Source organism: Pseudomonas sp. ATCC PTA-122608 (assembly GCF_001952855.1).
Lineage (GTDB): Bacteria > Pseudomonadota > Gammaproteobacteria > Pseudomonadales > Pseudomonadaceae > Aquipseudomonas.
In genome coordinates this window covers 57,026-111,985 of sequence record NZ_LPNO01000019.1, presented here as the reverse complement: position 1 = coordinate 111,985, position 54,960 = coordinate 57,026, and the positions used below count along the sequence as shown (strand labels likewise).

Below are 54,960 nucleotides of genomic sequence, written 5' to 3'. Positions count from 1 at the left end.
ATTTCGCGGGTGATCAGCAATTCAAGTTTTTCAGGATTCATTGGGGCTTCAGGTATTTGAGTCGATGCCTTGGAAAATACAGGCATTCTGCATGGAGGCCAAATGACAGATCATGCAAATAAAGCGGATACAGATTTTTGGTTAATATTTAAGTTATTGAAAAATAACAATTAATTTGTTTTTCAAAAGCTGGCACGGGCGCTGCAATTACTAATGCACGTTTCTTAACCCGCGAAGGAATTGAAAAATGACTGATATCAATAAAGAATCGATCTCCGTACTCAACGACCTGATCGAGACCAGCAAAGACGGCCAGGAAGGCTTCAAGACCTGCGCAGAAGACATCAAGCACCCAGAGCTCAAAGCCCTGTTTGCCAAACGTTCCGTTGATTGCGCCACCGCCGCTGCCGAACTGCAGACGGCTGTCAAAGCCTTGGGCGGCGATCCGGAAAAATCCGGCAGTGTTGCCGGTGCCTTGCACCGTGGCTGGGTCGACGTGAAGTCGATGGTTACCGGTAAAGATGAAGAAGCAGTGCTGAACGAAGCCGAGCGCGGTGAAGACCACGCACTGAAGGCTTATAAAGAAGCGATCGAGAAGATCAACAAGCACAACCTGCTGGGCATTCGTGACCTGGTGGAGCGTCAGTTCCACGGCGCACAACGCAACCACGACCAGGTGAAAGCCCTGCGTAACCAGGCGCGCGCTCAGTCTTGAGCCCCACCTGAATAAAAAAATCCCCGCAGATGCGGGGATTTTTTATGGACGATGGTTCAGCCGATGCTGATGGCCGGCAGTTCGGTCAAGGTCACGGTCTGCTGCTTGCGCGGCGCGAGGATCTCGGCTTCACCGTCCACCACCAGCTCGTCGCGCTGGTTGAACACGCGAGTGGCGATGCGCACACGAAACTTCGGCAGCTTCTCCAGGATTTCCAGACGCACGGTCAGGGTGTCGCCGATTTTGACCGGCTTCTGGAAGGTCATTTGCTGGCCGATGTAGATCGTGCCGGGCCCAGGCAGTTCACACGCCACCGCCGCGCTGATCAGGGCGCCGCTGAACATGCCGTGGGCAATGCGCTCCTTGAACATGGTCGCCTTGGCGAATTCGGCGTCCAGGTGCACCGGGTTGTGGTCGCCGGACATCGCCGCGAACAGCTGGATATCGCGCTCCTCGACGGTCTTGCTGTAGCTGGCGGTCTGGCCGACTTCGAGGGCTTCGTAAGGCGTGTTGGTAACCTGGGTCATCAGATGGTGCATCCTGTGGCTAATCGATAATCTTAATGTATTGATTTTAAACGAAAAATCATTCGCAGCGAGTAGGGCGGCGCAGTACTGCAGCCTGGGCCAGCCACGTCAGCACATCGGCTGTGACCGCATCACGGTTGGTTTCGTTGAATAATTCGTGGCGCGCCTGCGGGTAAATGCTCAGCTCCAGGTTCTGGCAGCCGGCTTCACGCAAAGCGTTGGCCAGACTTTTGAGACGCTTGCCTTCACTGACCGGATCACATTCGCCGCCCATTATCAGGATCGGCAGGCCCGGATCGATCTGAGCGAGATTGGACGCTTTGCTGATTTGCTGCAAGCCACCCAGCAGGTCGATCCATAGCTGGTTGGTGCAACGAAAGCCACAGAGCGGGTCGCTGACGTACTTGTCGACCTCGGCCGGGTCACGGCTGAGCCAGTCGAAAGCGGTCCGATTGGGTTTAAACGCTTTGTTGAACGATCCAAATGACAGGAAATCGATCAGCGCGCTGCGTCCCCGCAAACCCTGGCGCAAGCGTTCGCCATGAGCAATCACCTTGGCCGCGCCGTACAACGCCACCGGCTGGAAATTCGAGCCGCTGAGAATCGCCCCGTTGAGGCTGGCGCTGTGGTGCAGCAGATACGCCTGGGCGATGTAGCTGCCCATGCTGTGGCCCAGCAGGATGATCGGCACGCCCGGCGCCTGCTGGCCGATGTGTTGGTTCAGGCTCGCCAGGTCGCCCACCACTTTATTCCAGCCGTCTTTCTCGGCGAACAACCCCAGCGTGCCCTCGTCGGCGGTACGCCCGTGGCCGCGCTGGTCGGGGGCATACAGGCCGTAACCGGCGTCACACAACGCCTGGGCCAGGCGCCCATAGCGGCCACTGTGCTCGGCCATGCCGTGGGCCAGCATCATCAGCGCCTTGGGCGGCCCGTCGGGTAGCCATTGGTTGACGTACACCCGACTGCGGTCATTCGCGGTCAGCCAGAAAGTGGTGTGGTTCATGGCGCTTCCTTTGCTCAGGGTCGTTGCAGTGTATCGCTCATCGGCTTCGGGCCGGCGGATCAGCGCTGGCCTTAGCGGGGAGATTCACACAATCAATGACGCATCTTGTTGTATTTGCCTGATTGACCATAGCTGCTACCGTCCCCAAAGCTCCGCTTTCATCGCAATCAAAAGCGGCCGGACCACTCAGGTAAGAGGACAAGAATAATGCAACCTGATTTCTGGAATGACAAACGCGCGGCCGGGGTTCCCAACGAGATCGACTTGAGCGCCTACAAGTCGGTGATCGAAGTCTTCGAGCGTTCCTGCAAGACCTTTGCCGACCGTCCGGCGTTCAGCAACATGGGAGTCACCCTGACCTACGCCGAGCTGGATCGGCGCAGCGCAGCATTCGCCGGCTACCTGCAAGTGCACACCGACCTCAAGCCGGGTGACCGCATTGCGGTGCAGATGCCCAACGTCCTGCATTATCCGATTGCCGTGTTCGGCGCCTTGCGCGCCGGGCTGATCGTAGTCAACACCAATCCCCTGTACACCCCGCGGGAAATGCGCCATCAGTTCAAGGACGCCGGGATTCGTGCATTGGTGTACTTGAACCTTTTCGGTTCGCGGGTTGAAGAAGTCAGTAAAGACACCGAGATCGAGTACCTGATCGAAGCGAAGATGGGCGATTTCATGCCTGCGGCCAAGGGCTGGCTGATCAACACCGTGGTCGACAAGGTCAAGAAGATGGTCCCGGCCTACAACCTGCCCCAGGCCATCTCCTTCAAGCGTGCCCTGCACATGGGCGCCGGCCAGGCGCTCATCCGCCACCCGGTGACCCTCGACGACATCGCCGTGCTGCAATACACCGGCGGCACCACCGGCCTGGCCAAGGGCGCCATGCTCACCCACGGCAACCTGGTGGCCAACATGCAGCAAGTGCGGGCGTGCATGTCGCAACTGGGAGACGACGGGCATCCGCTGATCAAGGAAGGGCAGGAGGTGATGGTTGCGCCACTGCCGCTGTACCACATCTATGCCTTCACCGCGAATTGCATGTGCATGATGGTGTCGGGTAACCACAACGTGCTGATCACCAATCCCCGGGACATCGGCGGCTTTATCAAGGAGCTGAAGAAGTGGCGCTTCACCGGGCTGCTGGGGCTCAACACGCTGTTTGTGGCGTTGATGGATCACCCGGATTTCAAGAGCCTGGATTTCTCTCACCTCAAGCTCACCAACTCCGGTGGCACCGCGCTGGTCAAGGCCACGGCGGAGCGCTGGCAGCAACTGACCGGCTGCGCGATTGGCGAAGGCTACGGCCTTACTGAAACCTCGCCGGTGGCCAGCACCAACCCCTATGGCGGCAAATCGAAGCTGGGCACCGTGGGCATTCCGGTACCGGGCACGGCGATGAAAGTCATCGACGACAACGGCGTGGAGTTGCCGCTGGGTGAGCGGGGCGAGTTGTGCATCAAGGGCCCGCAAGTGATGAAAGGCTACTGGCAGCAACCGGTGGCGACCGCCGAAACCCTGGACGCCGACGGCTGGCTCAAGACCGGCGATATCGCGGTGATCGACCCGGATGGCTTTGTGCGCATCGTTGATCGCAAGAAGGATTTGATCATCGTCTCGGGCTTCAACGTGTACCCCAACGAGATCGAAGACGTGGTGATGGCGCACCCGGCAGTGGCCAGCTGCGCGGTGATCGGTGTCCCGGACGAGCGTACCGGCGAGGCGGTGAAGCTGTTTGTGGTGGCCCGTGCCCAGGGCGTGAGCCTTGAAGAACTGAAGACTTACTGCAAGGCCAACTTCACCGGCTACAAGGTGCCCAAGCACATTGTGTTGCGTGAGTCGTTGCCGATGACGCCGGTGGGCAAGATCTTGCGCAGGGAATTGCGCGACATAGCCTGATTTGAAATAGTCTCAAAATGTGGGAGCGGGCTTGCTCGCGAAAGCGCAGTGTCAGTCACACGATATGTCGACTGATACACCGCCTTCGCGAGCAAGCCCGCTCCCACATTTGGTTTTCATTCATTCAGTGGAATCGTGTGAACGCCCATTCCAGAGCCTTTTCCAGGCTTATAGAATCTTTGCTCTAAAAATGACCATTAGATATTCTTGAGTCATGTTTATGACCGTAGGGGCCTCTTTTGGCTCTAGGCGGCCTTTGGCAAAGCTGCTACTCTCGGCGCGCTTTGTGACCTCTTGGCCTGCTTTTAACCGCCAGACTCACCCAAAAACAAACAAATAATAATCGCATCAAATGCGATGAATGAATTCGCGTCGCTGAGGAGTGGGCTTCCATGATCGAAGACTTTTGGAAGGATAAGTACCCCGCCGGGATTGCTGCAGAAATCAATCCAGACGAGTATCCGAATATTCAGGCGGTACTGAAACAGTCCTGCCAACGCTTCGCCAACAAACCGGCTTTCAGCAACCTGGGCAAGACAATCACCTACGGTGAACTGTACGAACTGTCCGGCGCCTTTGCCGCCTACCTGCAACAGCATACCGACTTGCAGCCCGGTGATCGAATCGCCGTGCAACTGCCCAACGTCCTGCAATACCCCGTCGCCGTATTCGGTGCCATCCGTGCCGGCTTGATCGTGGTCAACACCAACCCGCTGTACACCGCGCGGGAAATGGAACACCAATTCAACGACTCGGGTGCCAAGGCCCTGGTCTGCCTGGCCAACATGGCGCACCTGGCTGAAAAAGTCGTGCCCAAGACTTCCGTCAAGCACGTGATCGTTACCGAAGTCGCCGACCTGTTGCCGCCGCTCAAGCGCCTGCTGATCAATAGCGTCATCAAATACGTGAAGAAGATGGTCCCGGCGTACCACTTGCCCAAGGCGATCAAGTTCAACGACGTATTGGCCAAGGGTCACGGCCAGCCGGTGAACGAAGTCAGCCCCGACGCCAACGACGTGGCCGTGCTGCAATACACCGGCGGCACAACCGGCGTGGCCAAAGGCGCGATGCTGACCCACCGCAACCTCGTCGCCAACATGCTGCAGTGCAAGGCGCTGATGGGCTCCAACCTCAATGAAGGCTGCGAGATCCTGATCACCCCGCTGCCGCTGTACCACATCTATGCCTTCACCTTTCATTGCATGGCGATGATGCTGATCGGCAACCACAACATCCTGATCAGCAACCCGCGCGACCTGTCGGCGATGGTCAAGGAACTGTCGAAGTGGAAGTTCAGCGGCTTTGTCGGCCTGAACACACTGTTTGTTGCGCTGTGCAACAACGACGCCTTCCGCAAGCTGGATTTCTCGGCGCTGAAAGTCACCCTGTCGGGCGGCATGGCCCTGCAATTGGCGGCAGCCGAGCGCTGGAAAGCGGTCACCGGCTGCTCCATCTGCGAAGGTTACGGCATGACCGAAACCAGCCCGGTGGCCACCGTGAACCCGATCCAGCACATCCAGATCGGCACCATTGGCATTCCGGTGCCGTCGACCCTGTGCAAAGTCATCACCGATGACGGCGTCGAGTTGGCACTGGGTGAAGTGGGCGAATTGTGCGTCAAGGGCCCGCAAGTGATGAAGGGCTACTGGCAGCGCGAAGACGCCACTGCCGAGATCCTCGACAGCGAAGGCTGGCTGAAGACCGGTGACATCGCGATCATCCAGCCGGATGGCTACATGCGCATTGTCGACCGCAAGAAGGACATGATCCTGGTCTCCGGTTTCAACGTGTATCCCAACGAGCTGGAAGACGTACTGGCGACCCTGCCAGGCGTGCTGCAATGTGCGGCCATTGGTGTGCCGGACGAGAAGTCCGGGGAACACATCAAGATCTTCATCGTGGTCAAGCCGGGTGCCACCCTGACCAAAGACCAGGTGATGGAGCACATGCGTGCCAACGTCACGGGCTACAAGGTGCCCAAGGCCGTGGAATTCCGCGATGCGCTGCCGACCACCAACGTCGGTAAGATCCTGCGCCGTGAATTGCGGGATGAAGAGCTGAAGAAGGCCGGGTTGAAGAAGTAACCGGCCTTAAAACAAAAAGCCCTGCAGATGCAGGGCTTTTTATTGAACGCGAATTTTCCCGCATTGAAATGCAATCCAAATGTGGGAGCGGGCTTGCTCGCGAAAGCGGTGTGCCAGTGATATACCGGTTACTGACACACCGCATTCGCGAGCAAGCCCGCTCCCACAATTTTTTTTACTGCATTCCTACAGTGCGAACTGCGCGAAGCTCACACCGGCGCCAGCCGGGCGTACGTCCTTGAGGAACGAGTCCTTGTCGGCACTCAGCTCCAGGGTGATCTCCGGCTTGCGCTTGCCGGCATTGCGCACCACCAGGCCTTCAAGCTTCTCGCGCAAAAACACTGTCGGCACCTTCAAGTGCAGCAACTGGTCGTTGTCCGCGTTGTGCATCAACAAGTGAATCCACTCATACTGGCCCACGGCAATCCGGCCCACCGGCAGGTCGAACCACCAGATGTTGCGTTTGCGGTCCAGGTCGGTGAAATGGCAGTTGTTGACGCCGAGTACGGCACCGCCCAGTTCCTGGTTTCTGCGGGCGATGGCCTGTGCTTTATTGAGTTTCATAACCTTCCTACGGGATCTGTTATCCAGCGCTTGCGCCTGGATGTGCCCGGCATTCTCGTGGGTTGGCCGCAAAACATAAAGCCAAACCTGTATGCCGCGATGAAATGCCGCTCAAAAAATAATTGAAACTCTCTGGAAAGGCCAAGGGTCAACGATTACGTAGTGACCAAAATCCTTGATTGTTCCCAGGAGAAATACCATGAGTAGCACATCGGATAAGGCAAAAGGTTTAGCGAACGAGGCCGTAGGCAACGTGAAGCAAGGGGTCGGTAAAGTCACCGGCAACGACAAGCTACGGGCTGAAGGCGTGGTTCAGGAAAAGAAAGGCGAAGTGCAAAAAGCAGTCGGCGACACCAAGGACGCGGTCAAGAAAGCGACCAAATAGTCCCGACTTGGCTGACTGCATTCCAGCAGCCCGACGGCCATCCACGGATGGCCGTTTTTGTGTCACCCGCAGTGATTAAAGATTGGAAATTGTTTCAGGGTCGCCAAATGGGCTACCTTGATGTAGAAAACGGCCCCTGAGTCGCCCACGAACTCAAATTTTTTGCGGCGAAAGGAGACGCTATGATTTTTCCGGTATTACAAGGCTTGCCCCTGCACAAGGTGCTGGTGCGCACCGTCAAAGAGTTCGTCGATGACGAGATGCCTACGTACGCCTCGGCACTGGCCTACCAGATGCTGTTCTCGCTGTTTCCCTTCTTGCTGTTCCTGATTGCCCTGATCGGTTTCCTGCACCTGCCAGACTTCTTCACCTGGCTGCGCATGCAGTCGGAACTGGTGTTGCCGCCCCAGGCCCTGGAACAGGTCAACCCGGTGATCGACCAGTTGCAGCAATCCAAGGGTGGCCTGCTGTCGGTGGGTATCGTGATCGCGCTGTACACCGCCTCGGCGGGCGTGCGCCTGATGATGAGCGCGATGAACGCCGCCTACGACGTGGTGGAAGGCCGGCCGATCTGGAAGCGTTTCCCGCTGTCGGTGTTCTACACCATCGGCATCGCCGGCATGCTGTTGGCTGCCGCCGCGTTGATGGTGCTCGGGCCGCAGGTGATGGAATGGCTGGCGGGGCAGATCGGCATGCAGGAATTCGTGGTCACGTTGTGGACCATCCTGCGTTGGCCGCTGATCGTGATCCTGTTGATGTTCTCCGTGGCCTTGATGTACTACGTCATGCCTGACGTGAAGCAGAAATTTCGCTTTATCACCCCGGGATCGGTGCTGGCGGTGGTGGTCTGGATCATCGCTTCCCTGGGGTTTGGCTACTACGTCAAAACCTTCGCCGACTACAACGCCATGTATGGCAGTATCGGCGCGATCATTGTGTTGCTGCTGTACTTCTACATTTCCGCCGCCGTGCTGTTGCTGGGGGCGGAGATGAACGCGGTGATCGAACACATGTCGGCTGAAGGCAAGGATCCTGGTGAAAAGGACTTTGGCGAGCACGACGAAAAAAAGCATGTTTCCGGCCTCGGCCGAGACCCCTCACTCAAGCCCACTACCGACGAAGTCTGATCGATGATCCGTGAAATCCTGAAAATGGGCGATGAGCGCCTGCTGCGTGTTGCCCCGCCGGTTCCGCCGGAGATGTTCGACAGCCCTGAGCTGTGGCAGTTGATTGATGACATGTTCCAGACCATGGAGCACGTCGGTGGCGTTGGCCTGGCCGCGCCGCAGGTGGGTGTGGACCTGCAACTGGTGATCTTCGGTTTCGAGAGCAGCGAACGCTACCCGGACGCGCCCGCCGTGCCCCAGACCATCCTGATCAACCCGCTGATCACGCCACTCAGCCCGGTGCTGGAAGAAGGCTATGAAGGGTGCCTGTCGGTGCCCGGCTTGCGTGGGGCAGTGGACCGTTACCAGCAGATTCGCTACGAAGGCTTCGATCCCAAGGGCGAGCCGATTGTGCGGATTGCCGAAGGCTTCCACGCACGAGTGGTCCAGCACGAGTGCGATCACCTGATCGGCCGGCTGTACCCCTCGCGGATTACCGACTTCAGCAAGTTCGGGTTTATCGAAGTGATGTTCGAGGGAGCTTGCTCCCGCTGGAGTGCGAAGCGCTCCCAAGATTTTGGGGCCGCTGCGCAGCCCAGCGGGAGCAAGCTCCCTCGCCACAGAATGTGTGGTTTATTTAGCGGGTTTAACAAACCGCAACGTCATCCGGTCCGACTCACCAATCGCTACATACTTCGCCTTATCCTTCTCCCCCAACGTCAACGCAGGCGGCAAGGTCCAGACCCCATCCGGGTAATCCTTGGTGTCTTTCGGGTTAGCATTGACCTCGCTCTGCCCCTCAAGCTTGAACCCCGCATCAGTCGCCAGTTTCACCACATACGCCGTGGTCAGGTAACCGCTGTGCTTGATGTCTTCCAGCGACGCCCCGTCCTTGGCTCGGTGATCCACCACACCCAGCACGCCACCCGGTTTCAACACCTTGAAGAATGCATCGAACATCGCCGGTGCCGTATCCGCCATCACCCAGTTGTGCACGTTGCGAAAGGTCAGCACCGTGTCGGCCGAGCCTGGCTTGCCCAGCACCGGCGCCTTGGGGTCGAACTCGGCAAAGGCCGCCTTGGCGTAATGCACCGGGTCTGCGGCGAATTTCTTCTTCAGATTTTCTTCTGACGTACGCGCGTAAGCACTGCTGCTCGGGGCCTGCACGGCGGCGATGTAATGGCCGTTGTCCTTGAGCAGCGGCGCCAGCACTTCGCTGTACCAGCCGCCACCCGGGGTGATTTCGATCAGGGTCTGGTTGGCCCGCAGGCCAAAGAATTCCAGGGTCTGTTGCGGGTGACGATAGACATCCCGCGCGCTGTTGGCCGGCAGGCGCCAACTGCCGGCAAGCACGCTTGCGTACTGCTCGGCGGTAACCGGGGCTTCGACTGCCTGGCTCAAGGCCGGGGCGAGGAGGGCGGCAAGGGACAAAGCTGCAAGGGTCGCTTTCATGATCTTCCAGGGAGTGGGCCTATGTGTCGCCGAGGCTAGCATGGGGGCCACAAACGCTGTTTACACATTATCGACGGTCGACCTCACCAACGGTTCTAAGCCCATCGCAATCATTGGCTTGTTACGTTTGTAACGCACCAGGCGCTCGGACAAAGACTGCGGCAGCAGCGTGTCCTGGGTAAAGCCGAGACGCTGGTAAAAGCCTTCAAGTTCCGGGTGGCAAAACAGCCACAGCGTCCCCTCGACGCTGGCAGAGGCGTCCCGAATCAGCCGCGCCGCCAGCCCTTGGCCACGCATGGCCGGGTCGACAAACAGCCCGGTCAGCCATTGCCCGCCCACCACTGGCGTCAGGCACAGTCCTGCGACAATCTCGCTGCCTTTGGCCACCCACAACTGGCCGCCCTTGAGGGCCTTCATCGTTGAGTTATGGCGGCGGTAGAACTTGTTCAGCAGCGGCCACAAAGGCTCCGCCAGTCGGTCGATGTGCAACTCGGGCATGGTTTTCAAACACGCGAATTCAGGGGGCGAAGATTATAAGTCGGGCAAAGCGCCTTCTGTTGGGCAATCGGTGTTATACCCAGTGTTACATCCCCTGTAAGTGGAGCACGCATCATGGCCAAAGGTCTGAATTCCAAGAAAGCTGACAAGAAGAAACCGGCAAAGACCGCCGATGAAAAACGCGCCGAGAAAAAGGCCAAGAAAACCGACAGCAATCTGTTCGGTCACTAAAGTTCTAAGGTAAGCACCAAACGATCTGCAAGATTTTCCCGCCTTATTGCACAGAGCAGGATGAAGCCGACTTTTTCGTCGGTCACGCCTGCCCTGAGCTGCCGATGTCCAACTACCTTGATGAAACCCACAGCTTCGAAATCGAGGCCCTGGCAAATACCTTTACCGCCCGCACCGAGTGGCCGACCTGGCTGCTGTTGATCGGTGTGTATGCCGGCTGGTTTACGGTGATGTTTGGCAGCCACTGGCTCGGCCGGTGGCTGAGTACCGCGCTGTTGATTCCGCTCGTGGCACTGTGGATGTCCCTGCAACACGAACTCCTGCACGGCCATCCCACCCGTTTCAATGCCCTGAACAAACTCCTCGGCTACGCGCCGTTTGCCGTCTGGTACCCCTACACCCTGTACCGCAATTGCCACCTGGTGCACCACAACGACGAAGACCTGACGGTGCCCGGTGTCGATCCGGAAAGCCGCTACCTGAATCAATTGCAGTGGTCAGCGAGTTCACCCTTTGAGCGCACCCTGCATTTGCTGACCAAGACCGTCCTCGGGCGCTTCTTGCTGGGCTCGCCGCTGGCGCTGTGGAAACTGGCCCGCAACGAATTCAGGCGCCTGTGCCAAGGCCAGCGCCAGGCCTGGTTGATGTGGCTGAGCCATGGCACCGTGACCGCACTGATGCTGACCTTTATCGCCCACTACAGCGTGCTGCCGGTGTGGCACTACGTGGCGCTGGTCAGCGTGCCGGCCTTGTCGGTGGCGGCGATCCGTTCCTACTATGAACACCGCCCGCACCCGCAACCGGAGCAACGCACGGTTCTCAATGAGGCCGCCTGGCCGTGGACCTGGCTGTTCCTCAACAACAACCTGCACCTGGTGCACCACGACTTGCCGAAGCTGCCGTGGTACTTGCTGCCCACCGTGTACCGCGCGCGCCGCGAACAATGGGTGGCGCGCAGCGGCGGGTTCCTGGTGCAGGGTTACGGCCAGTTGATCGGCCGTCACGGGCTCAAGGCTATCGACAGCCCACGGCACCCCTTTGCTTGAGAGACGACCATGAGTGACCGCTACGCCGAACTGCTGATGTACGTGGCGCCGCAAGAGGTGCAACAGGCCAACGAGCGCTGGCTTTCGCGCATCCTGGAGCACCTGGGCGTGACCCGCCGCAATGCCGAGCATCTCGACCTGCGCAGCCTGTGGCGCGCGCCCGAATTGCTGCTGACGCAAACCTGCGGCTACCCGCTGATGACCGAGCTGCGCGGGCAGGTCCATGTGATCGGCCGCCCGCGCTACGAGCTGCCCCACAGCAGCGGTGGCGCCCATTGCAGCCTGCTGCTGACCCGCGACGACAATCCACGCAGCGCCTTGGCCGACTTTTACAACAGCCGCGGCGTGATCAATGGCCACGACTCCAACAGCGGCATGAACCTGCTGCGTGAACGCCTGGCGCCGCTGCAGCAGGGCGGTCGGTTCTTTGCCGACGTCGGCATCAGCGGCGCCCATCGTGAAAGCCTGCGCTGGCTGCGGGAAGACCGTGCTGACCTGGCCGCCATCGACAGCGTGACCTTCGACTACCTCGCGCGTTTTGCGCCGCAGGAAGTGGCCGGGCTGCGGATCGTCACCCGCAGTGCGCCCAGCCCGACGTTGCCGTACATCACCGCGCCGGGTTCAAGTGAACACCTGCGGGAAGCCATGAACCTGGCCTTGCAGGACCTGCCCGACGTGGTGCAAACCCTCGGCGTACACGAAGTGCTGCCCGCCAGCGAAGCGGATTACCAGGTGCTGCTGGATTACCGGCAGCAGGCCGAAGCCCTGGGTTATCCACGCCTCCAATGATCGTTCCCACGCTCCGCGTGGGAACGCACCTTGTGACGCTCTGCGTCACGATTTCAAGCAGACGCGGAGCGTCCAAGGCGGCATTCCCACGCAGAGAGTGTGAGCGATCTGTTATATAAAAATACCTTTTTAATATTATTAAAGAATAACAAGCCTTGCTAGGATCGCTCCACCGGAACACCGGACATAACGCGCAACCTACTCAGATGGAGCCACTATGTCCGGCGCCGACACTTCTCACAGCGATTACGTGGGCGGATTATTCCGCAGTCATTACGACTGGCTGTGCGGCCGTTTGCACCGCCATCTCGATTCCCGTGCCCACGCCGAAGACATCGCCGCCGACACCTTCGTCCAGCTTCTGAGTTCCCCGGACGTAGTGCCGATTCGCCAACCCCGCGCCTTGCTCACCACCATTGCTCAACGCCTGATGTATCAACTGTGGCGCCGTCGAGACCTGGAGCGCGCTTACCTCGACGCCCTCGATCAGGACGAAACGTCGCCCGCACCATCCCCGGAAGACCTCGCGCAAATGCTCGAAGCCCTGCAGGCCATCGACCAGTTGCTCGACGGCTTGCCGGCCAAGGTCAAGGCGACCTTCCTGTTGTCGCAGCTCAATGGCCTGACCTACCCGGAAATCGCGGCCGAGCTGGGCATTTCCCCGCGTTCGGTCAGCAACTACATGAGCCGTTTGCGCCAGACCCCGGGCCAGCAATACAGGCACCTGCCGCCGCCGGAAGGGGCGTTTTACTACACGCGGCTCAGTTATGACTTTTAAACCCTGATCTTGAAGGGTGTGGAGATCAAATGTGGGAGCGGGCTTGCTCGCGAAAGCGGTGTATCAGTTAGCACATGTATCGACTGACACGACGCCTTCGCGAGCAAGCCCGCTCCCACACTGACTGTGCTCACTTTGGATTGTTTGTAGATTGAAAATTGAATCTCCAAGAGGCTACTCATGAGAACACTAAAAAACCTGCTCGGTGGCTCGCTCCTGGCACTCACCGTCCTGGCACAGTCCGCCACAGCCGCCTAACCAGCCAAACCGATTCACTTCGGTGACATCACCTGGGAAAGCGGCAGCCTCATCACCGAAGTGCTGCGCCTGATCGTCGAGAAAGGCTACGGCCTGCCCACCGACACCTTGCCCGGCAGCACCGTGAGCCTGGAGGCCGCCCTGGCCAAGGACGATATCCAGGTGATCGGAGAAGAATGGGCCGGGCGCAGCCCTGCTTGGGTCAAGGCTGAAAGCGAAGGCAAAGTATTCGGTCTGGGCGACACCGTCAAAGGCGCCACCGAAGGCTGGTGGGTACCCGAGTATGTGATCAAGGGCGACGCCGAGCGCGGTATCAAGCCCTTGGCCCCGGAGCTTAAATCCGTCGCCGACCTGGCCCGTTACAAAGACGTGTTCCGCGACCCCGAAGACCCCACCCGCGGTCGCTTCCTCAACAGCCCCACCGGCTGGACCTCGGAGATCGTCAACAGCCAGAAACTCAAGGCTTACGGGCTGACCGACACCTTCGTCAACTTCCGCACCGGCTCCGGCGCGGCGCTGGATGCCGAGGTCGCTTCGTCGATCCGACGCGGCAAGCCGGTGCTGTTCTACTACTGGTCGCCGACGCCACTGTTGGGGCGCTTCAAGTTGATCAAGCTGGAAGAGCCGCCGTTCAACTCCGAAGCCTGGAAGACCCTGGCCGACGCCAACAACCCGCACCCCATCGGTACCCGCTCGATGCAGGCGCGGTTGGCGATTGGCGTGTCGGCGCCGTTCAAGACGCAGTACCCGCAACTGGTGACGTTCTTTGAAAAGGTCGACCTGCCGATTGACCTGCTCAACGGCATCCTCGCGCAAATGGCCGAGAAACGTACCGCGCCGCGCCAAGTGGCTGAAGCGTTCCTGAAAGAACAACCGCAGGTCTGGCAGCAATGGGTGCCGGCGGACGTCGCGGCCAAGGTCAAGGAGACTCTCTGATGCGCAAGCTCATCGCAGCCACACTGTTGGCGCTGTGCGCCGGGCCGCTGCTGGCGGCAGAACCGGCCACCCTGCGGGTCGGCTACCAGAAAAGCTCGGTGAGCATGGTGCTCGCCCGTGAGCATCACCTGTTCGAAGAAGGGCTGCCGGGCACCAAGGTCGAGTGGATCGAATTTCTTGGCGGCCCGCCGCTGATCGAAGCCTTGAACGGCGGCAGCATCGACATCGGCAATATCGGTGACATCCCGCCGATTTTCGCTCAAGCCGCCGGGATCGACATTCGCTATATAGCCGTCGAACCCAACGACGGGCGTACTGAAGCCATCCTGTTGCCCAAAGACAGCACCGTACAAAGCGTGGCCGAACTCAAAGGTAAACGCGTGGCGCTGCTCAAGGGCTCCAGCGCCCACAACTTGTTCCTCAAAAGCTCGCTACGTGCGGGCTTGCAGTGGAAGGATGTGAATGTGGTGTACCTGTCGCCCTCCGACGGCCGTGCCGCGTTTGAACAAGGCAAGGTCGACGCTTGGGTCGTGTGGGACCCTTACTACTCGGCGGCGGTGGTGGACGGTTCGGCGAAGGTGCTGGGGGATGGCCAGGGGCTGAACCCGGCGGGCAGTTTCTTCATCGCCAGCGGCGCGTTTGCCAAGCAGCACCCCCAGGCGATTGCCACGATTCTCAAGGTGTTTGCCCAGGCGCAGCGATTGTCCCTGGACCATCACGACGAAAGCGTCGCGCTGATGGCCAAGACCCTGGGCTTGCAGCCGGCGGTAGTGGAAAGCTACTTCAAGCACCGCTCGCCGACGCCGAGCCGGCCACTGAACGCGACGGACATCGCCACCCAACAAGGCACGGCCGACGCGTTTTTTGCCAACGGCCTGATCCCGAAAAAGGTCGATGTGCAGCAAGTCGTGTTCAAGGCCCCATAACTTTATCCCTGTGGTGAGGGGGTTGCTGTGGGGGGGCTTGCTGTGGCGAGGGAGCTTGCTCCCGCTGGGCTGCGTAGCGGCCCMAAAAAAGCGGGAGCGCTTCGCACTCCAGCGGGAGCAAGCTCCCTCGCCACATAAAAGCCTCTTCAGCGTCGACTTTCGTAACCCATCAGTGAGCAGGCCATGCAACCGATCTGCATCGACTTCCTCAACGCCATCGAATCCAGCGTTGCCATCCGGGTCGGTGGATGGGTTGGGCCTACCTGTAAAGCAATGGAAATAAAATGTGGGAGCGGGCTTGCTCGCGAAAGCGGTGGATCAGTCAATGCATCTGGTGACTGTCACACCGCATTCGCGAGCAAGCCCGCTCCCACATTTTGACCATATTTCAGGTCATGGATTTTCAGCGGCCAACGCAGCAATCACCGCCGGCCGTTCACCAACCCGCTGCTGAAACTTCGCCAGCGCCGGCCACTGCTGCAAGTCGATATCAAAGAACCCCGCCCAACGCAGCACCACAAACAGATACGCATCTGCCACGGAGAATTGCGCGCCCAACAGGTAGTCCTGACGCTCCAGGGTCTGTACCAGAATCGCAAACCGCTTGAACAGCGTGGCCTTGAACAGCGCCTTCACCTCATCCGGAATCGCGTCCTTGAACAACACCCCCAGCCCGCCGTGAATCTCGCTGGAGACAAAGTTCAGCCATTCCTGCAAACGCACCCGCTCCCAACTGCCATTGACCGGCGCCAGGCCAGCTTCGGGGACCAAGTCGGCCAGGTATTGCAGGATGGCGGCACCTTCGGTCAGCACCTCGCCGTTGTCCAGTTGCAACGCCGCCACGTAACCCTTGGGGTTGATCTGCAAGAAGTCATCACCGTCAGCCGTGAGCTTTTTCTGGTTGTCGACGCGAATCAATTCAAACGGCAGGGCCAATTCCCGCAGCACGATATGGGAGGCGAGGGAACAGGCATTCGGGGAAAAATACAGCTTCATCGGGGCAACTCCGCAGGACAGTTGCCTTCAGTCTCGTGGGCATGGCACCTTGCGTAAAATTAATCTTTCAGAACCCTGCCATAAGGACAGCTACTGCCATGATGAACCTGATGCACTGGCGCCTGCTGGTGGCCGTGGCGGACAACGGCAGTATCACCGCAGCCTCCGAGCGGGTGGGCATGACCCAATCCGCCGCCAGCCAGGCCATGGCGGCCATGGAGGCCAACCTCGGTGCGCAGTTGTTTGTACGTGAAGCGCGCCAGACCTTGCCCACTGCCTTGGGCCTGCAAGTGATCGAGCAGGCGCGGGTGATGCTGGGGGCCTTGCAGGCGATTCGTACCACGGTGGACGAAGCGCGGCCCATGCTGCGTGGGACGATCCGCATCGCGAGTTTCCCCATGGTGCTCGCGGTGTTTCTGCCGCCGCTGTTGCGGCGGTTCAACCAGCTTTACCCAGGCATTGAGGTCACGGGGCTGGAAGTCACGGACGATGAAGTGAACACCTTGCTTGACGCGAATCTGATCGACTTGGGGGTGGTGCTTAACCCGCCGTCCGAGCGCAATGCTGCGGTGCTGGGGCGCGATAACTGGGTGGCCGTGTTGCCGATGGCGCACGCGTTTTCCCGGCGCCCGGCGCAGGCAACGGTGACGCTGGAAGAATTGGTGGAGCAGCCGTTTGTGCTTGCCACCGGCGGCTGCACCGTCAACGCCCGCAGCCTGGCGCAGGAAGCCGGTTTGATATTGCGTGAGGTACGGGTGGAAGTGCGGGAGTGGAACAGCGCCTTTAGCCTGGTGCGCGAAGGTGTCGGCGTCACCCTGGTACCCGAGATGACCCTGCCGGCCCAGCGCCACGGCTTGCGCATCATGCCGCTGGCGGAGCCGGTGCACCGCGAGTTCGCCTTGGTGACTTCACGCCACCAACCGCCTTCTGCAGCGGTTAATGCCTTGTTGCAAATGCTGGCTGACTAGTGGCCTTGCATAGCGCCAACGCCTGTCTATGCTCACCCAGAACCGTTGATGACGCATGGCATATAAAGCGTTTCGGATGGTTTTCCCCATAAAAGGCTGTGGTCAAGATTCAAACCGTGAATGGAATGCGCCCGCGTGGGCGTCGGGAAAATAAAGGGTGATCCGCCATGTTCAACCGTCAACACAAATCCGACCAGCTGGAAATCGAACGTTTCTCCTGTGCCCTCACCGAAGCCAAAGCCAAATTGGCCGCCATCAGCCGTTCCATGGCAATGATCGAGTTTGACCGCAACGGCATCGTGCTGGATGCCAATGAAAACTTCTGCAAGACCATGGGCTACAGCGCCGACGAAATTCGCGGCAAGCATCACCGGATTTTCTGCGAAGAGGCTTATACCCACACCGATGCCTACGCCAAACTCTGGCGCGACCTGGCGCGGGGTGAACCTCTCAGTGGCACGTTCATGCGGCTGAATAAACATGGCCAGGAGGTGTGGCTGGAAGCCAGTTACATGCCGGTGCTCGGTGCCGATAACCAGGTACAGAGCGTGATCAAGGTCGCCTCGGATATCTCGGCGCGAATCCACCACGAGCATGAAAACCAGAGCCTGATCGACGCCATCGGCCGCTCCATGGCGGTGATTGAATTCACTCCGCAAGGCCAGATTCTGAATGCCAACGACAACTTCCTGAAGACAGTGAAGTATTCCCTCGGTGAAATCGTTGGCCAGCACCACAGTATGTTCTGCCATCGCGGTGAGACCGAGTCGCCGGCCTACAAAGCCTTCTGGGCCTCGCTCAATCGCGGCGAATATCACTCCCATCGGTTTGAGCGCAAAGACAAATTCGGACAAACGCTGTTCCTGGAAGCCTCCTACAACCCGATCTTCGATGCCAGCGGGCGCCTGTACAAAGTGGTGAAATTCGCCAGTGACATCACCGACCAGGTCACCACCTTGCGCACCGCTGCCGACTCGGCCCACGCCACCTCGGTGCAGAACGACGCCTGCGCCCGCAAGGGTTCGGAAGTGGTGCAGCAGACCGTGCAGATCATCGAAGAAATCTCTCGCGACCTTAACGAAGCCGCCGTGAGTATCGACGCGGTGAGCAAACAGTCGGACATCATCGGCAGCATCGTCCAGACCATCCGCGGCATCGCCGACCAGACCAACCTGCTGGCGCTCAACGCCGCGATCGAAGCGGCCCGGGCGGGTGAACACGGGCGCGGGTTTGCGGTGGTGGCGGATGAAGTGCGCAGCCTTGCAGCACGTACCAGCCAGGCGACGATCGAGATTGTGGATGTGGTGCGCAAGAACCACGACCTGTCGATCAGCGCGGTGTCGAGCATGCAGTCGAGCTTGAGCCGCACGGGGCTTGGGGTGGAGTTGGCGAATGAAGCGGGGCAGGTGATCCTGGAAATTCAGGAAGGGTCACGGCATGTGGTGGATGCGATGAGGGAGCTTGCTCCCGCTGGGCTGCGTAGCGGCCCCAAAATCTTGGGAGCGCTGCGCACTCCAGCGGGAGCAAGCTCCCTCGCCACAGCAAGCCCCCCTGACCACAGGGTTTGTATTGTCAGGGCTTAGATCGCAGCCAGGGTTTCTTTCACCGTCTGCGCCTGCGGGTCAGCGGTTTTCGCCGCTACTTGCTGCGCCTGCTGGTCCTTCAGGCGTGCGGCAACTTCCTTGGAAATCGCGTCCTGCTTTTCCTGCGGCATGTTCTTCACATCTTCTTCGGTCAAACCCTGTTCCTTGAGCAGTTGCTCGCGGATGCGCTCGGCCGGGCTTTTCTTCATGTAGTCGGTGAAGTCACTGCGGGCCGATGAGGTGGAGTCGGTCTTGGGCACATCGGTGGTCGACGTGGTCGCGGTGGTGGCCTGCAACTGCACGCGGGTCTTGGCGAAGGCCGCATCGATGTTGTCAGCCGTGGCGTCGGCGGCGGCCTGGGTGGTGGACACGCCGGCGACGCCCTGCGCGTTTTGCGCGGCACCGCTGTACAGCGCGCTGGCAGCGGCGTTGGCCGGGTCCATGTCTGCGCGCTTGATGCGTTGGATCGTCGACTGAGCCTGGGGATTGTTGTTGATCAGCATGATCAGGACACCTGTGGATGTGGGCGGTGCCACAGGAGGAGCAATTAGCGTGCCCAGTGGCAAGGCCCCGTGTTTACCAGGCTTTGGGCCGCCACCGTCGGCAAGCGTTGGCGTGCCGACGGCCAGTGTTTGCCGCTAGTGGGCAATGTTCTCCAGCGCCAGGTTGCGGGTGCGCGGGCCGAACCAGCTGATGGTGATCATCACGATCAACATGCTGCTGGCGATAAACGCCAACACGCCCGGCGTGCCGAGGTGTTCGAGAATCACGCCGATCAACAAGCTGCTGAACACCGTCGACAACCGGCTGAACGAATAGCAGAAACCCACCGCCCGGGCGCGGATATTGGTGGGGAACAGTTCGCTCTGGTAGGAGTGATAGCTGAAACTCAGCCAGGCGTTGCAAAAGGTGATCATCACTCCGCAGATCACCAGCCCCACGGCGGTGGTTTGCAGCGCGAACAAACTGCCGAAGATCACCGAACCCAGGGCCGAGCCGACAATCTGCCATTTGTTCTCAAAACGGTTCGCCACCTTCACAAACAGCAGCGGCCCCAGCGGGTAGGCGAGGGTGATGATGAAGGCATAACCCAAGCTGTGAGTGACGCTCACGCCCTGGCCCGAGAGCAGCGCCGGCAGCCAGTTGCCGAAGCCGAAAAAACCGATGGCCTGGAACACATGAAACACAATCAGCATCAACGCCCGGCGCCGGTACGGCGGTTGCCAGATATCGGAAAAGCGTCCTTGGCCCTGCACGCTCACGGCTTCAGGTTCCGGTTCATCCAGTGGCTTGCCGTGGTCCTTCTGACAGCGTGCTTCGAGGCTGTCCATGATCTGCCCGGCCTCGTCGAAGCGGCCTTTTTGCGCGAGCCAGCGCGGTGACTCCGGCAGGCGCTTGCGCAGTTGCCAGATAAACAGCGCAAACACCGCACTGCTCAGCACCACCCAGCGCCAGCCGGAAATCCCGAACGGCGCCTGGGGCACCAGCCACCACGACATCAAGGCCACCGCCGGCACCGACAGGAACTGGATGAAAAACGCGAAGGCAAACGCCGAACTGCGCATGCGCTTGGGCACCAGTTCCGAGAGGTAGGCATCGATGGTAACCAGCTCGATCCCCAGGCCGATGCCCACCAGAAAACGCATGCAGATGATCCCCAGGGCTGAGGTCTGGATGCCCATCAGCACGGTGGCGACGGTGTACCAGATCAACGCAAAGGTGAAGATCGCCCGGCGCCCGTAGCGGTCGGCAATCGGGCTGAGCAGGCTGGCGCCGAGGAACAGACCGAGGAAGGTCGCCGAGGCAAAGGCCGCTTGATCGGAGAAGCCGAATACGCCCTGGCTGCCGGTGTGGAAAATCCCGTCGCTGATCAACCCGGGGCTGATGTAGGCGGTCTGGAACAGGTCGTATAGCTCGAAAAAACCGCCAATCGACAGCAACGCCACCAGGCGCCAGACGGTAGCGACGGCGGGCAGGCGATCAATGCGCGCGCTGATATGCGCGGCGCGGATCGGGTCGATGCCGTCTGCGGTAGAAAGGAAAGACATGGGCAGAAGACTCAGTAAGTGATCGGGATCTCGAATTCCTGGAACGCATCATCCACCGGTTGATAACCCAGTACACGGGTTGTTTCGCTGAGGTCCAGGCGTTTGAAGCGGTTGTTGGAGATGCCGTGGGCGATCAGGTGTTTCACACCTTCGGTTTCTACCGAGCGTTGCAGCAACTGCACGGCGTCTCGCGGGCTGAGCCAGGCGCTGAGGTCGCGGGCGTTGTTCAAGTCGTGGGTTTCGGGGAATTCGAACGCACCAATACGCAGGGCGATGGTGGAGAGCGGGGTTTTTGCGGCGTAAAAGCCGCAGAGGGCTTCGCCGTAGCATTTGCTCACGCCGTACAGGTTGGCGGGCAATACGGGCATGCCCGGAGTGATCTGCCGGTCTACCGGGTAGCCTTCGATGGTCTGGGCGCTGCTGGCGAACACCAGGCGCTTCACACCCGCGGCCACGGCGGCTTCGAACAGGTAGGTGGAGGCCAGGATGTTGTTGGGCAACAACTCGTCGAAGGTGGCGCTGGCGTGGGGAATGCCGGACAGGTGCACGATCACGTCAATCCCATCGAGCAGGGCGGCGAGGGCGGTTTTATCGCTCAGGTCGGCGTGTATGAAACGGTGTTCGCCGAGGGCGAAATCCGGCTCGATGCGATCGGTGAGGGTGAAGCAGTAGCGGTCTTTCGAGGCTTCGAAAAATGTCTTGCCAATGCGGCCGCAGGCGCCGGTGAGTAGTACGTTGAGTCCGTTCATTGTGGAGTCCTTGTTTTTAGTTGTGACCGGCGAGGGCGAAGATCTGGAAGCCAGGGCGTTGGCTGAGTGTTTCGTAGTAAGCGCTGACAGCTGGGTAGGAAGGACGCTGCATGGGCGTAATCCACCAGCGGTGCACCGACAGGCCGATGAGGATGTCGGCGAGTGTGAACTCATTACCGGCTACGTAGGCGTTGGTTTTTGCCAACTGTTGTTCCAGCAGGCCCATCTTGTCGTTCCATGCCCTTACCGCGACGGCGATGGCTTGCGCGTCCAGGTTGTCGGGGTTGTTGCGTACCAACGCGGTGAAAGCATCACCCCAGGAACGGTTGAGTTCGATGGCTTGCCAGTCTATCCATTGCTCGACTCTGGCACGGGCTGCCGGCTCGACGGGCAGCAGGTCGTGACGTTGGTGCAGGCCCACGAGGTAGCGGCAGATGGTGTTGGATTCCCAGAGCACGCCGTTGTCATCGATGAGTACCGGGACTTGGGCGTTGGGGTTCAGGGCCAGGAATTCGGGGGACTGGGTGGAGGCGAAGCCGATGCCCCAGTCTTCGCGGTCGTAGGGGATGCCCAGTTCCTGGCAGGTCCACAGGACTTTTCGCACGTTGATGGAAGAGGTGCGACCCAGGATTTTCAGCGAATGGCCCATGGTGCTTTCCTTGCGAGGGTGAGAAGGCAGGGGAGCAATTTAGCAGGGGCGTCAGCCGACGACGAGTCAGTTAAGCGAGCACGGTTAAAAATGTGGGAGCGGGCTTGCTCGCGAATGCGGTGTATCAGTGATGGACAGGTCGGCTGACACACCGCATTCGCGAGCAAGCCCGCTCCCACAGTTCGACCGCGTGTGTTCTGTTAGATAAGCGGTGATTCTTGATCTAGCAGCTTGCCCATCAGCAATACCCCCAACTCACTCCTAACTGGGCCACCACCGAATCGCTACTAAACGAAAGGGTGGCGGCTGCACGCAGGTTAGTAGACCGGTAACCCCACACAAAACCCGGCGCGCCACAAGGGCGCCCTGCGCGCAGCCACCATCAAGCACAGACAGGTAAGTCCGACAGATGAAGCTTATGCCCATTGTGTAGGGAAGCTCGGGCTACTAAACCCGATTACTGAGAAATTCAGCGACCGGGCAACCTTAGAAAGCCCTACCCAGGCGCACAAGCCGGCGGATTCTGACGTACCTGTAGGCAACGGAGCAAGGCGCTGCCATCAACACCAGCCACTTCCTACAGCTACCGCCTAGGTACTCTCGCGCACCTTCAACTCAAACCCCATGTCCACCACCGGCCGAGCGATCTTGTTGCCCGCCATCACCGTCAACAAATGCTCCGCCGCGCGCCGGCCAATGGCCTCGCGGGGCGTACTGATACTGCTCAAACGCGGCACCATGAACGAGGAAGACGGCAGGTCGTTAAAGCCCAGCACCGAGATCTGCTCCGGTACCTTGATGCCATGGCGCAATGCTTCCAACAACGCGCCCTGAGCCAGGTCGTCGTTGCCAAAGAAGATCGCGTCCACGTCCGGATGGCTGGCCAGCAGCTGCAGGAACAACTCACCGCCCAGGCCCAGCGACGATGGCCGTGGCGTCAGCACTTCCAGCGCCGGGTCATACAACCCCGCTTGCTGCAACGCCCGGCGAAATCCTTCGCCCCGCAACAACGTGCGCTGGTCCAGTTGCGCGCCAATGTAGGCCAACCGCTTGCGACCTCGTGAGATCAAATGCGCCGCCGCCGTTTCCCCGGCGTTCAACTGCGAAAATCCTACGCAGTTCAGTCCGGCGCCCGGGTCCAGGTCCATCATGTACACACACGGCACGTTGCTCGATTCCACCATGCGCCGGGCACTTTCCGTACGGTCAAACCCGGTCAGCAGCAAACCCCGTGGCTGGTAGGCCATGTAGTTGCGCAGCAGGTCTTCTTCTTCATCGCGGGAATAGTGGGTGTTGCCGATCAGTACTTCAAAGCCCTTGGGCCGCAGCACCTGGTGGATGGCTTCGAGGGTTTCGATAAACAGCAGGTTGGACAGCGACGGCACCAACACCACCACCGACTGGCTCTGGGCCGAAGCCAGGGCGCGGGCGGCCGGGTTGACCACGTAGCTCAGTTCGGCAGCGGCTTTTTGCACTTTTTCCACCAGTTCGGTGGCCACGGTGCTGATGCCGCGCAAGGCCCGGGAGGCGGTAATCGGGCTGACGCCAGCCAGGCGGGCTACTTCATTCAGGGTAGGGCGGCCCGTGGTGCGGGTATTTTTATCGTTCTTGGGAGTCATCAGGCGGCTTGCCAAACAAAAATCGAGGCACTAAGGTAGCGCTGTCTCCAAGACCCTGCAAATCCTTGAACGTTGGGATGCCTGTTCCGACTCAAGCCTTTGGAGAGGATGCACGCGTCACTCCATAAAAATGACAAGACGGCGCGGGAAAAGCCTGTTTTTGCACTAGCCTTACAGCGTGCAAAGGTAGCGCTATCTGCGTCCTGAGGTGTTTCATGAGTCAACCTGTTACTGCCCTCGTGATCATGGGTGTTTCCGGCTGTGGCAAGTCCAGCGTCAGCGAGGCCCTGTGCCTGCTGAACGGCGCCACCGCCATCGAAGGCGACAGCTTTCACCCCGCCGCGAACATCGAAAAGATGAGCGCCGGCCATCCCCTTAACGACGACGACCGCGCCGGCTGGCTCGACATCCTGTGCGATGAACTGCGCCGCTCCCTCAAAGCCGGCGAGCATCCCGTGCTCACCTGTTCGGCCCTGAAGAAGAAATACCGCGACCACCTGCGCGAAGCCGCGCCGGGCCTGGGGTTTGTGTTTCTGGAGTTGACCCGCGAAGTCGCCGCCGACCGTGTGTCTCACCGCCCCGGCCATTTCATGCCGGCCAGCCTGATCGATAGCCAGTTCGCCACCCTGGAATCCCCGGTGGGCGAGCCGTTGACCCTGGCCCTCAACGCCAGTGAAGACAGCGTTGAAGACCTGGCCGAGCAAACCAACGCCTGGTGGCTGAAACACGGCTTTGAACCAACCTAATAATTTTTTGCCGGACAAGATAGCGCTGTCCGCCTGCACTGAATTTTTTACCGGCTTTAATAACAACAACAAACAGGAGAGACCCCCATGTTTGGCTTGTCCCACGATACCTACCTGCTGCTAGATGCAGTGGTGACCATCATCGGCCTGATCGTGTTGATCACCCGGTTCAAAGTCCACCCGTTCATTGCGCTGATCATCGCGGCAGGCTTTCTCGGCCTGACCTCGGGCATGCCCGTGGACAAGATCATCAAGGCCTTCCAGGACGGCTTCGGCGGGGTGCTCGGCTTTGTCGGGATTATCCTTGCGCTGGGTACGATGCTCGGCAAGATGATGGCCGACTCCGGCGGTGCCGATCAGATCGCGCAAACCCTGGTGCGGGCCTTCGGCAAGGAGAAAGTGCAGTGGGCAATGATGTTCGCCGCGTTCCTGGTGGGCATTCCGCTGTTCTTCGAGATCGGCTTTGTATTGCTGATCCCGCTGGTGTTTATCGTCGCGCGCCGAACTGGCGTGTCGCTGATCAAGATCGGCATCCCGCTGCTGGCCGGCCTCTCGGCGGTGCACGGCCTGGTGCCTCCGCACCCGGGCCCGTTGCTGGCAATTGGCGTGTTTGGGGCTGACATCGGCAAGACCATTCTCTACGGCCTGATTGTCGCGCTGCCTACGGCGATCATCGCCGGTCCGCTCTACGGTTCGTTTATCGCCAAGTACATCCCGGGCAATCCGTCCCAGGAACTGGTGGACCAACTGGCCAGTGAGCAACCGGAATCCAAGACCCTGCCGAGCTTCAGCATCACCCTGATTACCGTGCTGCTGCCGGTGTTCCTGATGCTGCTGAAGACCTTCGCCGACGTCGCCCTGCCGGACGGTCACGTAATCCGCAACTGGATGGACATGATCGGTCACCCGATCACCGCCTTGCTGCTGGCCTTGCTGCTGTCGCTGTACACCTTTGGCCGTCGCCAGGGCATCGGTTCCCAGAAAATCCTCAAGCTGCTCGACGCCAGCCTGGCGCCAACCGCAGCGATCATCCTGATCATCGGCGCCGGTGGTGGCTTCAAGCAGATGCTGGTGACCAGCGGCGTGGGTGATGTGATCGGCCATATGGCGGTGACTGCGCAGATCAACCCGATCCTGCTGGCCTGGCTGGTGGCGGCGGTGATTCGTGTGGCTACCGGTTCTGCGACGGTGGCGACCATTACCGGCGCGGGCATTGTGGTGCCGGTGGTGGGGATGATTCCGGGGGTGAACCGCGAGTTGCTGGTGTTGGCGACGGGTGCGGGCTCGCTGGTGTTGTCTCACGTCAACGATGCGGGGTTCTGGCTGGTGAAGCAGTACTTCAATATGACCGTGGCCGAGACGTTCAAGACCTGGACAGCGATGGAGACCATCCTGTCGGTGGTGGCGTTGGGCTTTATCATGTTGCTGTCGTTGGTGGTCTAACAGGAACACCGCAAAACAAAATGTGGGAGCGGGCTTGCTCGCGAAGGCGGTGAATCAGTCGACATATGAGTTGACTGAACCACCGCCTTCGCGAGCAAGCCCGCTCCCACATTGATTAGGTTCCTGCAGTTGGATCGGGTCAGGCGTCAGCTTTCTTGACCAGCCCATCCGCCCGGAACATCGCCCGGATGCCCCGCACCGCCTGGCGAATCCGGTCCTGGTTTTCGATCAGCGCAAAGCGCACGTGATCGTCGCCATACTCACCAAAGCCAATCCCCGGCGACACACACACCTTCGCCTCAAGCAGCAGCTTCTTGGCAAACTCCAGCGACCCCATCGCGGCATACGCTTCGGGAATTTTCGCCCAGACGTACATCGACGCCTTCGGATTCTCGACCATCCAGCCCAGCTCATGCAGGCCCTTCACCAGCACGTTACGGCGCTGGCGGTACTGCTCGGCAATGTCTTTCACGCACTGCTGATCGCCTTCCAGCGCAGCAATCGCCGCCACTTGCAGCGGGGTGAAGGTGCCGTAGTCGTGGTAGCTCTTGATCCGAGCCAGGGCATTGACCAATTCCGGGTTGCCCACCATGAAACCAATGCGCCAGCCGGCCATGTTGTAGCTCTTGGACAGGGTGAAAAACTCCACCGCAATGTCCTTGGCGCCCGGCACTTGCATGATCGAAGGGGCTTTCCAGCCGTCGTAGACGATGTCGGCGTAGGCCAGGTCATGCACCACCAGCACGTCGTACTGCTTGGCCAGGGCGATCACCCGTTCGAAGAAGTCCAGTTCCACGCACTGCGCGGTCGGGTTGGACGGGAAGCCAAGGATCATCATCTTCGGCTTGGGAATCGAGCCGCGAATCGCACGTTCCAGTTCCGCGAAGAAATCCACGCCCGGAATCAGCGGCACCGAGCGCACTTGGGCGCCGGCAATCACGGCACCGTAGATGTGAATCGGGTAGCTGGGGTTGGGCACCAGCACCGTGTCGCCCTGGTCCAGGGTGGCCAGCATCAAATGCGCCAGGCCTTCCTTGGAACCGATGGTCACGATGGCTTCGGTTTCCGGGTCGATGTCCACTTCATAGCGGTCTTTGTACCAGCGCGAAATCGCCCGGCGCAGCCGTGGAATGCCTTTGGAAGTGGAGTAACCGTGGGTGTCTTCGCGCTGGGCGACGGTGACCATTTTTTCCACGATGTGCGGTGGAGTGGCGCCGTCAGGGTTACCCATGCTCAAGTCGATGATGTCTTCGCCGCGCCGACGCGCAGCCATCTTCAGCTCGGCAGTGATATTGAACACGTAAGGGGGGAGTCGATCTATGCGCGCAAAGCGGCGCGGCGAACCTTGGTCGGCCATTGTTGCCTCGAAATACGTAAGCGCCCGGAACCGTCCGAGCGACGTCGGCCACTGCGGTGGCCTGCGGGGCAGACAATACGGTCGATGATGGCCAATTGTCCAGATGCTGTGGGAAAAATTTCTGCTTGGAGTGCGACGGGGATATGCCCCTATACTCGACGCGGGTTTGTTCCCTCATAAGAAGGAGACTGTTCAGATGGATCAACAGACAAAACTGCCGTTACAGCCGCGCATGGAAGAGGGCAAGGCCCTGGTGATCGCGGGTGTGCACGGGCGTTATTCGAAAGCCACGCTGGGGGACATTCCCAAGTTGTGGGAGCTGTTCGACAGCTGCTTCAAAGAGATTAAAAAGCGCGTTGGCGGCGTGACCTATGGCGTTTGCTACAACGCCAAACACGATGAATTCGACTACCTGGCCGGCGTTGAAGTACCGGCCAAGGGCGATGTACCGAGCAATTTCCAGTCGATTGAAATCCCGGCCCATCGTTATGCCGTATTCCCGCACTATGGCCCGGTGCAGGCGCTGGCGCAGACCTACGAACGCATCATGTTCGAATGGCTGCCGGGCTCCGGGTACAAGGTGGTCGGGGCTGATTTCGAGCGCTACAGCGCCGACTTCGATGTAGATAAGGGCACGGGTTCAGTAGAAATCTGGATACCGATCAACGCCGAATCTGCATAACCGCACCGCTGGCAGGAGCGAGCACGTTCGCTCCTGCAACAGCCTCTCAATACAACGTGGCCTTGACCCGCTCCGGCATCTCGCGGTCATAGGCTTCGGCGTCGAACGCCCCGTCATTCAAGCGCTTGTGAAACGCCCCGGCGCTGGGCAGTGCCGAGCGGTCCAGATGCTTTTCCGGGTTCCAGCAATCGGAACGCACAAAGGCTTTGGAGCAATGAAAATACGCTGACTCCACCTGCACCAGAATCACCGACCGGGCCGCTTTGCCATTCACCGCAAAGCTCTCCAGCAACTCGGGTTCGATGGAAATCTGCGCCCGGCCGTTGACCCGCAACGTCTCGCCAATGCCCGGGATGATGAACAGCAACGCTATACGCGGGTCCATCACCAGATTGCGCAGGGTGTCGAGCCGGTTATTCCCTGGCCGATCCGGAATCGCCAACGTGCGCTCGTCGATGATTCGCACAAACCCCGGCACATCGCCACGGGGCGAACCATCGATGCCGTCCGGGCCGGACGAACTCACCACCACCAGGGGCGACGCGCGGACCATGGCCTGGTAATCCTCGTTGAGAAACGGGATTTCCTTGCGCACGGCCCGTTCGTGGGGGAGGCCGTAGACGGTTTCGAGTTGTTCCAGCGTGGTGAGCATTGGGACTCCTTATCGATCGGTCAGGTGATGTGTCAGCCACCGAAGCTGCGCTGATAGCCTTGCGCCGATTGCCGTATAGCTTGTGCAACATTAGGGGCTTGTCGGCAGTAATCGTCTTCACGCTTGAGAACAACCTCAAGGGTTTGGAGCAGTGCCCGGATTCGCTCCTCGGGTCTCTCCACCTCACAGATTCCAGCAAACTCCAGGATACCCAGACGTGAGGCAAAGAAAGATTTATTGCCGGCCAGGTCGAGAGCCAGAGCGTCCTCGGGAATGTAGGCGGTGGTATTGGCAATGTCGTAAGCCGGTGCAAGCCTGGCATCGCTCTTGATCGGGTCGCTATACAGCAGGCCGAAATTCTTCAGATGGGCATCGCCATTGCCCACTATGCAACTCAAGGCCACGCTGTCGAACAGTTGGTCGAGAGAACTGCGTTCATGCTCAATCGAACAGTAAACGCGTACGGCTTTGGCGATCATGTTGTAGCTCTTGCCGTATTTCTGTTCTGCAGACAGGCCCATCAGCGTGGTCATGTCTTCGAAGCCCAAGGGGTTGGCCTGCTCATCCCGATCAAAGCGCCGCATGATGAAAAGCTTATGATTCTGCGACAGGTAAAACGGCGGCACGGGTATGCCTGCATCTCTGGCAATGGACATGCACAGGTATTCGTTGATGGCCAATCCCGGAAATTCGTCGCGCCCACTTTTGATGATCAGATCGTTGGTTTTTGAAGTGAATTTCTGCTCTGGGGTTTGTGGCTTTTCCGGCACCAGCACCTTGGGCTGAACACCGGAAATTCCTGCTCGCAGGATGTAGCGATCTACCAGGTCAGCAAAAAGATCTTCCGCCCCGTCCCAGGCGAGAATTTCGTCCAGGTTTTCTCCCGTCGACGGAGCCCCGTTGCGCTGAATCAGCTCATTGACTTGGTCCGAGGAAACGAAGACGCGACCGATAGGCGCACTGCTACCAGACAATGCCAGCAGCAACATCGGGTCTACCTTCACTGTCTTGGCAAGGCGATTGCGAAGCTGCTCCAGCACAAACCCTTCTGGCAGGTTCATCTGGAATATCGGATGTAGCTCTCGTCGGCGGTATTCATCTGCGCGAACGGGCATTACCAGGCTGAGTGCGCTGGGTGGTAGTGCGTTATCGCCGTAGCGGAAAAGATAGTCGCCTGCACTGGTGAAGACGCTGCCGCTGGCGCCTTGAGGGGTATGAACTTGAAGCTTCGGGCTATTCATTGAACAAGTCCTCCACTTCTTCCAGCGTTGGCATGGTGGCAGGTACCAATTTTATTTCACTGCCCAAGGCGGCAATCACTCGAGCGTAGGCATTCATGGAGACCGTTGGGCTGCCTTGCTCGATTTCAATCAGTTTTTGCCGAGTTACGCCCGCCAAACGCGCCAATTCCGCTTGTTTATAGCCTCGGTTGAGCCGCATGGTGCGCACTTGGCTGCCGATTCTCTGGGTGATGACAGAAGAGTCCATGTCTCGTAACCATTACATTTACATTGATAAGTTATGTATACGTTACATTTCGGCGCTGTCAAGGTGCCTCGGCACAAAACACCCACGCCAGCCGGCGCTCATACCCAACCCGCCCCTTATACGCCTCTCCACTGTCCACCCAGCCCTGCTGCAAATACAGCCCCATCGCCGCCACATTGTCCGTGTCCACCGACAGTTCCAGCGCTTTAATCTGCGGCCAAACCAGGCGCGCGGCGGCGGGCAGGGCTTGCAGGCAGGCTTTGCCAAACCCTTGGCCCTGTTGATGGCGGTCAACTTGCAACGCATGCAGCGTCGCGCTGTGCTCATCCGCCCAGTGGGGCAGGCACGGCGGGCGTTTGAGCAGCAGGAACGCGACGGGAATCTCGTCGGCGAGTAACGCAAAGCCTGCAACGCCGGGATTCGGATTGACCAGCAGGGTGTTCAGCGCACAGTAGATATCGCCGGAAAAACCCAGTTGTTCGGGGTGCACTTCAAGGGTGTTGAGTTGCTGTTGTTGCAGAGCAGTCAACGTCTGATAGGCGACGAGGCGGGTTTCCATCGGCGTAGCATCCGAATCCTACAAAGAAGCGCGGATTCTAGCGGGTTTGCGGTCATCGCAATTATTTTTTGCGGCACTGTCGATTGGCTGATATCCCAGTCGACTAAGGGTGTCTTCAGTGATTTTTCCCGCAAGGAGTATCGCCATGAGCACCGCAATCAGCAGCTTGATCGAACAATGGAAACAGGCCGTCACCGTCAAGGATGTCGAGAAGATTGTCAGCTTTTACGCCGACGATATCGTCGCGTTCGACGCCGTTAGCGCCCTGCAATTCAAGGGCAAGGCCGCCTATCAGGCGCACTGGAAGGCGTGCATGGAGTTCTGCCCGGGCCCCGGGGTTTTTGACTTCCATGAGATGCATATCGTCGCCGCCGATAACAGCGCCTTTGCCCACTGGCTCGCACACTGTGGCGGCACCGGGCCCGACGGCGTGCTCAAGACTTGCTGGATGCGCGTCAGCGCCGGCTACCAGCGCGTTGGCGGCGAGTGGAAAGTGGTGCATGAGCATTGGTCGGCACCCTTCGACATGGAAACCGGCGCCGGTCTGTTCGACCTGAAACCTTGATCGCCGCGAACTATAGTCAGTTGTCCGAAAACGGAGAATCCCATGAAATACCTCTGCCTGATCTATAGCAACGAACAGGTGCTGCACGATTCGCCCGACAGTCCCAAGGACCCGGAGTGCTTTGCCTATGCCGAGTCTGTGCAGGCCAGCGGGCGGATGCTCGCCGCCGAGCCGCTGGAGTCGGTGACCACCGCCACCACCGTGCGCATGCGCAACGGCAAGCTATCGATCACCGATGGGCCGTTTGCCGAAACCAAGGAGCAGCTCGCCGGGTTTTACCTGATCGAGGCCAAGGACCTGAATGAAGCGATCCAGGTGGCCGGTGGCATTCCGGCCGCCCGGGTCGGCAGTGTGGAAGTACGCCCTGTGCGTGAATTGAATCTCTGATCACAACAATAAAATCCAGGAGGTTGACCCATGAGCAATCAACCCAAGCCCGCCGAATTTGAACTGTCCATTAGTCGCTTGATCGACGCACCTCGCAGTCGCGTATTCCGTGCCTGGACCGAGCCTGCCTTGTTGCAGCAATGGTGGGGCCCACACGGCATGACCACCCCCGAGTGCGAAATGGACCTGTGGGTCGGTGGGCAATTTCGCACCCTGATGCGCGCGCCCGACGGCAGCGAGTACCCGACCCAGGGCGTTTTTCTCGAAATCACCGCGCCCAGTCGGCTGGTGTTTACCGATGCGTTCACCCCCGGCTGGATTCCTTCGGGCCAGCCATTCATGACCGCCGAAGTCACCTTTGAAGACGTCGACGGCAAGACCCTCTACACCGCCCGTGCCATGCACTGGAGCGCCGAAACCAAGCAGGCCCACGAAGCCATGGGCTTTCACGAGGGCTGGGGCCAAAGCCTCGATCGGCTGGTGACGCTGGTGACCGAAGGCTTGCGCGATTGACGGTGCAGGCCCGGGTCGAAGCGGTTTATCGCAGCGAATCGCGGCGCATCCTGGCGACCCTGATTCGCCTGCTCGGCGATTTCGACCTCGCTGAAGAAGCCTTGCACGAGGCGTTCTTCGTCGCGGTGCAACGTTGGGAGCAAGACGGCGTGCCCGACAATCCCCGGGCCTGGCTGGTCTCCACCGGGCGCTTCAAGGCCATCGACCGCCTGCGCCGCCAGGCCCGGTTTGCCGCGCATCAAGACCAGTTGCTGGCTCAGGCTGATGAATTGGAAGAAGCCGACTGGAGCGCTGAAGACGTGGAAGACGACCGCCTGCGCCTGATCTTTACCTGTTGCCACCCGGCACTGGCGGCGGATGCCCAGGCGGCGCTGACCTTGCGTGAGATCTGCGACCTCACCACCGAGGAAATCGCCCGAGCGTTCCTCGCCACACCGGCCACCATCGCTCAGCGCATCGTGCGGGCCAAGAGCAAGATTCGCGAAGCAAAAATCCCCTATCAAGTGCCGTCCCTGGCAGAGTTGCCCGAGCGCCTGGACAGCGTGCTGCGAGTGATTTACCTGGTGTTCAACGAAGGCTATTCGGCGTCTACGGGCGCCGACTTGACCCGTGACGACCTGACCCGTGAAGCGATTCGCCTGGGGCGATTGCTGATGGAGTTGTTGCCGGAGCCAGAAGTGATGGGCCTGCTGGCGCTGATGTTGCTCCACGAATCCCGGCGCCCGGCACGCACGTCGGCCGGCGGTGAATTGGTGTTGCTGGATGAGCAGGACCGTTCGCTGTGGGACGCTTCGCTGATAGCTGAAGGATGTGCTTTGGTGGAGAAATCCCTGATCACGCGCCGCTTCGGGCCCTACAGCCTGCAGGCAGCGATTGCGGCGGTGCATGCCGAGGCGGCGAGCGCTGACGAGACCGACTGGCCGCAGATCGTTGGGCTGTATGACGTGTTGCTCGGGGCGGTGCCATCGCCCGTGATCGAGCTCAATCGCGCGGTGGCCATTGCGATGCGCGATGGCGCGTTGGCGGGGTTGCAGTTGGTGGATGGGATTCTGGCGCGGGGGGAGTTGGTCGACTATCACCTGGCGCACTCGGCACGGGGCGAATTTTGTCGGCGGCTGGGACGGGTGGAGGAGGCGCGGCGGGCGTTTGGGCGGGCGCTGGCGTTAACCCGGCAAGAACCGGAAAAGCGCTTTATGGAGCGGCGCTTGGCTGAACTCAGATAGCGGCAGGCGCTGGAGATCTAAATGTGGGCGCGGGGTTACTCGCTCCCACATTTGCTTTGTGTATGCTGGGTTATCGCATTCCAGATTGATGACGTACTTTGCTATGAAGCCCACCTTAATCGCCAAACTCCTGCAAACCCTTGCCCCTTGGCGCAACGCCCCGGCCTGGCATATTGCCTTTTCTGGCGGCCTCGACTCCACCGTCCTGCTGCACCTTCTGGTCACTCTGGCCAAAACCGACAAACTCCCGCCACTCAGCGTTATCCATGTTCACCATGGTCTGCAAGCTGCGGCTGACGCGTGGCCGGCGCATTGCCAGTCCATCTGCGACGCCTTGGGCGTTCCCCTGCAAGTGATCCGCGTGCAGGTGCAGCCTGGCGCCAGCCTGGAGCGCGCGGCCCGTGAGGCGCGGTATCAGGCGTTTGCCGAGGTCACCGGGGCAGAGGAGTTGCTAATCACAGGCCAGCACCGCGACGACCAGGCCGAAACCTTGCTGTTTCGCTTGTTGCGTGGCGCTGGCGTGCGCGGACTGGCGGCGATGCCTGCGCAGCGCCCACTCGCAGAAGGCTACCTGGTGCGGCCCTTGCTGGATGTTTCCCGCGCCGACTTGGAAGCCTACGCTCGCGAGCATCAATTGGACTGGATCGAAGACCCGTCCAACGCCGACCCGCGTTTCTCCCGCAATTACCTGCGCCACCATGTTTTCCCGCACCTGACTGAACGTTGGCCCCAAGCCGTCAGCACCATGGCCCGCAGCGCCGAACATTTGAGCGAAGCCCAGGGCTTGCTCGACGAACTGGCGCAAATGGACCTGCTGGCCGCCAGTCAGCCTCCGGCATTTCCCTGGCTGGCATTGCCGTCGCTGACCCTTGAGCCACTAGCCACGCTCTCCGAGGCCCGCCAGCGCAACGCACTTAGGCACTGGCTGACACCGCTGACGCGCTTGCCCGACAGCGAGCACTGGGCCGGCTGGGCGACCTTGCGCGACGCCAAACACGATGCACAGCCGCTGTGGCGTCTGGCCGACGGTGAATTGCACCGTTGCGGTGCGCATATCTGGTGGTTACCCGCCAGTTGGTCGGAATTTTCTGACGCATCGGTGAGCTGGCCACAGCCGCAAAACCCACTACAGTTACCCGGTAACGGCCAACTGCATTTCAGTGGCAGCGCGCCCGAAGGCCCTTTGTGCATCCGCTATCGCCAAGGCGGCGAAATCATGGAATTGCCAGGCCGGGGCCGGCGCGACCTGAAGCGGTTGCTTAATGAACGCGCGGTGCCAGGCTTCATCCGTGGCAGATTGCCGCTGCTGTATCAGGGCCAACAATTGCTGGCTGTGGCCAACCTGCCGGGGCTTGAGGCAGTTGGCGGTACCGGCTGGCAATTACATTGGATGCCACCAACCTGCGATCAAGGTTTGAGCTGATAGAGCCTTTCCGGTAGACTACGCTCCCTTCTTGATACAACTTCTGTGGATTCGCCTGAATCGCAGCAGTTGCCGATTACCAAGCAGTCTTTGCTGGGCGATTCCAAAAAATGTGTAGCGATCAACGTACCGGTGCTTCATTGCTGGTCTGTCACAACGCGGCGGTTTTTTTGAAAGGTGCACTGTGATTAATGCAGGTGATCGGGGGCTTCGGCCTTCCTTCGCTTTCCCCGGCGGCTCGGACCGCTTTAACGCAGACTTCTAGGGTTTTTCATGACGCGCTACATATTCGTCACGGGCGGTGTTGTTTCTTCATTGGGGAAAGGCATTGCCTCCGCTTCATTGGCGGCCATCCTGGAGGCGCGGGGACTTAAGGTCACCATGCTCAAGCTGGACCCGTACATCAACGTTGACCCGGGCACCATGAGCCCGTTCCAGCACGGTGAAGTGTTCGTCACTCACGACGGCGCCGAGACCGACCTGGACCTGGGCCACTACGAGCGGTTCATCCGCACGACCATGACCCAGAACAACAACTTCACCACCGGCCGTGTCTACGAGCACGTGCTGCGCAAGGAGCGCCGTGGTGACTACCTGGGTGCAACCATCCAGGTGATCCCGCACATCACCGACGAAATCAAGCGCCGCATCATCAAGGGTGCAGGCGATGCCGACGTGGCAATGGTCGAGATCGGTGGCACCGTAGGTGACATCGAGTCCCAACCGTTCCTCGAAGCCATCCGCCAGTTGCGTTTCGAAGTCGGCGCCAAGCGCGCGATGCTGATGCACCTGACACTGGTGCCGTACATCGCCACCGCCGGCGAAACCAAAACCAAGCCTACCCAGCACTCGGTCAAGGAACTGCGTTCCATCGGCCTGCAGCCGGACGTGCTGGTGTGCCGCTCCGACCACGCGATCGACATCGCGTCCCGTCGCAAGATCGCCCAGTTCACCAACGTTGAAGAACGTGCGGTGATTGCCCTGGAAGACGCCGACACCATCTACAAGATTCCGGGCATCCTGCATTCCCAGGGTCTGGATGATTTTGTCGTCGAGCGTTTCGGCCTGCAGTGTGGCGGCGCCGATCTGTCCGAGTGGGAAGCCGTGGTCGACGCCAAGCTCAACCCTGAGCATGAAGTCACCATCGCCATGGTCGGCAAGTACATGGAACTGCTGGACGCCTACAAGTCGCTGATCGAAGCGATGAGCCACGCGGGCATCAGCAACCGTACCAAGGTCAACCTGCGCTACATCGACTCCGAAGACATCGAGAACCAAGGCACTGCGCTGCTGGAAGGTGTTGACGCCATCCTGGTTCCGGGCGGCTTCGGTCTGCGTGGCGTGGAAGGCAAGATCACTGCCGTCCAGTACGCTCGTGAGAACAAGGTGCCGTACCTGGGTATCTGCCTGGGCATGCAAGTGGCGGTCATCGAGTTCGCCCGTAACGTGATGGGCTGGAAAGACGCCAACTCCACCGAGTTCGATCGCACCAGCGGCCACCCGGTCGTGGGCCTGATCACCGAGTGGGAAGATGCCACCGGCGCCGTCGAAACCCGTACTGAAACCTCCGACCTGGGCGGCACCATGCGTCTCGGCGCGCAGGATTGCCTGCTGGAGCCGGGGTCCTTGGTTCACGATTGCTACGGCAAGGACGTGATCGTCGAGCGTCACCGTCACCGCTACGAAGTGAACAACAACCTGCTGCCGAAAATTATGGAAGCTGGCCTGAAAATCTCCGGTCGTTCCGGTGATGGCGCACTGGTTGAAGTGGTTGAAGCACCGGATCATCCATGGTTCGTGGCTTGCCAGTTCCACCCGGAGTTCACATCGACCCCGCGCGACGGCCACCCGTTGTTCAGCGGCTTCGTTAAAGCAGCACTGACGCAACATCAGAAGAAGGCGTAAACCTGATGGCCCAGAAGATCATTCGCGTAGGCGATATCGAGATTGCCAACGACAAGCCCATGGTGCTGTTCGGCGGCATGAACGTGCTGGAAAGCCGCGACATGGCGATGCAGGTCTGTGAAGAGTACGTGAAGGTGACCGAGAAACTCGGTATCCCTTACGTGTTCAAGGCCAGCTTCGACAAGGCCAACCGTTCGTCCGTGACCTCCTATCGCGGCCCGGGCCTTGAAGAAGGCATGCGGATCTTCCAGGACATCAAGCAAGCCTTCGGCGTGCCGATCATCACCGACGTCCACGAGCCTGAGCAGGCTGCCGTGGTCGCCGAGGTGTGCGACATCATCCAGTTGCCGGCCTTCCTGTCGCGCCAGACCGACCTCGTGGTCGCCATGGCCAAGACCGGCGCTGTGATCAATATCAAGAAAGCCCAGTTCCTCGCACCCCAGGAAATGAAACACATCCTGAACAAGTGCGTGGAAGCGGGTAACGACCAGTTGATCCTCTGCGAGCGTGGTTCTAGCTTCGGCTACAACAACCTCGTGGTGGACATGCTCGGTTTTGGCATCATGAAACAGTTCGAATACCCGGTGTTCTTCGACGTGACCCACGCGCTGCAAATGCCCGGTGGTCGTGCCGATTCCGCTGGCGGGCGCCGTGCCCAGGTATTGGACCTGGCCAAGGCCGGCATCAGCCAGTCCCTGGCAGGCCTGTTCCTGGAAGCTCACCCAGACCCGGATAACGCCAAGTGCGACGGTCCATGCGCCCTGAGCCTGGACAAGCTGGAGCCATTCCTGGCCCAGTTGAAGCAGTTGGATGACCTGGTCAAGAGTTTTCCGACGGTAGAGACCGCGTAAGCGTCGTTTCTCCGGTAGACTTTCCCTCGTTTTACGCTCAGGCCTGCGGGCCTGAGCCTTGTCGCCTGCAAGCCTGCCCTGTTGTTCCACCCTTGCGGTCGGTCAAAAGATTTCCTTCAGCTGCGTCGTTTTCGTCAACTTTGGAGTGTTTACAACAATGGCAAAAATCGTCGACATCAAAGGTCGTGAAGTTCTCGACTCCCGTGGCAACCCTACCGTCGAAGCCGACGTGCTTCTCGATAACGGCATCATCGGTAGCGCCTGCGCGCCGTCCGGTGCTTCCACAGGTTCCCGCGAAGCACTGGAACTGCGTGATGGCGACAAGAGCCGTTACCTGGGCAAGGGCGTACTCAAGGCAGTCGCCAACATCAATGGCCCGATTCGTGACCTGCTGCTGGGCAAGGATCCTCTGGACCAGAAAGCCCTCGATCACGCGATGATCAAGCTCGACGGTACCGAAAACAAAGGCAGCCTCGGCGCCAACGCCATCCTCGCCGTGTCCCTGGCCGCTGCCAAGGCCGCTGCACAGGACCAGGACCTGCCGCTGTACGCCCACATCGCCAACCTGAACGGCACTCCGGGTGTCTACTCGATGCCGGTTCCGATGATGAACATCATCAACGGTGGCGAGCACGCTGATAACAACGTCGACATCCAGGAATTCATGGTGCAGCCGGTTGGCGCCAAGACCTTCTCCGAAGGCCTGCGCATGGGCACCGAGATTTTCCATCACCTCAAGGCTGTGCTGAAGGCCCGTGGCCTGAGCACTGCAGTGGGTGACGAAGGTGGTTTCGCGCCGAACCTGGCGTCCAACGAAGACGCACTGAAAGTGATCTCCGAAGCCGTGGCCAACGCTGGCTACAAGCTGGGCACCGACGTGACCCTGGCCCTGGACTGCGCGGCCAGCGAATTCTACGAAGACGGCAAGTACAACCTGTCCGGTGAAGGCCACGTATTCACCTCCGAAGGTTTCGCCGACTACCTGAAGGGCCTGACCGAACGCTACCCGATCATCTCCGTTGAAGATGGCCTGGACGAGTCCGATTGGGCTGGCTGGAAAATCCTCACCGACAAGATCGGCGAGAAGATCCAACTGGTAGGCGACGACCTGTTCGTGACCAACACCAAGATCCTGAAAGAAGGCATCGACAAGAAGATCGCCAACTCGATCCTGATCAAGTTCAACCAGATCGGCACCCTGACCGAAACCCTGGAAGCCATCCAGATGGCCAAGGCTGCGGGCTACACCGCCGTGATCTCCCACCGCTCCGGCGAAACCGAAGATTCGACCATTGCCGACCTGGCTGTGGGCACCTCGGCAGGGCAGATCAAGACTGGTTCCCTGTGCCGCTCCGACCGCGTTTCCAAGTACAACCAATTGCTGCGTATCGAAGAGCAACTGGGCAGCAAAGCCAAGTACAACGGTCGCAGCGAGTTTCGCGGCTGATTGTTAAATGGTAAAAGGTCAGCGGATTACGTCGGAAAAATCACGGCAGCGTGAATTTCGGCGCTAATCTCATGGCTATCAAGCACAAGCCTGGTTATTCCAGGCTTCGTGCTATCAGTTGCTTCAAAAGTTTTTGCATGGCTGTCTTTTTTCACTGGATACCCGATATTCGATGCGCAGTCCCAATTGGTTGTTCCTCGTCTTGCTCTTGCTGCTGGCTGGCCTGCAGTACCGCCTATGGGTGGGGAATGGCAGCTTGGCGCAGGTCACCGAACTGACCCAGCAAATTGCCGCACAGCACGCCGAAAACGAGGTGTTGCTGGAGCGCAATCGCGTGCTCGATGCCGAAGTGCTTGAATTGAAAAAAGGCATGGAGACCGTTGAAGAGCGGGCTCGCCATGAATTGGGCATGGTCAAGGAGGGCGAGACCCTCTACCAGTTGGCCCAATGAGCCTTTCGTCACCGGCCTTCTGGGCCGTGATTCCTGCCGCGGGCGTGGGTGCCCGTATGGCCGCGGACCGTCCCAAGCAATACTTGCAGCTGGGCGGGCGCACTATTCTCGAACACAGCCTTGGCTGTTTCCTTGATCATCCGGGGCTCAAGGGGCTGGTGGTCAGTCTCGCTGTCGACGACCCTTACTGGCCGAGCCTGGCTTGTGCCACCGACCCAAGCATTGCGCGGGTGGACGGCGGCGAAGAGCGCTCGGGCTCGGTCCTCAATGCCTTGTTGTACCTGCATGGCCAGGGCGCCAGCGATGACGACTGGGTACTGGTGCACGATGCAGCCCGGCCCAATCTCAGTCGCGACGACCTCGACAAATTGCTCGGTGAGCTGGCCAGCGATCCCGTCGGCGGGCTGCTGGCGGTGCCGGCCCGCGACACCCTCAAGCGTGTCGACAAGCAGGGTCGCGTGCTGGAAACCGTTGATCGCAGCCAGATCTGGCAAGCCTACACCCCGCAGATGTTCAGGCTCGGCGCCTTGCATCGGGCCCTGGCTGACAGCTTGGTGTCGGATGTTGTGATTACCGACGAAGCTTCCGCCATGGAGTGGGCCGGGCACGCACCACGCCTGATCGAAGGCCGATCTGACAACCTCAAGGTCACCCGCCCGGAAGACCTTGAATGGCTGCGCCAACGGCGGGCTTTCCAGTCCTGATTGCGGGGCTCAGTCTCTGACCTCTACAAATCCGGGCTGCGCTTTCAGCCCGTCCACCAGTGCCCTGACGCTGTTGAATGGCTGATTGTCGAGGGCCCAGCCCCGAGCAGCGATGGAAAACGTCTCTCCTTGCTGGTTGACCGTGAAGGTCTGGATGTCGCCGCGCCGTGCCCGATACTGGATCTGCGCCGGCATGTCTTTGCGGGCTGCCGACAGCAGGAATTGCCCCGGTCGGATCAGTTGAGTTTGTGGGGTCTTTGCCACTTGACTGTGTGAAGGCCCGGGTTGCCCCAACGGAGTTCGGTGCAGCGTATTGGGGTCTACCCGCAAAACTAAATCGGCCTTGACCGTCGCATCACCCCTACCGATGCCGAGGCTTAACGAGGATCCCGCATCAACCTCAATCCCCAGCCGTACCCCATCCGTTGTGTCTTTGACGCGCAGGCCAATACTTCCGGTCAACTCGGCAAGTCCCGGGACGCCTCGGAAGGTATTGGTATGACTGTTACCCACCAGTGCAATCCATTTTCCCGGGCGACGTTTGGTCGTCTGGACCCATTGAATTACCTCGGCGGCATAAAAATTCATCAACTGCTGGCGCAGGGTGCCATCGGCGTTGGGCATGCCCTTGATCATGTAACTGGCCGTGCAATCGATGGGCTGGATTTTGATCCCGGCGTCTCGGGCCTTGATGATGACGTTTTGAAACGAGTAATAAGTGTCTCTGAGCGGCGGGTAGATTGCCTTTAGGTAGTCTTTGAGTTCATCGGACATTGGCGTGCCCTTGGCCCTGTAGAACGCTTTCAATAACGGCAGATGCACGTCCGTCAGTAGATGCTCGAAGTACAGGCGCTTGACGCCTTGGCGAGCGAGTGTGTGCATGTTGTCGATCAGGAATGCCTTGCTCGCCAGGTCACCGTGGCTCTCGCCCACGACCACGCCATCACTGACGTCGAAGAGCTTTTCGATGATGCCTGGTTGCGACTCGCTCAATGCAAAGCTCGGCAGCGGCGGTCTCAGGAGCGAAAAGGGGCGCGAATCGAAAAACGTCGTGGCGTCTTGCGCGAGTTTTTTTCTCTTTTCGAAGAACAGGTTGCGAGTGGCTTTGAGCGATTGCAGGCCTGCGCCGAGCGGTTCGTACTCTTCGGTAAATTTACTGCTGTCATGCAACATCCCGGCAAGGGTGTCGCGCATTGACGTGGGCATTTCGTAAGCGCTGTAAAAGGTCACATCGGCGGCGCCACCAAACAGCCGGTAGATTTTTTGCCAGGCATTACGAAAAGGTGCGCCACCACTCAATCCTGCCCGGCGCCATTGAAGGTCAGGGCTTTGGATGGCATACAGCCCGGTCGACTGGATACGTCGCGGGTCTGCCGGGTCACTGATGAAAAGCTCGAAAAGGCCCCAGTCATTTGGCGTTTTATAGGTCATGAACGAGTCACCGTTGATCTTTACGACCTGCAGCCCGCTGGGGTGATGAGCCGGTGCCAGCGTGTGCCCGACAGATTCGGCAATGACGTTGGCGGCTGGTAGCGTACTCACACTGATCTGGCCGTCGGCTTCTCGAACGGCTTTGCCCAGCCTGGCGCGGATTTTGTTCAGTGAAGTGACGGCTTTGCCGATACCGTGGACCACCAACGGCAATGCATTCAAGGCACCAAACGCAATGCGTTCGGTGCCACGTGGTTTACCTTTGATCGCGTCGTCCGCACCTATAGCCATCTCAACGGAGCCGGAGGTTATAAAGCAAAACTCCGCCAGCAAGGCGGTGCCCATCGCCAATGAAATGGGAATCGCCAACAAGCAAGCTTTTTCCAGGGCATCTATGGTCTCGGCTTTGCGAATATCCAGGGGCGAGGTGACGGTAGTTGCCGCCCTCTTTGTAATGCTTGCCCGTACCTGGCGGGCCATGAAGTCGAAAGGGTCGCCGCCCAGTGCCGGGTAAGTCGGGTTGTTGATGTATTGCTCAGGGTCCCAATAGTCGTTGTGCAGCAGGCGGTTGAACAAACCGGATGCCGGGGCGGGTTCAGGAAACAGGCTCATACCTATCAACGCTTCCTCCACGCCGCTGTAGATATATCCGGAGTCGACGGTGTCCGGGTCATAATAGGCCACCAAGGCTTTGCGTAACGTAGCGTTCTTGGCTGCGCCCACCAGCCACTTCCTCAGGGATGCGGGATTGTTGAACCCGTGGAACGGCGAAGAATTACCCGGGATGTACAGCAATGTGACCTGGCTTTGCTTATCCGTGATAGTGAGGATGGCGGTCGCTTCGGCGTTATGGATGCGCAGTAGCCGCATATCAAGGGTGTTGTCAGGACGGTAGGGTGCCTGCAATTCCTCAAGCGTCAGGTTGCTCAGGTCCTTGTCGGCCGGCATGCCTGCCGCCCTGGCCGCCAACTGCGCCTCGCCCAGGGTCAGTGTCAGTTCTGCGGCCTGATTCAGGTATGCCTCGATAAACGCAGTACGCATCAGCGTCTTGTAGTTTTCAGGTGCTTGCCCCAGAAGGCCTGTAAAGCCTTGTCGTAGGCCGTATCGAAGTGGCTGACGCGCACGAAGTCTCTGAAGGCCTTGGGCACGATGTCTGATTGGGTACGGCGGTCGTACACCTGGGGATGGCTCTTGTGGTAGATCGCCTCATAACGCATCGGTGGGATCCAGCCTGCGGCAATGAACTCTTCGTTGAACATGGCCGGGATACGGTTATCCATCAGGCGCGGTAGCTCGCTGACAACCTTGAAGTACGGTGCGATGGTGGAAAAACCGGTGGTATTGACCATCCCGCCGGGGGCGACCGGTGCGCTGCAAATCATCGCCTCGGTCAGTGTCATGGATTGGACGATCGCGGCGGTAAAGGGCGCGTGTGGATCATCGGTGTTGTACTCGAGGGTGGTCAGCAGCAGCGCGTCAGGTTCCAGGGTTTCCTGGCTGAGAGGCTGAGCACCCTCGCGAATTAACCGGGCGGCGACTTCGGCGGGTACCGGGAAGTCATTCAGAACCTTGCGGATGAAGTGATTGATGCGTTGGAGCTGCGTAGCTTTGGGGTTCATTGGTATGCCTTTTGGCGCTGTGGGGCAGCGCATATTTGCAGGCAATACCGTATCGAGCGGGCGTTACTTATATGCGGCCGACACCTAGAGATAGACCGGGTTATTGCCCAGGCCTTCTTTAAGGAAGTCCACCAGCTTGCGTACTTTCGGTGACAGATGGCGTTGCTGCGGATACAGCGCCCACACCGCGGTGTTCGGCGGCTGGTGAGCTTCAAGCAGCGAAACCAGGGTGCCACTTTGCAAGGATTCCAGTACGTAATAGTCTGGCAACTGGCAGAGCCCGGTGCCTTGCAATGCTGCGTCCAACACCGCTTGCCCACTGTTGCAGCGCCAGTTTCCCTGGACCCTTTGGGAAAACTCCCGCCCATCCTGTGCCAGTTGCCAGATATCCGAACTGCCGATCAGGCAGTTGTGCCGGCTCAATTCCGACAAGCTGTGGGGGCGGCCATAGCGCTCAAGATAGGCGGGCGAGGCGCACAGGTACATGCGTCTGGGCGCCAGGCGGCTGGCGACCATCCGCGAGTCGGCTAGACGCCCCAGGCGAATGGCCAAGTCCAGGCCTTCGTGGACCAGGTCGAGTTGGCGGTTGGTCAGCTCGATGTCCACGCGGAGTTGTGGATACAACCCCATGAACCGCGTCACCAGAGGCGCGATAAACCGCTCGCCGTAAGCCACCGCGCAGGTCATGCGCAACATGCCTTTAGGCTCGCTGGCCAGATCGCCTACGGCGCGCAAGGCTTCTTCGCGACCGTCCTGCAAACGCTGGCAATGTTGCAGGAAGGTCTGGCCGGCTTCGGTCAGCGTCACCTTGCGCGTGCTGCGATAGAGCAACCGCGTTTGCAGCCGCTCTTCCAGCCGCGCGACCTGGCGGCTGATATGGGACGACGACACACCCAAGCGCTCGGCGGCCGCGGTGAATTGGCTGCACTCGGCCACGGCGACGAACTCGTCAATGCCTTCCCAACGGTTTTCCAGCATGCTGATTATCCCTGTACGGCAATAATGTTTTGCTTTTGTCTGGATTATTCATCAGATGAGCATGTTTTACACTGTCGGTCTTACGTTTTTAACCCGATGGAGAAACCGGATGATCAAGTCCCGCGCGGCCGTAGCCTTCGAAGCCAAGAAACCCCTCGAGATCGTTGAAGTGGATGTGGCCATGCCCAAGGCCGGCGAGGTGCTGTTGCGGGTGGTTGCTTCCGGTGTGTGCCATACCGATGCCTACACATTGTCGGGTGCGGACCCGGAAGGCATCTTCCCGTCGATCCTCGGCCACGAAGGCGGCGCCGTGGTTGAAGCCATCGGCGAAGGCGTGACCTCGGTGGCGGTGGGCGACCACGTGATCCCGCTGTACACCCCGGAGTGCGGCAAGTGCAAATTCTGCCTGTCGGGCAAGACCAACCTCTGCCAGGCGATTCGCGCCACTCAGGGCAAAGGCCTGATGCCCGACGGTACTTCGCGCTTTTCCTACAAGGGCCAGCCGATTTTCCACTACATGGGCACCTCGACCTTCTCCGAATACACCGTGCTGCCGGAAATCTCCGTGGCGAAGATTCCTAAAGAAGCGCCGCTGGAAAAAGTCTGCCTGCTGGGCTGTGGCGTCACCACCGGTATCGGTGCAGTGATCAACACCGCCAAGGTCAAGCCGGGCGACACCGTGGCCATCTTCGGCCTGGGCGGCATCGGCCTGTCGGCGGTGATCGGTGCGGTGAAAGCCAAGGCCGGTCGCATCATTGCCGTCGACATCAACCCGGCCAAGTTTGAAATCGCCAAGCAACTGGGCGCCACCGACTGCATCAACCCGAAAGACTACGACCGCCCGATCCAGGACGTGATCGTCGATTTGACCGATGGCGGCGTCGACTTTTCCTTCGAGTGCATCGGCAATGTCCAACTGATGCGTGCGGCCCTTGAGTGCTGCCACAAAGGTTGGGGCGAGTCGGTGATCATCGGCGTCGCCGGTGCCGGCCAGGAAATTGCTACCCGTCCGTTCCAACTGGTCACCGGCCGCGTCTGGCGCGGTTCGGCATTTGGTGGGGTGCGGGGTCGCAGCGAATTGCCAAGCTACGTGGAAATGGCCCAGACCGGCGAAATCCCGCTGGATACCTTCATCACCCACACCATGGGCCTGGAAGATATCAACAAGGCGTTTGACCTGATGCATGAAGGCAAGAGCATCCGCACCGTCATTCACTTCTGAGGTCGGCCATGAGTCTGGAAAACCTGTCGTGCCAGAAAAGCTTCGGCGGCTGGCATAAACGCTACAAGCATCATTCCGACGTGCTGGGTTGCGACATGACCTTCGCCGTGTACCTGCCGCCGCAAGCGGAGCTGGGCGGCAAGTTGCCGGTGCTTTACTGGCTGTCGGGGCTGACCTGCACCGATGAGAACTTCATGCAGAAGGCCGGCGCCCAGCGCATGGCGGCCGAGCTGGGGTTGATCATCGTTGCGCCGGACACCAGCCCGCGCGGCCCCGGTGTGCCGGGTGACCCGGACAACGCCTGGGACTTCGGCCTGGGCGCTGGCTTCTACCTGAACGCCACCCAGGAACCCTGGGCCCAGCACTATCGGATGCATGACTACGTGGTGCAGGAATTGCCGGCATTGGTCGAGGCGCATTTCCCGGCGTCGGCCAAGCGCGGGATCAGCGGCCACTCCATGGGCGGTCACGGCGCACTGGTGTGTGCCTTGCGCAACCCGGGGCGCTATCAGTCGGTGTCGGCGTTCTCGCCGATCAACAATCCGATGGATTGCCCTTGGGGCCAGAAGGCGTTCTCCCGCTACCTCGGGGAAGAACGCTCGAAGTGGCGCGAATGGGATGCCTGCGTGTTGATCAGCGAAGCCTCGGAAAAGCTGCCGCTGCTGGTGGACCAGGGCGATCGCGATGATTTCCTGGCCGTGCAGCTCAAGCCTGAAGCCTTGCAGCAGGCGGCCAGGGCGGCCAGCCATCCATTGGAGCTGCGCCTGCAACCGGGCTATGACCACAGCTACTTCTTTATCGCCAGCTTCATCGAAGACCATTTACGCCATCACGCGAGCGCTTTGCTCGGTTAATGTGAGGCAAAAGTAGGTAGAATCACGCCCTGAATTAAATCGGGGCGTTTTTTTATGCGTATTGGCCACGGCTATGATGTGCACCGTTTCGCCGAAGGCGATTTCATCACCCTGGGCGGCGTGCGGATCGCGCACCACCATGGGTTGCTGGCTCACTCTGACGGCGACGTTGTGCTGCATGCCTTGAGCGATGCCTTGCTCGGCGCCGCGGCATTGGGCGACATCGGCAAGCACTTTCCGGACACCGACCCTACCTTCAAGGGCGCGGACAGCCGCGTGCTGTTGCGTCACGTGGTCGGTTTGATCCACGCCAAGGGCTGGAAGGTCGGCAACGTCGACAACACCATCGTCGCCCAGGCGCCAAAGATGGCCCCGCATATCGAATCGATGCGCGCGCTGATTGCCGCGGATCTTCAAGTTGAGTTGGATCAAGTGAACGTAAAAGCCACCACCACCGAAAAGCTCGGGTTTACCGGTCGCGAAGAGGGCATTGCGGTGCACTCCGTTGCCTTGTTGTTGCGCGCATGAATGATCTGCAACTGTTGGGCCCGCGTGCCTATGGCGAAGCCTTGGGCAGCGCTGTTCTGAAGGCCACCGCTGAAGATTTCCAGGTGGATGAAGTGCTGGATATCCCGCTGACCGGCGAGGGTGAACACCTGTGGTTGTGGGTGGAAAAGCGCGGCCTGAATACCGAAGAAGCGGCACGGCGGATTGCCAAGGCGGCGGGCGTGCCGTTGCGCACCGTCAGCTACGCCGGGCTCAAGGACCGCCAGGCGCTGACCCGGCAGTGGTTCAGTGTGCAATTGCCGGGCAAGGCTGATCCGGACCTCAGCGGGGCGGAAAACGAGACCCTGAAGATCCTCAAGATCGCCCGTCACAAGCGCAAGCTTCAGCGCGGTGCGCATTCGGCCAACGGCTTTACCTTGCGCCTGACCCAGTTTGCCGGCGATGCCGCGGCCATCGACGCGCGCCTGCAACTGATCGCCAAGCAAGGCATCCCCAACTATTTCGGCGCCCAGCGTTTCGGTCATAACGGTGGCAACGTCGTCGATGCCCGCGACTGGGCCGCGCGCAAGGCCTTGCCGGAGCAGCGCAATGTGCGTTCGCGGCTGCTCTCCACCGCGCGCAGCTTCTTGTTCAATAAAGTGCTGGCGGCGCGAGTGGCCGACGGTTCCTGGCAGCGTGCCCAAGTCGGCGATTTGTTGGCGTTTACCGACAGTCGCAGTTTTTTTCCGGCGGGGGAGGCTGAATGCAGCGACCCGCGCCTGGCGATTCTCGACGTGCATCCCACCGGTCCACAGTGGGGCGAAGGTGATTCGCCGGCGTCGGGGGCAACCTTCGCTCTGGAACAGGCCATCGCCGAGGGTGAACCCGACCTGCGGGATTGGCTGGTGAATGCCGGCATGAGCCAGGAACGTCGCATTCTTCGACTGCCCATTGGCGGGTTGACGTGGCATTATCCCGAACCTGACATTCTGCAATTGGAATTCGTCCTGCCGGCTGGATGCTTCGCCACTGTCTTGGTGCGCGAGCTTGTAGATCTGGTGCCGGTGGGGCAGACGGACAGCCCATGCGTATTCTGATATCTAACGACGACGGGGTCACCGCACCCGGCCTTGCCGCGCTTCATGCTGCGCTGGCAGATTACGCCGAGTGCGTGGTGGTTGCCCCGGACCAGGACAAAAGCGGCGCCAGCAGTTCGCTGACGCTCGACCGTCCGTTGCACACACAGACGTTGCCCAACGGCTTTATCAGCGTGAACGGCACGCCGACTGACTGCGTGCACCTGGCGATCAACAGCTTGCTTGTCGAGGAGCCGGACCTGGTGGTTTCCGGGATCAACCTGGGGGCAAACCTGGGCGATGACGTGTTGTATTCCGGTACCGTTGCGGCGGCCCTTGAGGGGCGCTTCCTGGGCCGGACCTCGTTCGCGTTTTCGCTGGCGTCGCGTCAGTTGGACAACCTGGAGACAGCGGCCTATTTCGCCCGCAAGCTGGTGGAGGCCCATCACAGCCTGGATTTGCCGCCGCGTACGGTGCTTAACGTCAACTTCCCGAACCTGCCTTTTGAGCATATTCGCGGCTTCAAGCTGACCCGCCTGGGCCACCGTTCCCGCGCCGCGTCACCGCTGAAGGTGGTGGACCCGCGTGGCAAGGAAGGTTACTGGATTGCCGCTGCCGGCGATGCCGAAGACGGCGGCGAAGGCACGGACTTTCATGCGGTGATGCAAGGTTATATTTCGATTACTCCGTTGCAGCTTGATCGCACCTTCAGTGATGCCTTCAGTAGTCTCGATGGCTGGCTGGAGGGTGTGCTCTGATGGCGCGCGAACAAGACGACCTGCTGCGCCGGGGCATCGGGATGACCTCCCAGCGCACCCGCGAGCGATTGATCCAGCGGCTGTATGAAGAAGGGCTATCCAACGCCCAGGTGCTGGAAGTCATCCGGCGTACCCCGCGGCATCTGTTTGTCGATGAGGCCCTGGCGCATCGTGCTTATGAAGACACAGCACTGCCCATCGGCCACAACCAGACCATCTCCCAGCCTTATATGGTGGCGCGGATGAGTGAGTTGTTGCTGGCGGCGGGCCCGTTGGACAAGGTGCTGGAAATCGGCACCGGCTCCGGCTACCAGACGGCCGTGTTGTCGCAGCTGGTTGAGCGGGTGTTTTCCGTGGAGCGCATCAAGGTGTTGCAAGACCGGGCCAAGGAACGCCTGGTGGAGTTGAATCTGCGCAACGTGGTGTTCCGCTGGGGCGATGGTTGGGAAGGTTGGCCGGCGCTGGCGCCGTACAACGGCATTATCGTCACGGCGGTGGCGACCGACGTGCCCCAGGCGTTGCTCGATCAACTGGCTCCGGGCGGGCGCCTGGTGATCCCGGTGGGCTCCGGCGAAGTGCAACAATTGATGTTGATCATTCGCGAGGAAGAAGGCTTTTCCCGGCATGTGCTCGGCGCCGTGCGTTTTGTCCCGTTGCTTAACGGCCCGCTGGCCTGATCAATTATTCCTGGGTACTGAATTCTATTGCCGGGTATGTGTCTTACAGCGGGGTCTATTGAGTCAACGTGACCCGCCGTGGGAATTAAACATGATGAAAATTTCTTTAGAATCGTGTTTCCAGTAAAAACCCAACGGCCAGTTATACTTGCGTCATATTTCAAGCCTGATACAGGCGTTCATAGTCAGCCACCACAAAGGGAGCGGCGGGTGAGTCTCACGGTCATTGCACAGCGTATGAGTCAAACAAGCTTTCAGCGACTGGTGATTGGCCTTGTCTTGAGTTCCTTGCTGGCGGCTTGTTCAAGCACGCCATCCGGTGGTGCACGGGTGGTCGACCGCAATAATGCGGTGCCGCAAAAACCTACCGTTACTACCGGGCAATATGTCGTTCGCAAGGGCGATACGATGTTCTCGATCGCTTTCCGTTATGGATGGGATTACAAGGCGCTTGCTGCTCGTAACAATATTCCTGTGCCCTATACGATACATCCAGGTCAGACCATTCGTTTCGATGGGCGTACCGGTTCAACACCGACCGCTGTCGTCACAAACACGGCTTCTTCGCCATCGTCGTCGAGCAGGACCACAATCATCACCCGGCCTGCAGGCACCGCCGCGCCTGGCGTTGCGAGCAAGCCGGCACCTGCGCCGATGCCGCCTGCAGGGCCTGCGCCTACCGGTTGGGGATGGCCTTCAAATGGCATTCTTATTGGAAAATTCTCTTCAAACGGTAGTTTGAATAAAGGCATTGATATCGCCGGAGATTTGGGACAGCCTGTTTTAGCTGCGTCTGATGGGACAGTGGTGTACGCCGGGAGTGGTTTACGGGGCTACGGCGAGCTGGTCATCATCAAACACAGCGATACCTACGTCAGTGCTTACGGTCACAACCGCAGGCTGTTGGTTCGGGAGGGGCAGCAGGTCAAGGTCGGACAGACAATTGCCGAGATGGGGTCAACTGGTACAGACCGGGTGAAACTGCACTTTGAGATTCGCCGCCAAGGGAAGCCTGTTGATCCGCTGCAATTCCTTCCCCGTCGTTGATGTGTTGCACAGCCTGTTCCCTCGCGTAGAAGGAACAGGCTCCAGCGTTGCCAAGGATAAAGGCGTCGCTTGAGCTTGAGGTCGAACTCACCAAAGGACTATAACAATGGCTCTCAGTAAAGAAGCGCCGGAGTTTGACATCGACGATGAGGTTCTCCTTATGGAGACCGGCATTGCTACGGAATCGATGTCGAATGAGGGACCTGCTGTACCTTCAGTTCGCACCAAATCCAAGAACTCCACCGCGTTAAAGCAACACAAGTACATTGATTACACACGGGCGCTCGACGCGACCCAGCTGTACCTCAATGAAATCGGCTTTTCCCCTCTGCTCACACCCGAAGAAGAAGTCTTTTTTGCGCGCTTGTCGCAAAAGGGCGATCCGGCTGGGCGCAAGCGCATGATTGAAAGCAACCTGCGGCTGGTGGTGAAAATCGCCCGACGCTACGTCAATCGTGGGCTGTCCCTGTTGGACTTGATCGAGGAAGGCAATCTCGGCTTGATCCGGGCGGTGGAGAAGTTTGACCCTGAGCGGGGTTTTCGTTTTTCAACCTACGCCACCTGGTGGATTCGTCAGACCATCGAACGGGCGATCATGAATCAAACCCGCACGATCAGGTTGCCGATCCATGTGGTCAAAGAGCTCAACGTCTACCTTCGGGCGGCGCGTGAGCTGACACAAAAACTCGATCATGAACCTTCGCCTGAAGAAATCGCCAACCTGCTGGAAAAACCGGTGGGAGAGGTCAAGCGCATGCTCGGTCTCAATGAGCGGGTGTCTTCAGTCGATGTCTCGCTGGGTCCGGATTCGGATAAAACCCTGCTGGACACCCTGACTGATGATCGTCCTACGGACCCTTGTGAGCTGCTGCAGGACGACGATCTGTCGCAAAGCATCGACCAGTGGCTTTCGGAGCTGACGGACAAACAGCGTGAGGTGGTGATTCGCCGCTTCGGGCTGCGCGGCCACGAAAGCAGCACCCTGGAGGATGTTGGCCTGGAGATCGGCTTGACCCGTGAGCGGGTGCGGCAGATCCAGGTAGAGGGTCTCAAGCGCTTGCGCGAGATCCTGGAGAAGAATGGCTTGTCGAGTGAGTCGTTGTTTCAGTAAACGACGCAGGACGAAATGTGGGAGCGGGCTTGCTCGCGAATACGGTGTTTCAGTCAGCTTATCTGGCGACTGATTCACCGCTTTCGCGAGCAAGCCCGCTCCCACATTTTTTTGTGCATGGAATTACATCGTGTGATTGGCGAATCCCAGGCACAAAAAAGCCCCGCTTTTAAGGGCGGGGCTTTTCGACTAAATCAGTACAAGTTAGATAACTTGAACTTCTTCAGCTTGCATGCCTTTCTGACCGCGGGTAGCGATGAAAGAGACCTGTTGGCCTTCTTTCAGGCTTTTGAAGCCGTCGGATTGGATAGCTTTGAAGTGAACGAACAGGTCGTCACCGGATTGTGGAGTGATGAAGCCGAAGCCTTTTTCATCGTTGAACCACTTAACGGTACCAGTTTGGCGATTAGACATGGTGTATCTCCTTGGACAAAGTTAACTGCGACTCAGGAAAAGCCCTGGCCGAGACTGAGTGCAAAGAGCAGGAAAAATTCTTGGAGATGGTTGGATCGAAATTCAACATATCGTGTAGAGATTCTCAGTGACACAAGCAGCACAGTGGCGCCACCTTAACCCTTTTTCAGGAACGTGCCAATGGTATTTCCGAAGGTTTCTCTATTTTCGTGACTGGCGGCAGCCTGATACCGCACCAATACCCCGCAATTGAAGGTGCGTCTCGCCCAGCAGGTACGGCGCGGCAGCAAGAAAAACAGCCGGCCCTTTGAACCACGGAGCCAGCCCCGGTAAGATGCCCAACAGAATTTTTTCACCTCGCTATTCAGGACACCCGCCATGAGCATCAAATCGGACAAGTGGATTCGCCGCATGGCGCAAGAGCACGGCATGATCGAGCCCTTCGTGGAGCGCCAGATGCGTGGCGAAGGTGCTGAGCGGCTGATTTCGTTCGGGGTTTCCAGCTACGGCTACGATGTACGCTGCGCCGATGAGTTCAAGGTGTTCACCAACATCAACTCGGCGACCGTCGATCCAAAAAACTTCGACGAAAAAAGCTTCGTCGACGTCAAGAGCGACGTCTGCATCATCCCGCCAAACTCCTTTGCCCTGGCGCGCACTGTCGAGTTCTTCCGTATCCCGCGTAACGTCCTGACTATCTGCCTGGGCAAAAGCACCTACGCGCGTTGCGGCATCATCGTCAACGTGACGCCGCTGGAGCCGGAATGGGAAGGGCACGTTACCCTGGAGTTCTCCAACACCACCACTTTGCCGGCAAAAATCTATGCCAATGAGGGGGTGGCACAGATGCTGTTCTTTGAATCCGACGAAGAGTGCGAAGTGTCCTATAAGGACCGTGGCGGCAAGTATCAGGGCCAGCGCGGCGTCACTCTCCCACGCACCTGATCGAATCGTCTTACAGGCTAAGGGAATTTGTCAGCGGGCATGCACTCTATTGAGTGTACTGCCCCGACGCGTGCACAACGCGCCGGGCCACGCTTGAGGAGTCCCCTATGAAGCTCGATCCGCGAATCAGCGCCGAACTCGCCCGGCTTGAACCCAACCAGATTGGTGTCATGGCCTGGTCTTTGATGGCCGATCCCGCCGCAGGCGGCATTCCAGGCCAGCCCGGCCCGGATGATCCCTGGCCCAACCAGCCTGAAGAGCCTGGTGAACCCACTCTCCCTGACGAACCGCCTCCCGCCCCTGTGGCCTGATTTCCCGCACGTGTCGCCAATGGTCAGTTGCTCAACGCACTGGCCATACTTCATGGTCTCCGATCACAAAGATCCGGCTCTCTTCATCCTGCGTCACTGGATACCCACCGGTAAACGCGCCGAAGGCCGGTAACAGGCTGACCTGAGTGCCGAGCCGAAAGCACGGCAGGCGCAAGCTTTGCCGGCCTTTGCCCCGCAGGCGATACACCGGATGCACGTGCCCCGCTAAAACATGGTGGCTGGCATGGGCGTCGGGCTCGTGCTGCAACGCAAACGGGCCCATCAGCAGGGGTTCGGTCACCACCTCAATGTTCAGATCAACCGGTGGGTCGCCAGCGCGCTTGTCGTGGTTGCCGCGAATCAGTGTGAGCGCTAGAGCTGGATGGCGCTCGCGCCAGGCTCTCAGAGCGTTCAGGGTGCCGCTGGCGTGGGAGCCGGGCCCGTGGAGAAAGTCGCCGAGAAAGATCACCTGCGAGCATGGGAAGGCCGCCAGCAGTCGGTCCAGGCGCTGAAGGTTTTCCGTCGTCGTGCCCTGCGGCACCGGCTGGCCCAGGCTGCGATAGGCCGACGCCTTGCCAAAATGTGCATCGGCGATCAGCAGGCAGCGCTTGACTGGCCAGTACACGGCCTTATCCGCCAGCAACCACAGCTCCTCCTTTGCCAGATGTATCGGGTAATGAGCGGGCATCAGGGCTTCCCGTTATCGGCGACTTTTTCCAGATCCTTGACCATCCGCGCAATCCGCTCCGAGAGTTTTTCCGAGCTCAGGCTTTCCCGAAAGCGCTCCACCAGCAGCGGAAAGGCCAGTGGCGTAGGTCGTTTGATTCGATAAAGGTCCAGTTTCAACTCCGACAAGTGACGCAATGTCTCTTCCAATCGACGAATATCCAACTCTTCCCGCAGGACTTCTTCCCCGGCCTGGGTCAGTAACAGGTTGTGCGGGTCATATTGCTTGAACACTTCAAAAAACAAACCGCTGGAAGCCTGAACCTGACGCGTGCTTTTCGGCGCACCGGGATAGCCGGCAAACACCAGCCCGGCGATCCGCGCGATTTCGCGAAAGCGCCGCAGGGCCAGCTCACCGGCGTTCAGGCTCGCTATCACGTCATCCAGCAGATGATCCGCACTCAGCAACTCCTCGCTTAATAACTCAGGCCAATCCACCTCGGTCGCGCTCAGCAGTTCCAGCCCGTAGTCATTCACCGCAATCGAGAATGTCACCGCCTGCTGCCGGCTAACCCGCCAGGCCAGTAGGCTCGCCAGCCCCAGATGCACTTGGCGCCCGGCGAACGGATACAGAAACAGGTGCCAGCCTTCCCGTGACTTGAGGGCCTCGGCCAGCAAATGCTCGCGGGTCGGCAGCCCGGACCAGCGCAACTGGGTGTTCAGCAACGGTTGCACTGCCTGCATCTCCGGCCCGAGGAATTGACCCTGGGCGGCGGCATCAAAGCGCTCGACCACCGCTTGGGCCAGCTCGTTGGAAAGCGGCATGCGCCCGCCGTTCCAGCGCGGCACGGCAGCCTTTTTCGCGGTACTGCGCCGTACATAAGCGGTCATGTTTTCCACCCGCACCAACTCCAGCAAGCGCCCGGCGAACAGAAAACCATCCCCCGGTTTGAGCCGTGCAATAAAGCCTTCCTCGACACTGCCCAGAGTCTTGCCACCGCCGCCCTTGCTCCAGAATTTCAGCTGGATGCTGGCGTCGCTGACGATCGTCCCCACGCTCATGCGATGGCGCCGCGCCAGCCGTGCATCGGGCACGCGCCAGACGCCTTGCTCGTCCGGCTCGACCCGACGGTAATCCGGGTAGGCCGTCAGCGACAGCCCGC

Annotated in this window: 57 protein-coding genes and 3 pseudogenes (2 of these 60 only partly in view); 37 read left to right on the top strand and 23 right to left on the bottom strand. The window is 59.6% G+C overall.

Going from position 1 to position 54,960, the window contains the following annotated elements; all coding sequences use genetic code 11:
- Window positions 1-41 carry the start of a DUF3820 family protein gene (locus AU074_RS17955; RefSeq protein WP_003213031.1) on the bottom strand. Its footprint begins 196 nt before the window's first position, so 41 of the gene's 237 nt are visible here — the first part of the coding sequence; it begins with the start codon at window positions 39-41; its stop codon lies beyond the left edge, outside the window.
- Between the two features lie 206 nt (window positions 42-247).
- On the opposite strand from AU074_RS17955, the gene AU074_RS17950 reads away from it, so the two are divergent.
- On the top strand, window positions 248-715 hold the full coding sequence (locus tag AU074_RS17950; RefSeq protein WP_076015853.1) for a PA2169 family four-helix-bundle protein: 468 nt from the start codon (window positions 248-250) through the stop codon (window positions 713-715).
- A gap of 56 nt (window positions 716-771) precedes the next feature.
- Here the strand turns inward: AU074_RS17950 and AU074_RS17945 are convergent, their stop codons facing one another.
- Both AU074_RS17945 and AU074_RS17940 read right to left on the bottom strand, forming a co-directional pair.
- Window positions 772-1,242, bottom strand: coding sequence for a MaoC family dehydratase (locus tag AU074_RS17945; RefSeq protein ID WP_003213034.1), 471 nt, complete (start codon window positions 1,240-1,242; stop codon window positions 772-774).
- A gap of 58 nt (window positions 1,243-1,300) precedes the next feature.
- Entirely contained in the window at window positions 1,301-2,245 is a 945-nt protein-coding gene (locus tag AU074_RS17940; RefSeq protein ID WP_076015852.1) for an alpha/beta hydrolase, read from the bottom strand.
- Between the two features lie 207 nt (window positions 2,246-2,452).
- Here AU074_RS17940 and fadD2 point away from each other — a divergent pair, with 207 nt between their 5' ends.
- Together fadD2 and fadD1 are read left to right on the top strand one after the other, a co-directional pair.
- Window positions 2,453-4,141 (top strand): long-chain-fatty-acid--CoA ligase FadD2, encoded by a 1,689-nt coding sequence (fadD2, locus tag AU074_RS17935; protein WP_076015851.1) that lies wholly within the window; start codon window positions 2,453-2,455, stop codon window positions 4,139-4,141.
- 392 nt (window positions 4,142-4,533) lie between these two features.
- Window positions 4,534-6,225, top strand: a complete 1,692-nt coding sequence (gene fadD1 / locus AU074_RS17930) for a long-chain-fatty-acid--CoA ligase FadD1 (protein WP_076015850.1) — start codon at window positions 4,534-4,536, stop codon at window positions 6,223-6,225.
- Window positions 6,226-6,411: 186 nt separating this feature from the next.
- Here fadD1 and AU074_RS17925 read toward each other — a convergent pair whose 3' ends face one another.
- Entirely contained in the window at window positions 6,412-6,789 is a 378-nt protein-coding gene (locus AU074_RS17925) for a hypothetical protein (RefSeq protein WP_076015849.1), read from the bottom strand.
- Window positions 6,790-6,988: 199 nt separating this feature from the next.
- On the opposite strand from AU074_RS17925, the gene AU074_RS17920 reads away from it, so the two are divergent.
- The 3 genes and pseudogenes from AU074_RS17920 to def all read left to right on the top strand — a co-directional run.
- Complete coding sequence (locus AU074_RS17920) at window positions 6,989-7,174, top strand: CsbD family protein (RefSeq protein WP_076015848.1); 186 nt, start codon at window positions 6,989-6,991, stop codon at window positions 7,172-7,174.
- A gap of 182 nt (window positions 7,175-7,356) precedes the next feature.
- Complete coding sequence (locus AU074_RS17915) at window positions 7,357-8,301, top strand: YihY/virulence factor BrkB family protein (protein ID WP_076015847.1); 945 nt, start codon at window positions 7,357-7,359, stop codon at window positions 8,299-8,301.
- A 3-nt stretch (window positions 8,302-8,304) separates the two neighbouring features.
- Window positions 8,305-8,814: pseudogene (gene def, locus AU074_RS17910) on the top strand (peptide deformylase); the annotation flags it as partial.
- Window positions 8,815-8,913: 99 nt separating this feature from the next.
- Here def and AU074_RS17905 read toward each other — a convergent pair.
- Together AU074_RS17905 and AU074_RS17900 are read right to left on the bottom strand one after the other, a co-directional pair.
- The gene (locus tag AU074_RS17905) at window positions 8,914-9,732 is read right to left on the bottom strand and encodes a class I SAM-dependent methyltransferase (RefSeq protein ID WP_076015846.1); all 819 of its coding nucleotides are present in this window, start codon (window positions 9,730-9,732) and stop codon (window positions 8,914-8,916) included.
- 60 nt (window positions 9,733-9,792) lie between these two features.
- A complete protein-coding gene (locus tag AU074_RS17900) occupies window positions 9,793-10,230 on the bottom strand; it encodes a GNAT family N-acetyltransferase (RefSeq protein ID WP_076015845.1) in 438 nt (145 codons plus the stop codon).
- Between the two features lie 335 nt (window positions 10,231-10,565).
- Between AU074_RS17900 and AU074_RS17895 the strand changes: the two genes are divergently transcribed.
- The 5 genes and pseudogenes from AU074_RS17895 to AU074_RS17875 all read left to right on the top strand — a co-directional run bounded on the left by AU074_RS17895 (window position 10,566) and on the right by AU074_RS17875 (window position 15,194).
- The gene (locus AU074_RS17895) at window positions 10,566-11,507 is read left to right on the top strand and encodes a fatty acid desaturase (RefSeq protein WP_076015844.1); all 942 of its coding nucleotides are present in this window, start codon (window positions 10,566-10,568) and stop codon (window positions 11,505-11,507) included.
- Window positions 11,508-11,516: 9 nt separating this feature from the next.
- Window positions 11,517-12,296 carry a phosphate/phosphite/phosphonate ABC transporter substrate-binding protein gene (locus AU074_RS17890; RefSeq protein WP_076015843.1) on the top strand — a complete coding sequence of 260 codons (780 nt, stop codon included), beginning with the start codon at window positions 11,517-11,519 and terminating at the stop codon, window positions 12,294-12,296.
- A 217-nt stretch (window positions 12,297-12,513) separates the two neighbouring features.
- On the top strand, window positions 12,514-13,074 hold the full coding sequence (locus tag AU074_RS17885) for a sigma-70 family RNA polymerase sigma factor (protein WP_076015842.1): 561 nt from the start codon (window positions 12,514-12,516) through the stop codon (window positions 13,072-13,074).
- Window positions 13,075-13,254: 180 nt separating this feature from the next.
- A pseudogene (locus tag AU074_RS17880) lies at window positions 13,255-14,268 on the top strand (ABC transporter substrate-binding protein).
- Entirely contained in the window at window positions 14,268-15,194 is a 927-nt protein-coding gene (locus tag AU074_RS17875) for an aliphatic sulfonate ABC transporter substrate-binding protein (RefSeq protein WP_076015841.1), read from the top strand. The pseudogene AU074_RS17880 and the gene AU074_RS17875 overlap by 1 nt, the downstream one beginning before the upstream one ends.
- A 393-nt stretch (window positions 15,195-15,587) precedes the next feature.
- On the opposite strand, the gene gstA is transcribed toward AU074_RS17875, so the two are convergent.
- On the bottom strand, window positions 15,588-16,190 hold the full coding sequence (gene gstA / locus AU074_RS17865; RefSeq protein ID WP_076015839.1) for a glutathione transferase GstA: 603 nt from the start codon (window positions 16,188-16,190) through the stop codon (window positions 15,588-15,590).
- A 98-nt stretch (window positions 16,191-16,288) separates the two neighbouring features.
- Between gstA and AU074_RS17860 the strand changes: the two genes are divergently transcribed.
- The 3 genes and pseudogenes from AU074_RS17860 (at window position 16,289) to AU074_RS34890 (ending at window position 18,741) form a co-directional block, all read left to right on the top strand.
- Complete coding sequence (locus AU074_RS17860; RefSeq protein WP_076015838.1) at window positions 16,289-17,158, top strand: LysR family transcriptional regulator; 870 nt, start codon at window positions 16,289-16,291, stop codon at window positions 17,156-17,158.
- Between the two features lie 167 nt (window positions 17,159-17,325).
- A pseudogene (locus AU074_RS34895) lies at window positions 17,326-18,054 on the top strand (PAS domain-containing protein); the annotation flags it as partial.
- 18 nt (window positions 18,055-18,072) lie between these two features.
- Window positions 18,073-18,741, top strand: a complete 669-nt coding sequence (locus tag AU074_RS34890; RefSeq protein ID WP_371916632.1) for a methyl-accepting chemotaxis protein — start codon at window positions 18,073-18,075, stop codon at window positions 18,739-18,741.
- Here the strand turns inward: AU074_RS34890 and AU074_RS17850 are convergent.
- The 5 genes from AU074_RS17850 to AU074_RS17830 form a co-directional block, all read right to left on the bottom strand.
- On the bottom strand, window positions 18,738-19,244 hold the full coding sequence (locus tag AU074_RS17850; protein WP_076015837.1) for a hypothetical protein: 507 nt from the start codon (window positions 19,242-19,244) through the stop codon (window positions 18,738-18,740). The genes AU074_RS34890 and AU074_RS17850 overlap by 4 nt on opposite strands.
- 135 nt (window positions 19,245-19,379) lie before the next feature.
- Complete coding sequence (locus AU074_RS17845; RefSeq protein WP_076015836.1) at window positions 19,380-20,789, bottom strand: MFS transporter; 1,410 nt, start codon at window positions 20,787-20,789, stop codon at window positions 19,380-19,382.
- An 11-nt stretch (window positions 20,790-20,800) separates the two neighbouring features.
- A complete protein-coding gene (locus AU074_RS17840; protein ID WP_076015835.1) occupies window positions 20,801-21,538 on the bottom strand; it encodes an NAD(P)-dependent oxidoreductase in 738 nt (245 codons plus the stop codon).
- 16 nt (window positions 21,539-21,554) lie between these two features.
- A complete protein-coding gene (locus AU074_RS17835) occupies window positions 21,555-22,187 on the bottom strand; it encodes a glutathione S-transferase family protein (protein WP_076015834.1) in 633 nt (210 codons plus the stop codon).
- 590 nt (window positions 22,188-22,777) lie between these two features.
- Window positions 22,778-23,809 (bottom strand): LacI family DNA-binding transcriptional regulator, encoded by a 1,032-nt coding sequence (locus AU074_RS17830; RefSeq protein ID WP_167665540.1) that lies wholly within the window; start codon window positions 23,807-23,809, stop codon window positions 22,778-22,780.
- 212 nt (window positions 23,810-24,021) lie between these two features.
- On the opposite strand from AU074_RS17830, the gene AU074_RS17825 reads away from it, so the two are divergent.
- Both AU074_RS17825 and AU074_RS17820 read left to right on the top strand, forming a co-directional pair.
- Window positions 24,022-24,552: a gluconokinase gene (locus AU074_RS17825; RefSeq protein ID WP_076015832.1), complete on the top strand. Its 531-nt coding sequence runs from the start codon at window positions 24,022-24,024 to the stop codon at window positions 24,550-24,552.
- An 87-nt stretch (window positions 24,553-24,639) separates the two neighbouring features.
- Window positions 24,640-25,995 carry a GntP family permease gene (locus AU074_RS17820; RefSeq protein WP_076015831.1) on the top strand — a complete coding sequence of 452 codons (1,356 nt, stop codon included), beginning with the start codon at window positions 24,640-24,642 and terminating at the stop codon, window positions 25,993-25,995.
- A 139-nt stretch (window positions 25,996-26,134) separates the two neighbouring features.
- Here AU074_RS17820 and alaC read toward each other — a convergent pair whose 3' ends face one another.
- Window positions 26,135-27,352 (bottom strand): alanine transaminase, encoded by a 1,218-nt coding sequence (gene alaC, locus AU074_RS17815; protein WP_076015830.1) that lies wholly within the window; start codon window positions 27,350-27,352, stop codon window positions 26,135-26,137.
- 196 nt (window positions 27,353-27,548) lie between these two features.
- Here alaC and AU074_RS17810 point away from each other — a divergent pair, with 196 nt between their 5' ends.
- A complete protein-coding gene (locus tag AU074_RS17810; RefSeq protein WP_076015829.1) occupies window positions 27,549-28,034 on the top strand; it encodes a GyrI-like domain-containing protein in 486 nt (161 codons plus the stop codon).
- Window positions 28,035-28,080: 46 nt separating this feature from the next.
- Here the strand turns inward: AU074_RS17810 and AU074_RS17805 are convergent, their stop codons facing one another.
- Genes AU074_RS17805 through AU074_RS17790 form a run of 4 tightly spaced genes read right to left on the bottom strand, consistent with a single transcriptional unit; the run spans window position 28,081 to window position 30,733 of the window.
- Window positions 28,081-28,686 carry a pyridoxamine 5'-phosphate oxidase family protein gene (locus AU074_RS17805; RefSeq protein ID WP_076015828.1) on the bottom strand — a complete coding sequence of 202 codons (606 nt, stop codon included), beginning with the start codon at window positions 28,684-28,686 and terminating at the stop codon, window positions 28,081-28,083.
- A gap of 32 nt (window positions 28,687-28,718) precedes the next feature.
- Window positions 28,719-29,927 (bottom strand): type II toxin-antitoxin system HipA family toxin, encoded by a 1,209-nt coding sequence (locus tag AU074_RS17800; protein WP_076015827.1) that lies wholly within the window; start codon window positions 29,925-29,927, stop codon window positions 28,719-28,721.
- Window positions 29,920-30,174: a helix-turn-helix domain-containing protein gene (locus AU074_RS17795; protein ID WP_076015826.1), complete on the bottom strand. Its 255-nt coding sequence runs from the start codon at window positions 30,172-30,174 to the stop codon at window positions 29,920-29,922. Before AU074_RS17795 ends, AU074_RS17800 begins: the two co-directional genes overlap by 8 nt.
- 58 nt (window positions 30,175-30,232) lie before the next feature.
- The gene (locus AU074_RS17790) at window positions 30,233-30,733 is read right to left on the bottom strand and encodes an N-acetyltransferase (RefSeq protein ID WP_076015825.1); all 501 of its coding nucleotides are present in this window, start codon (window positions 30,731-30,733) and stop codon (window positions 30,233-30,235) included.
- A gap of 145 nt (window positions 30,734-30,878) precedes the next feature.
- Here AU074_RS17790 and AU074_RS17785 point away from each other — a divergent pair, with 145 nt between their 5' ends.
- The 10 genes from AU074_RS17785 (at window position 30,879) to ispD (ending at window position 40,202) form a co-directional block, all read left to right on the top strand.
- On the top strand, window positions 30,879-31,298 hold the full coding sequence (locus AU074_RS17785) for a nuclear transport factor 2 family protein (protein WP_076015824.1): 420 nt from the start codon (window positions 30,879-30,881) through the stop codon (window positions 31,296-31,298).
- A 42-nt stretch (window positions 31,299-31,340) separates the two neighbouring features.
- Complete coding sequence (locus AU074_RS17780) at window positions 31,341-31,685, top strand: YciI family protein (protein WP_076015823.1); 345 nt, start codon at window positions 31,341-31,343, stop codon at window positions 31,683-31,685.
- Between the two features lie 30 nt (window positions 31,686-31,715).
- On the top strand, window positions 31,716-32,198 hold the full coding sequence (locus tag AU074_RS17775; protein WP_017475945.1) for an SRPBCC family protein: 483 nt from the start codon (window positions 31,716-31,718) through the stop codon (window positions 32,196-32,198).
- Entirely contained in the window at window positions 32,195-33,421 is a 1,227-nt protein-coding gene (locus AU074_RS17770; RefSeq protein ID WP_076015822.1) for an RNA polymerase sigma factor, read from the top strand. Before AU074_RS17775 ends, AU074_RS17770 begins: the two co-directional genes overlap by 4 nt.
- Window positions 33,422-33,524: 103 nt before the next feature.
- On the top strand, window positions 33,525-34,844 hold the full coding sequence (gene tilS / locus AU074_RS17765; protein WP_076015821.1) for a tRNA lysidine(34) synthetase TilS: 1,320 nt from the start codon (window positions 33,525-33,527) through the stop codon (window positions 34,842-34,844).
- Between the two features lie 273 nt (window positions 34,845-35,117).
- Complete coding sequence (locus tag AU074_RS17760; RefSeq protein ID WP_076015820.1) at window positions 35,118-36,749, top strand: CTP synthase; 1,632 nt, start codon at window positions 35,118-35,120, stop codon at window positions 36,747-36,749.
- A 5-nt stretch (window positions 36,750-36,754) separates the two neighbouring features.
- The gene (gene kdsA, locus AU074_RS17755) at window positions 36,755-37,600 is read left to right on the top strand and encodes a 3-deoxy-8-phosphooctulonate synthase (protein WP_076015819.1); all 846 of its coding nucleotides are present in this window, start codon (window positions 36,755-36,757) and stop codon (window positions 37,598-37,600) included.
- A 157-nt stretch (window positions 37,601-37,757) separates the two neighbouring features.
- Complete coding sequence (eno, locus tag AU074_RS17750; protein WP_076015818.1) at window positions 37,758-39,047, top strand: phosphopyruvate hydratase; 1,290 nt, start codon at window positions 37,758-37,760, stop codon at window positions 39,045-39,047.
- 172 nt (window positions 39,048-39,219) lie between these two features.
- Window positions 39,220-39,498: a cell division protein FtsB gene (gene ftsB, locus AU074_RS17745; RefSeq protein ID WP_003219292.1), complete on the top strand. Its 279-nt coding sequence runs from the start codon at window positions 39,220-39,222 to the stop codon at window positions 39,496-39,498.
- A complete protein-coding gene (gene ispD / locus AU074_RS17740) occupies window positions 39,495-40,202 on the top strand; it encodes a 2-C-methyl-D-erythritol 4-phosphate cytidylyltransferase (protein WP_076015817.1) in 708 nt (235 codons plus the stop codon). Before ftsB ends, ispD begins: the two co-directional genes overlap by 4 nt.
- 9 nt (window positions 40,203-40,211) lie before the next feature.
- On the opposite strand, the gene AU074_RS17735 is transcribed toward ispD, so the two are convergent.
- From AU074_RS17735 to AU074_RS17730, 3 genes are all read right to left on the bottom strand, one after another.
- Window positions 40,212-42,674 (bottom strand): membrane-targeted effector domain-containing toxin, encoded by a 2,463-nt coding sequence (locus AU074_RS17735; RefSeq protein ID WP_256576928.1) that lies wholly within the window; start codon window positions 42,672-42,674, stop codon window positions 40,212-40,214.
- Window positions 42,674-43,252 (bottom strand): hypothetical protein, encoded by a 579-nt coding sequence (locus AU074_RS34550; protein ID WP_256576927.1) that lies wholly within the window; start codon window positions 43,250-43,252, stop codon window positions 42,674-42,676. The genes AU074_RS17735 and AU074_RS34550 overlap by 1 nt, the downstream gene beginning before the upstream one ends.
- Before the next feature lie 84 nt (window positions 43,253-43,336).
- On the bottom strand, window positions 43,337-44,230 hold the full coding sequence (locus AU074_RS17730; RefSeq protein ID WP_076015816.1) for a LysR substrate-binding domain-containing protein: 894 nt from the start codon (window positions 44,228-44,230) through the stop codon (window positions 43,337-43,339).
- A 109-nt stretch (window positions 44,231-44,339) separates the two neighbouring features.
- Between AU074_RS17730 and AU074_RS17725 the strand changes: the two genes are divergently transcribed.
- The 8 genes from AU074_RS17725 to rpoS all read left to right on the top strand — a co-directional run bounded on the left by AU074_RS17725 (window position 44,340) and on the right by rpoS (window position 51,461).
- Window positions 44,340-45,452 (top strand): S-(hydroxymethyl)glutathione dehydrogenase/class III alcohol dehydrogenase, encoded by a 1,113-nt coding sequence (locus AU074_RS17725; RefSeq protein WP_076015815.1) that lies wholly within the window; start codon window positions 44,340-44,342, stop codon window positions 45,450-45,452.
- 8 nt (window positions 45,453-45,460) lie between these two features.
- A complete protein-coding gene (fghA, locus tag AU074_RS17720) occupies window positions 45,461-46,306 on the top strand; it encodes an S-formylglutathione hydrolase (RefSeq protein WP_076015814.1) in 846 nt (281 codons plus the stop codon).
- A gap of 54 nt (window positions 46,307-46,360) precedes the next feature.
- Complete coding sequence (gene ispF, locus AU074_RS17715; RefSeq protein WP_010176739.1) at window positions 46,361-46,834, top strand: 2-C-methyl-D-erythritol 2,4-cyclodiphosphate synthase; 474 nt, start codon at window positions 46,361-46,363, stop codon at window positions 46,832-46,834.
- Window positions 46,831-47,889, top strand: coding sequence for a tRNA pseudouridine(13) synthase TruD (truD, locus tag AU074_RS17710; RefSeq protein WP_076015813.1), 1,059 nt, complete (start codon window positions 46,831-46,833; stop codon window positions 47,887-47,889). The genes ispF and truD overlap by 4 nt, the downstream gene beginning before the upstream one ends.
- Window positions 47,877-48,626: a 5'/3'-nucleotidase SurE gene (gene surE, locus AU074_RS17705; RefSeq protein ID WP_076015812.1), complete on the top strand. Its 750-nt coding sequence runs from the start codon at window positions 47,877-47,879 to the stop codon at window positions 48,624-48,626. Before truD ends, surE begins: the two co-directional genes overlap by 13 nt.
- A 41-nt stretch (window positions 48,627-48,667) precedes the next feature.
- Window positions 48,668-49,303 carry a protein-L-isoaspartate(D-aspartate) O-methyltransferase gene (locus AU074_RS17700; protein ID WP_010176736.1) on the top strand — a complete coding sequence of 212 codons (636 nt, stop codon included), beginning with the start codon at window positions 48,668-48,670 and terminating at the stop codon, window positions 49,301-49,303.
- A 210-nt stretch (window positions 49,304-49,513) separates the two neighbouring features.
- Window positions 49,514-50,350, top strand: a complete 837-nt coding sequence (locus AU074_RS17695) for a peptidoglycan DD-metalloendopeptidase family protein (RefSeq protein WP_076015811.1) — start codon at window positions 49,514-49,516, stop codon at window positions 50,348-50,350.
- 106 nt (window positions 50,351-50,456) lie between these two features.
- Window positions 50,457-51,461, top strand: coding sequence for an RNA polymerase sigma factor RpoS (rpoS, locus tag AU074_RS17690; RefSeq protein WP_063032880.1), 1,005 nt, complete (start codon window positions 50,457-50,459; stop codon window positions 51,459-51,461).
- Between the two features lie 204 nt (window positions 51,462-51,665).
- Here rpoS and AU074_RS17685 read toward each other — a convergent pair whose 3' ends face one another.
- On the bottom strand, window positions 51,666-51,875 hold the full coding sequence (locus AU074_RS17685) for a cold-shock protein (RefSeq protein WP_002554837.1): 210 nt from the start codon (window positions 51,873-51,875) through the stop codon (window positions 51,666-51,668).
- A gap of 378 nt (window positions 51,876-52,253) precedes the next feature.
- On the opposite strand from AU074_RS17685, the gene dcd reads away from it, so the two are divergent.
- Window positions 52,254-52,820 (top strand): dCTP deaminase, encoded by a 567-nt coding sequence (dcd, locus tag AU074_RS17680; RefSeq protein ID WP_003219273.1) that lies wholly within the window; start codon window positions 52,254-52,256, stop codon window positions 52,818-52,820.
- 107 nt (window positions 52,821-52,927) lie between these two features.
- Window positions 52,928-53,131, top strand: a complete 204-nt coding sequence (locus AU074_RS17675) for a hypothetical protein (RefSeq protein WP_003219272.1) — start codon at window positions 52,928-52,930, stop codon at window positions 53,129-53,131.
- 31 nt (window positions 53,132-53,162) lie between these two features.
- On the opposite strand, the gene pdeM is transcribed toward AU074_RS17675, so the two are convergent.
- Window positions 53,163-53,819 carry a ligase-associated DNA damage response endonuclease PdeM gene (pdeM, locus tag AU074_RS17670; protein WP_076015810.1) on the bottom strand — a complete coding sequence of 219 codons (657 nt, stop codon included), beginning with the start codon at window positions 53,817-53,819 and terminating at the stop codon, window positions 53,163-53,165.
- On the bottom strand, window positions 53,819-54,960 hold the final stretch of the coding sequence (locus tag AU074_RS17665; protein ID WP_076015809.1) for a ligase-associated DNA damage response DEXH box helicase. 1,336 nt of this gene lie beyond the right edge of the window; only the last 1,142 of its 2,478 coding nucleotides appear in the window; its start codon lies beyond the right edge, outside the window; the stop codon is at window positions 53,819-53,821. The genes pdeM and AU074_RS17665 overlap by 1 nt, the downstream gene beginning before the upstream one ends.

Excerpts from the sequence above, each read along its gene's own strand:
- AU074_RS17950 (WP_076015853.1), top strand. The coding sequence starts at position 248 with ATGACTGATATCAATAAAGAATCGATCTCCGTACTCAACGACCTGATC.
- AU074_RS17945 (WP_003213034.1), bottom strand. The coding sequence starts at position 1,242 with ATGACCCAGGTTACCAACACGCCTTACGAAGCCCTCGAAGTCGGCCAG.
- AU074_RS17940 (WP_076015852.1), bottom strand. The coding sequence starts at position 2,245 with ATGAACCACACCACTTTCTGGCTGACCGCGAATGACCGCAGTCGGGTG.
- fadD2 (WP_076015851.1), top strand. The coding sequence starts at position 2,453 with ATGCAACCTGATTTCTGGAATGACAAACGCGCGGCCGGGGTTCCCAAC.
- fadD1 (WP_076015850.1), top strand. The coding sequence starts at position 4,534 with ATGATCGAAGACTTTTGGAAGGATAAGTACCCCGCCGGGATTGCTGCA.
- AU074_RS17925 (WP_076015849.1), bottom strand. The coding sequence starts at position 6,789 with ATGAAACTCAATAAAGCACAGGCCATCGCCCGCAGAAACCAGGAACTG.
- AU074_RS17920 (WP_076015848.1), top strand. The coding sequence starts at position 6,989 with ATGAGTAGCACATCGGATAAGGCAAAAGGTTTAGCGAACGAGGCCGTA.
- AU074_RS17915 (WP_076015847.1), top strand. The coding sequence starts at position 7,357 with ATGATTTTTCCGGTATTACAAGGCTTGCCCCTGCACAAGGTGCTGGTG.
- AU074_RS17905 (WP_076015846.1), bottom strand. The coding sequence starts at position 9,732 with ATGAAAGCGACCCTTGCAGCTTTGTCCCTTGCCGCCCTCCTCGCCCCG.
- AU074_RS17900 (WP_076015845.1), bottom strand. The coding sequence starts at position 10,230 with ATGCCCGAGTTGCACATCGACCGACTGGCGGAGCCTTTGTGGCCGCTG.
- AU074_RS17895 (WP_076015844.1), top strand. The coding sequence starts at position 10,566 with ATGTCCAACTACCTTGATGAAACCCACAGCTTCGAAATCGAGGCCCTG.
- AU074_RS17890 (WP_076015843.1), top strand. The coding sequence starts at position 11,517 with ATGAGTGACCGCTACGCCGAACTGCTGATGTACGTGGCGCCGCAAGAG.
- AU074_RS17885 (WP_076015842.1), top strand. The coding sequence starts at position 12,514 with ATGTCCGGCGCCGACACTTCTCACAGCGATTACGTGGGCGGATTATTC.
- AU074_RS17875 (WP_076015841.1), top strand. The coding sequence starts at position 14,268 with ATGCGCAAGCTCATCGCAGCCACACTGTTGGCGCTGTGCGCCGGGCCG.
- gstA (WP_076015839.1), bottom strand. The coding sequence starts at position 16,190 with ATGAAGCTGTATTTTTCCCCGAATGCCTGTTCCCTCGCCTCCCATATC.
- AU074_RS17860 (WP_076015838.1), top strand. The coding sequence starts at position 16,289 with ATGATGAACCTGATGCACTGGCGCCTGCTGGTGGCCGTGGCGGACAAC.
- AU074_RS17850 (WP_076015837.1), bottom strand. The coding sequence starts at position 19,244 with ATGCTGATCAACAACAATCCCCAGGCTCAGTCGACGATCCAACGCATC.
- AU074_RS17845 (WP_076015836.1), bottom strand. The coding sequence starts at position 20,789 with ATGTCTTTCCTTTCTACCGCAGACGGCATCGACCCGATCCGCGCCGCG.
- AU074_RS17840 (WP_076015835.1), bottom strand. The coding sequence starts at position 21,538 with ATGAACGGACTCAACGTACTACTCACCGGCGCCTGCGGCCGCATTGGC.
- AU074_RS17835 (WP_076015834.1), bottom strand. The coding sequence starts at position 22,187 with ATGGGCCATTCGCTGAAAATCCTGGGTCGCACCTCTTCCATCAACGTG.
- AU074_RS17825 (WP_076015832.1), top strand. The coding sequence starts at position 24,022 with ATGAGTCAACCTGTTACTGCCCTCGTGATCATGGGTGTTTCCGGCTGT.
- AU074_RS17820 (WP_076015831.1), top strand. The coding sequence starts at position 24,640 with ATGTTTGGCTTGTCCCACGATACCTACCTGCTGCTAGATGCAGTGGTG.
- alaC (WP_076015830.1), bottom strand. The coding sequence starts at position 27,352 with ATGGCCGACCAAGGTTCGCCGCGCCGCTTTGCGCGCATAGATCGACTC.
- AU074_RS17810 (WP_076015829.1), top strand. The coding sequence starts at position 27,549 with ATGGATCAACAGACAAAACTGCCGTTACAGCCGCGCATGGAAGAGGGC.
- AU074_RS17805 (WP_076015828.1), bottom strand. The coding sequence starts at position 28,686 with ATGCTCACCACGCTGGAACAACTCGAAACCGTCTACGGCCTCCCCCAC.
- AU074_RS17800 (WP_076015827.1), bottom strand. The coding sequence starts at position 29,927 with ATGAATAGCCCGAAGCTTCAAGTTCATACCCCTCAAGGCGCCAGCGGC.
- AU074_RS17795 (WP_076015826.1), bottom strand. The coding sequence starts at position 30,174 with ATGGACTCTTCTGTCATCACCCAGAGAATCGGCAGCCAAGTGCGCACC.
- AU074_RS17790 (WP_076015825.1), bottom strand. The coding sequence starts at position 30,733 with ATGGAAACCCGCCTCGTCGCCTATCAGACGTTGACTGCTCTGCAACAA.
- AU074_RS17785 (WP_076015824.1), top strand. The coding sequence starts at position 30,879 with ATGAGCACCGCAATCAGCAGCTTGATCGAACAATGGAAACAGGCCGTC.
- AU074_RS17780 (WP_076015823.1), top strand. The coding sequence starts at position 31,341 with ATGAAATACCTCTGCCTGATCTATAGCAACGAACAGGTGCTGCACGAT.
- AU074_RS17775 (WP_017475945.1), top strand. The coding sequence starts at position 31,716 with ATGAGCAATCAACCCAAGCCCGCCGAATTTGAACTGTCCATTAGTCGC.
- tilS (WP_076015821.1), top strand. The coding sequence starts at position 33,525 with ATGAAGCCCACCTTAATCGCCAAACTCCTGCAAACCCTTGCCCCTTGG.
- AU074_RS17760 (WP_076015820.1), top strand. The coding sequence starts at position 35,118 with ATGACGCGCTACATATTCGTCACGGGCGGTGTTGTTTCTTCATTGGGG.
- kdsA (WP_076015819.1), top strand. The coding sequence starts at position 36,755 with ATGGCCCAGAAGATCATTCGCGTAGGCGATATCGAGATTGCCAACGAC.
- eno (WP_076015818.1), top strand. The coding sequence starts at position 37,758 with ATGGCAAAAATCGTCGACATCAAAGGTCGTGAAGTTCTCGACTCCCGT.
- ftsB (WP_003219292.1), top strand. The coding sequence starts at position 39,220 with ATGCGCAGTCCCAATTGGTTGTTCCTCGTCTTGCTCTTGCTGCTGGCT.
- ispD (WP_076015817.1), top strand. The coding sequence starts at position 39,495 with ATGAGCCTTTCGTCACCGGCCTTCTGGGCCGTGATTCCTGCCGCGGGC.
- AU074_RS17735 (WP_256576928.1), bottom strand. The coding sequence starts at position 42,674 with ATGCGTACTGCGTTTATCGAGGCATACCTGAATCAGGCCGCAGAACTG.
- AU074_RS34550 (WP_256576927.1), bottom strand. The coding sequence starts at position 43,252 with ATGAACCCCAAAGCTACGCAGCTCCAACGCATCAATCACTTCATCCGC.
- AU074_RS17730 (WP_076015816.1), bottom strand. The coding sequence starts at position 44,230 with ATGCTGGAAAACCGTTGGGAAGGCATTGACGAGTTCGTCGCCGTGGCC.
- AU074_RS17725 (WP_076015815.1), top strand. The coding sequence starts at position 44,340 with ATGATCAAGTCCCGCGCGGCCGTAGCCTTCGAAGCCAAGAAACCCCTC.
- fghA (WP_076015814.1), top strand. The coding sequence starts at position 45,461 with ATGAGTCTGGAAAACCTGTCGTGCCAGAAAAGCTTCGGCGGCTGGCAT.
- ispF (WP_010176739.1), top strand. The coding sequence starts at position 46,361 with ATGCGTATTGGCCACGGCTATGATGTGCACCGTTTCGCCGAAGGCGAT.
- truD (WP_076015813.1), top strand. The coding sequence starts at position 46,831 with ATGAATGATCTGCAACTGTTGGGCCCGCGTGCCTATGGCGAAGCCTTG.
- surE (WP_076015812.1), top strand. The coding sequence starts at position 47,877 with ATGCGTATTCTGATATCTAACGACGACGGGGTCACCGCACCCGGCCTT.
- AU074_RS17700 (WP_010176736.1), top strand. The coding sequence starts at position 48,668 with ATGACCTCCCAGCGCACCCGCGAGCGATTGATCCAGCGGCTGTATGAA.
- rpoS (WP_063032880.1), top strand. The coding sequence starts at position 50,457 with ATGGCTCTCAGTAAAGAAGCGCCGGAGTTTGACATCGACGATGAGGTT.
- AU074_RS17685 (WP_002554837.1), bottom strand. The coding sequence starts at position 51,875 with ATGTCTAATCGCCAAACTGGTACCGTTAAGTGGTTCAACGATGAAAAA.
- dcd (WP_003219273.1), top strand. The coding sequence starts at position 52,254 with ATGAGCATCAAATCGGACAAGTGGATTCGCCGCATGGCGCAAGAGCAC.
- AU074_RS17675 (WP_003219272.1), top strand. The coding sequence starts at position 52,928 with ATGAAGCTCGATCCGCGAATCAGCGCCGAACTCGCCCGGCTTGAACCC.
- pdeM (WP_076015810.1), bottom strand. The coding sequence starts at position 53,819 with ATGCCCGCTCATTACCCGATACATCTGGCAAAGGAGGAGCTGTGGTTG.